This window comes from Caballeronia sp. LZ033 (genome assembly GCF_031451265.1).
GTDB lineage: Bacteria > Pseudomonadota > Gammaproteobacteria > Burkholderiales > Burkholderiaceae > Caballeronia.
In genome coordinates, this window is record NZ_JARUXQ010000001.1 from 3,014,731 (window position 1) to 3,067,207 (window position 52,477).

At 63.8% G+C, this 52,477-nt stretch carries 51 protein-coding genes and 2 pseudogenes; 27 read left to right on the forward strand and 26 right to left on the reverse strand.

Going from position 1 to position 52,477, the window contains the following annotated elements; all coding sequences use genetic code 11:
* Positions 1 to 464: 464 nt before the first annotated feature.
* Entirely contained in the window at positions 465 to 1,763 is a 1,299-nt protein-coding gene (locus QCE62_RS14075; RefSeq protein ID WP_309918869.1) for an SGNH/GDSL hydrolase family protein, read from the reverse strand.
* Positions 1,764 to 1,931: 168 nt separating this feature from the next.
* On the opposite strand from QCE62_RS14075, the gene QCE62_RS14080 reads away from it, so the two are divergent.
* On the forward strand, positions 1,932 to 3,083 hold the full coding sequence (locus QCE62_RS14080; protein WP_309918872.1) for a class I SAM-dependent methyltransferase: 1,152 nt from the start codon (positions 1,932 to 1,934) through the stop codon (positions 3,081 to 3,083).
* A gap of 25 nt (positions 3,084 to 3,108) precedes the next feature.
* Here QCE62_RS14080 and QCE62_RS14085 read toward each other — a convergent pair whose 3' ends face one another.
* Positions 3,109 to 4,377 (reverse strand): TIGR03862 family flavoprotein, encoded by a 1,269-nt coding sequence (locus QCE62_RS14085; RefSeq protein ID WP_309918875.1) that lies wholly within the window; start codon positions 4,375 to 4,377, stop codon positions 3,109 to 3,111.
* 193 nt (positions 4,378 to 4,570) lie between these two features.
* Between QCE62_RS14085 and QCE62_RS14090 the strand changes: the two are divergent.
* From QCE62_RS14090 to QCE62_RS14130, 9 genes and pseudogenes are all read left to right on the forward strand, one after another.
* A pseudogene (locus tag QCE62_RS14090) lies at positions 4,571 to 6,049 on the forward strand (MFS transporter).
* A gap of 227 nt (positions 6,050 to 6,276) precedes the next feature.
* Positions 6,277 to 7,293: a 1,2-phenylacetyl-CoA epoxidase subunit PaaA gene (gene paaA, locus QCE62_RS14095; protein WP_309918877.1), complete on the forward strand. Its 1,017-nt coding sequence runs from the start codon at positions 6,277 to 6,279 to the stop codon at positions 7,291 to 7,293.
* 30 nt (positions 7,294 to 7,323) lie between these two features.
* Positions 7,324 to 7,608, forward strand: a complete 285-nt coding sequence (paaB, locus tag QCE62_RS14100) for a 1,2-phenylacetyl-CoA epoxidase subunit PaaB (protein WP_309810429.1) — start codon at positions 7,324 to 7,326, stop codon at positions 7,606 to 7,608.
* A gap of 11 nt (positions 7,609 to 7,619) precedes the next feature.
* A complete protein-coding gene (gene paaC / locus QCE62_RS14105; protein ID WP_309918880.1) occupies positions 7,620 to 8,417 on the forward strand; it encodes a 1,2-phenylacetyl-CoA epoxidase subunit PaaC in 798 nt (265 codons plus the stop codon).
* A gap of 53 nt (positions 8,418 to 8,470) precedes the next feature.
* Positions 8,471 to 8,965 (forward strand): annotated as a pseudogene (paaD, locus tag QCE62_RS14110) (1,2-phenylacetyl-CoA epoxidase subunit PaaD); the annotation flags it as partial.
* A gap of 49 nt (positions 8,966 to 9,014) precedes the next feature.
* Positions 9,015 to 10,103: a 1,2-phenylacetyl-CoA epoxidase subunit PaaE gene (gene paaE / locus QCE62_RS14115; protein WP_309918886.1), complete on the forward strand. Its 1,089-nt coding sequence runs from the start codon at positions 9,015 to 9,017 to the stop codon at positions 10,101 to 10,103.
* A gap of 134 nt (positions 10,104 to 10,237) precedes the next feature.
* On the forward strand, positions 10,238 to 11,047 hold the full coding sequence (locus QCE62_RS14120; protein ID WP_309918889.1) for a DUF1835 domain-containing protein: 810 nt from the start codon (positions 10,238 to 10,240) through the stop codon (positions 11,045 to 11,047).
* Positions 11,048 to 11,119: 72 nt separating this feature from the next.
* Positions 11,120 to 11,731 (forward strand): TetR/AcrR family transcriptional regulator, encoded by a 612-nt coding sequence (locus QCE62_RS14125; RefSeq protein ID WP_309918892.1) that lies wholly within the window; start codon positions 11,120 to 11,122, stop codon positions 11,729 to 11,731.
* Positions 11,732 to 11,943: 212 nt separating this feature from the next.
* The gene (locus QCE62_RS14130) at positions 11,944 to 12,609 is read left to right on the forward strand and encodes a GNAT family N-acetyltransferase (protein ID WP_404987326.1); all 666 of its coding nucleotides are present in this window, start codon (positions 11,944 to 11,946) and stop codon (positions 12,607 to 12,609) included.
* Positions 12,610 to 12,675: 66 nt separating this feature from the next.
* Here the strand turns inward: QCE62_RS14130 and QCE62_RS14135 are convergent, their stop codons facing one another.
* Positions 12,676 to 13,191 (reverse strand): Lrp/AsnC family transcriptional regulator, encoded by a 516-nt coding sequence (locus QCE62_RS14135; protein WP_309918895.1) that lies wholly within the window; start codon positions 13,189 to 13,191, stop codon positions 12,676 to 12,678.
* Between the two features lie 146 nt (positions 13,192 to 13,337).
* On the opposite strand from QCE62_RS14135, the gene hppD reads away from it, so the two are divergent.
* The gene (hppD, locus tag QCE62_RS14140) at positions 13,338 to 14,441 is read left to right on the forward strand and encodes a 4-hydroxyphenylpyruvate dioxygenase (RefSeq protein WP_309918898.1); all 1,104 of its coding nucleotides are present in this window, start codon (positions 13,338 to 13,340) and stop codon (positions 14,439 to 14,441) included.
* Positions 14,442 to 14,557: 116 nt separating this feature from the next.
* Here the strand turns inward: hppD and QCE62_RS14145 are convergent, their stop codons facing one another.
* A complete protein-coding gene (locus QCE62_RS14145) occupies positions 14,558 to 14,764 on the reverse strand; it encodes a hypothetical protein (RefSeq protein ID WP_309918903.1) in 207 nt (68 codons plus the stop codon).
* A gap of 345 nt (positions 14,765 to 15,109) precedes the next feature.
* Here QCE62_RS14145 and QCE62_RS14150 point away from each other — a divergent pair, with 345 nt between their 5' ends.
* Entirely contained in the window at positions 15,110 to 18,685 is a 3,576-nt protein-coding gene (locus tag QCE62_RS14150; RefSeq protein ID WP_309918906.1) for an indolepyruvate ferredoxin oxidoreductase family protein, read from the forward strand.
* A gap of 379 nt (positions 18,686 to 19,064) precedes the next feature.
* Entirely contained in the window at positions 19,065 to 21,395 is a 2,331-nt protein-coding gene (locus QCE62_RS14155) for a hypothetical protein (RefSeq protein WP_309918908.1), read from the forward strand.
* Positions 21,396 to 21,564: 169 nt separating this feature from the next.
* Here the strand turns inward: QCE62_RS14155 and QCE62_RS14160 are convergent, their stop codons facing one another.
* Positions 21,565 to 23,844, reverse strand: coding sequence for an NADP-dependent malic enzyme (locus QCE62_RS14160; RefSeq protein ID WP_309918911.1), 2,280 nt, complete (start codon positions 23,842 to 23,844; stop codon positions 21,565 to 21,567).
* A 542-nt stretch (positions 23,845 to 24,386) separates the two neighbouring features.
* On the opposite strand from QCE62_RS14160, the gene QCE62_RS14165 reads away from it, so the two are divergent.
* Positions 24,387 to 25,073, forward strand: a complete 687-nt coding sequence (locus tag QCE62_RS14165) for an orotate phosphoribosyltransferase (protein ID WP_309810461.1) — start codon at positions 24,387 to 24,389, stop codon at positions 25,071 to 25,073.
* A 120-nt stretch (positions 25,074 to 25,193) separates the two neighbouring features.
* Here the strand turns inward: QCE62_RS14165 and QCE62_RS14170 are convergent, their stop codons facing one another.
* Positions 25,194 to 25,907, reverse strand: coding sequence for a response regulator (locus QCE62_RS14170; protein ID WP_309918913.1), 714 nt, complete (start codon positions 25,905 to 25,907; stop codon positions 25,194 to 25,196).
* Positions 25,908 to 26,194: 287 nt separating this feature from the next.
* Here QCE62_RS14170 and QCE62_RS14175 point away from each other — a divergent pair, with 287 nt between their 5' ends.
* The 3 genes from QCE62_RS14175 to argC all read left to right on the forward strand — a co-directional run bounded on the left by QCE62_RS14175 (position 26,195) and on the right by argC (position 28,600).
* Entirely contained in the window at positions 26,195 to 26,785 is a 591-nt protein-coding gene (locus QCE62_RS14175; RefSeq protein WP_309918915.1) for a YbhB/YbcL family Raf kinase inhibitor-like protein, read from the forward strand.
* 182 nt (positions 26,786 to 26,967) lie between these two features.
* Positions 26,968 to 27,600: a flavodoxin family protein gene (locus QCE62_RS14180; protein WP_309919855.1), complete on the forward strand. Its 633-nt coding sequence runs from the start codon at positions 26,968 to 26,970 to the stop codon at positions 27,598 to 27,600.
* 46 nt (positions 27,601 to 27,646) lie between these two features.
* Positions 27,647 to 28,600 (forward strand): N-acetyl-gamma-glutamyl-phosphate reductase, encoded by a 954-nt coding sequence (argC, locus tag QCE62_RS14185; protein WP_309918918.1) that lies wholly within the window; start codon positions 27,647 to 27,649, stop codon positions 28,598 to 28,600.
* Between the two features lie 221 nt (positions 28,601 to 28,821).
* Here argC and QCE62_RS14190 read toward each other — a convergent pair whose 3' ends face one another.
* The 4 genes from QCE62_RS14190 to QCE62_RS14205 all read right to left on the reverse strand — a co-directional run bounded on the left by QCE62_RS14190 (position 28,822) and on the right by QCE62_RS14205 (position 31,450).
* Complete coding sequence (locus QCE62_RS14190; protein WP_309918921.1) at positions 28,822 to 29,187, reverse strand: response regulator; 366 nt, start codon at positions 29,185 to 29,187, stop codon at positions 28,822 to 28,824.
* 7 nt (positions 29,188 to 29,194) lie between these two features.
* Positions 29,195 to 29,629, reverse strand: coding sequence for a hypothetical protein (locus tag QCE62_RS14195; protein WP_309918928.1), 435 nt, complete (start codon positions 29,627 to 29,629; stop codon positions 29,195 to 29,197).
* 162 nt (positions 29,630 to 29,791) lie between these two features.
* Positions 29,792 to 30,433: a LysE family translocator gene (locus QCE62_RS14200; protein WP_309918931.1), complete on the reverse strand. Its 642-nt coding sequence runs from the start codon at positions 30,431 to 30,433 to the stop codon at positions 29,792 to 29,794.
* A gap of 102 nt (positions 30,434 to 30,535) precedes the next feature.
* A complete protein-coding gene (locus QCE62_RS14205; protein ID WP_309919858.1) occupies positions 30,536 to 31,450 on the reverse strand; it encodes an NAD(P)-dependent oxidoreductase in 915 nt (304 codons plus the stop codon).
* Positions 31,451 to 31,502: 52 nt separating this feature from the next.
* On the opposite strand from QCE62_RS14205, the gene QCE62_RS14210 reads away from it, so the two are divergent.
* Together QCE62_RS14210 and QCE62_RS14215 are read left to right on the forward strand one after the other, a co-directional pair.
* Positions 31,503 to 32,258 (forward strand): Mut7-C RNAse domain-containing protein, encoded by a 756-nt coding sequence (locus tag QCE62_RS14210; RefSeq protein WP_309918934.1) that lies wholly within the window; start codon positions 31,503 to 31,505, stop codon positions 32,256 to 32,258.
* An 82-nt stretch (positions 32,259 to 32,340) separates the two neighbouring features.
* Positions 32,341 to 32,610, forward strand: coding sequence for a hypothetical protein (locus tag QCE62_RS14215; protein WP_309918937.1), 270 nt, complete (start codon positions 32,341 to 32,343; stop codon positions 32,608 to 32,610).
* A 21-nt stretch (positions 32,611 to 32,631) separates the two neighbouring features.
* Here QCE62_RS14215 and QCE62_RS14220 read toward each other — a convergent pair whose 3' ends face one another.
* The 7 genes from QCE62_RS14220 to QCE62_RS14250 form a co-directional block, all read right to left on the reverse strand.
* On the reverse strand, positions 32,632 to 32,901 hold the full coding sequence (locus QCE62_RS14220) for a Txe/YoeB family addiction module toxin (protein ID WP_309918939.1): 270 nt from the start codon (positions 32,899 to 32,901) through the stop codon (positions 32,632 to 32,634).
* A complete protein-coding gene (locus tag QCE62_RS14225) occupies positions 32,901 to 33,299 on the reverse strand; it encodes a hypothetical protein (RefSeq protein ID WP_309918942.1) in 399 nt (132 codons plus the stop codon). Before QCE62_RS14225 ends, QCE62_RS14220 begins: the two co-directional genes overlap by 1 nt.
* Before the next feature lie 92 nt (positions 33,300 to 33,391).
* Complete coding sequence (locus QCE62_RS14230) at positions 33,392 to 33,703, reverse strand: cupin domain-containing protein (protein ID WP_309810496.1); 312 nt, start codon at positions 33,701 to 33,703, stop codon at positions 33,392 to 33,394.
* Positions 33,704 to 33,713: 10 nt separating this feature from the next.
* Positions 33,714 to 35,003, reverse strand: coding sequence for an MFS transporter (locus QCE62_RS14235; protein WP_309810500.1), 1,290 nt, complete (start codon positions 35,001 to 35,003; stop codon positions 33,714 to 33,716).
* A 270-nt stretch (positions 35,004 to 35,273) separates the two neighbouring features.
* Positions 35,274 to 35,591 (reverse strand): high-potential iron-sulfur protein, encoded by a 318-nt coding sequence (locus tag QCE62_RS14240; protein WP_309810502.1) that lies wholly within the window; start codon positions 35,589 to 35,591, stop codon positions 35,274 to 35,276.
* 131 nt (positions 35,592 to 35,722) lie between these two features.
* Positions 35,723 to 36,823, reverse strand: a complete 1,101-nt coding sequence (locus QCE62_RS14245; protein WP_309918945.1) for an NAD(P)/FAD-dependent oxidoreductase — start codon at positions 36,821 to 36,823, stop codon at positions 35,723 to 35,725.
* A gap of 185 nt (positions 36,824 to 37,008) precedes the next feature.
* Positions 37,009 to 37,986: an AAA family ATPase gene (locus QCE62_RS14250; protein ID WP_309918946.1), complete on the reverse strand. Its 978-nt coding sequence runs from the start codon at positions 37,984 to 37,986 to the stop codon at positions 37,009 to 37,011.
* Between the two features lie 356 nt (positions 37,987 to 38,342).
* On the opposite strand from QCE62_RS14250, the gene QCE62_RS14255 reads away from it, so the two are divergent.
* Both QCE62_RS14255 and QCE62_RS14260 read left to right on the forward strand, forming a co-directional pair.
* Complete coding sequence (locus QCE62_RS14255; protein WP_309918948.1) at positions 38,343 to 38,864, forward strand: hypothetical protein; 522 nt, start codon at positions 38,343 to 38,345, stop codon at positions 38,862 to 38,864.
* A 48-nt stretch (positions 38,865 to 38,912) separates the two neighbouring features.
* Positions 38,913 to 39,719, forward strand: a complete 807-nt coding sequence (locus QCE62_RS14260) for an endonuclease/exonuclease/phosphatase family protein (RefSeq protein ID WP_309810512.1) — start codon at positions 38,913 to 38,915, stop codon at positions 39,717 to 39,719.
* A 21-nt stretch (positions 39,720 to 39,740) separates the two neighbouring features.
* On the opposite strand, the gene QCE62_RS14265 is transcribed toward QCE62_RS14260, so the two are convergent.
* Positions 39,741 to 40,142, reverse strand: coding sequence for a response regulator (locus QCE62_RS14265; protein ID WP_309918952.1), 402 nt, complete (start codon positions 40,140 to 40,142; stop codon positions 39,741 to 39,743).
* A 180-nt stretch (positions 40,143 to 40,322) separates the two neighbouring features.
* Between QCE62_RS14265 and QCE62_RS14270 the strand changes: the two genes are divergently transcribed.
* On the forward strand, positions 40,323 to 40,931 hold the full coding sequence (locus QCE62_RS14270; RefSeq protein WP_309918955.1) for an alpha-ketoglutarate-dependent dioxygenase AlkB: 609 nt from the start codon (positions 40,323 to 40,325) through the stop codon (positions 40,929 to 40,931).
* Here QCE62_RS14270 and QCE62_RS14275 read toward each other — a convergent pair.
* Complete coding sequence (locus QCE62_RS14275; protein WP_404984773.1) at positions 40,928 to 41,302, reverse strand: RidA family protein; 375 nt, start codon at positions 41,300 to 41,302, stop codon at positions 40,928 to 40,930. The two genes, QCE62_RS14270 and QCE62_RS14275, sit on opposite strands and share 4 nt — an antisense overlap.
* 172 nt (positions 41,303 to 41,474) lie before the next feature.
* Here QCE62_RS14275 and QCE62_RS14280 point away from each other — a divergent pair, with 172 nt between their 5' ends.
* Positions 41,475 to 41,969 (forward strand): MgtC/SapB family protein, encoded by a 495-nt coding sequence (locus QCE62_RS14280; protein WP_309918961.1) that lies wholly within the window; start codon positions 41,475 to 41,477, stop codon positions 41,967 to 41,969.
* Positions 41,970 to 42,014: 45 nt separating this feature from the next.
* Here QCE62_RS14280 and QCE62_RS14285 read toward each other — a convergent pair whose 3' ends face one another.
* Together QCE62_RS14285 and arsC are read right to left on the reverse strand one after the other, a co-directional pair.
* Positions 42,015 to 42,293 (reverse strand): hypothetical protein, encoded by a 279-nt coding sequence (locus tag QCE62_RS14285; RefSeq protein ID WP_309810525.1) that lies wholly within the window; start codon positions 42,291 to 42,293, stop codon positions 42,015 to 42,017.
* Between the two features lie 146 nt (positions 42,294 to 42,439).
* Positions 42,440 to 42,862: an arsenate reductase (glutaredoxin) gene (gene arsC, locus QCE62_RS14290; protein WP_309918963.1), complete on the reverse strand. Its 423-nt coding sequence runs from the start codon at positions 42,860 to 42,862 to the stop codon at positions 42,440 to 42,442.
* A gap of 478 nt (positions 42,863 to 43,340) precedes the next feature.
* On the opposite strand from arsC, the gene QCE62_RS14295 reads away from it, so the two are divergent.
* The 3 genes from QCE62_RS14295 (at position 43,341) to QCE62_RS14305 (ending at position 44,857) form a co-directional block, all read left to right on the forward strand.
* Complete coding sequence (locus tag QCE62_RS14295) at positions 43,341 to 43,643, forward strand: hypothetical protein (RefSeq protein ID WP_309918966.1); 303 nt, start codon at positions 43,341 to 43,343, stop codon at positions 43,641 to 43,643.
* A gap of 101 nt (positions 43,644 to 43,744) precedes the next feature.
* Complete coding sequence (locus QCE62_RS14300) at positions 43,745 to 44,011, forward strand: cupin domain-containing protein (RefSeq protein WP_309918968.1); 267 nt, start codon at positions 43,745 to 43,747, stop codon at positions 44,009 to 44,011.
* Positions 44,012 to 44,029: 18 nt separating this feature from the next.
* Positions 44,030 to 44,857 (forward strand): DUF72 domain-containing protein, encoded by an 828-nt coding sequence (locus QCE62_RS14305; protein WP_309918971.1) that lies wholly within the window; start codon positions 44,030 to 44,032, stop codon positions 44,855 to 44,857.
* A 2-nt stretch (positions 44,858 to 44,859) separates the two neighbouring features.
* Here QCE62_RS14305 and gudD read toward each other — a convergent pair whose 3' ends face one another.
* From gudD to garL, 4 genes are all read right to left on the reverse strand, one after another.
* Entirely contained in the window at positions 44,860 to 46,209 is a 1,350-nt protein-coding gene (gene gudD, locus QCE62_RS14310) for a glucarate dehydratase (RefSeq protein WP_309918975.1), read from the reverse strand.
* Positions 46,210 to 46,255: 46 nt separating this feature from the next.
* Positions 46,256 to 47,500 carry an MFS transporter gene (locus QCE62_RS14315; protein ID WP_309919861.1) on the reverse strand — a complete coding sequence of 415 codons (1,245 nt, stop codon included), beginning with the start codon at positions 47,498 to 47,500 and terminating at the stop codon, positions 46,256 to 46,258.
* A gap of 354 nt (positions 47,501 to 47,854) precedes the next feature.
* Entirely contained in the window at positions 47,855 to 48,769 is a 915-nt protein-coding gene (locus tag QCE62_RS14320) for a 2-hydroxy-3-oxopropionate reductase (protein WP_309919864.1), read from the reverse strand.
* A gap of 48 nt (positions 48,770 to 48,817) precedes the next feature.
* Positions 48,818 to 49,603 carry a 2-dehydro-3-deoxyglucarate aldolase gene (garL, locus tag QCE62_RS14325; RefSeq protein WP_309918978.1) on the reverse strand — a complete coding sequence of 262 codons (786 nt, stop codon included), beginning with the start codon at positions 49,601 to 49,603 and terminating at the stop codon, positions 48,818 to 48,820.
* A gap of 375 nt (positions 49,604 to 49,978) precedes the next feature.
* Here garL and QCE62_RS14330 point away from each other — a divergent pair, with 375 nt between their 5' ends.
* The gene (locus QCE62_RS14330; protein ID WP_309918980.1) at positions 49,979 to 50,677 is read left to right on the forward strand and encodes a FadR/GntR family transcriptional regulator; all 699 of its coding nucleotides are present in this window, start codon (positions 49,979 to 49,981) and stop codon (positions 50,675 to 50,677) included.
* A gap of 333 nt (positions 50,678 to 51,010) precedes the next feature.
* Here the strand turns inward: QCE62_RS14330 and QCE62_RS14335 are convergent, their stop codons facing one another.
* Complete coding sequence (locus tag QCE62_RS14335) at positions 51,011 to 52,249, reverse strand: MFS transporter (RefSeq protein ID WP_309918982.1); 1,239 nt, start codon at positions 52,247 to 52,249, stop codon at positions 51,011 to 51,013.
* Between the last annotated feature and the right edge of the window lie 228 nt (positions 52,250 to 52,477).

Genomic DNA, 52,477 nt, shown 5'->3' on the forward strand with positions numbered 1-52,477 from the left:
GAGCCAGGATCAAACTCTTCAGTTCAATACCTGTTACTGTTTTCGGTCTCTTTCGAAACCGGTCGCTCACTCAACGTACTGACGATGATTAATCCGTCCGAAGACAGATAAACCTTCCTCTGATACTTCGTGTGAGACTCTTGATACTTTTGCTATTACCGATTCAAAGAACCGGCCGCACCCGCATCAAGCGCCCACACTTATCGGCTGTTAGTTTTTAAAGAGCACATCGCAGAACAGAACCACTGCACTTCCGTCTTGCGTCGCTGCATCAGCAGCAGAGAAACGAGATTATGAGGAATCTTTTTCTCCTTGTCAACACTATTTTTTGGCTTTCGCTTCAAAATTTGCCGACTTGGACGCCGCCCGTTTCGCAGCGGCCCAACGTCTTGCGACGAGGGGCTGAATAGTAGGCCAAGCAAACGCGGATGACAAGGTGATGAAGCAACTTTTTTGCAAACGCTTCATTTCTGCGCCGGTTTGGCCGTGCTCATGACGAATTCAGGCGGGACCGCAGCGGCCATCGCGGCATATCCCGCGTCGCTCGGATGAATGTGATCGCCGCTGTCGTACCGCTTCTGCAACGCCGTCGGGTGCACCGGGTCGCGCAGCGCCTGATCGAAGTCGATCACGCCATCGAACGCGCGGCTCGCCCGGATCGACTGGTTGACTGCCGTGCGGATCGCCTCCCGCTCAGGCGGCAGCGAGGCCGGCGTCAGCGTCGCGCCATAAATCTTGACGCCGCGCTGGTGCGCCTGCGCAATCAGCCGCTGGTAGCCGCGGACCAGCGCATCGGCGTTGACTTCCGTATGGGGCGCGTCGCAATCCAGGCCGGCATGCGCTGGCATCGCCATGAAATTGATGTCATTGATGCCGATCAGCAGGATCACCGCGCGCACGCCCGGCTGACGCAAGGCATCACGCTCGAAACGGCTCACCACGGCTTCCCCGTAGCAGGGCGAGTTGCTCAGCAGCCGATTCCCGCTGATGCCCGCGTTCACGACCGCCGTCTGCGAGCCATCCTTCCGCGCGATCTGCCTCGCGAGCGCATCGGTCCAGCGGCGATTGGCATTGAGCGACGAGCGCATGCCGTCGGTGATCGAATCGCCGATCGCCACCACCGCGTGCGCCGACGCGTTCTCCACCGCCACATTCGTCAGCCACGCGTACTGCGTGAACCGCGTGCGGAACGCGCCGGCGGAACTGTCGTCGGCATGGTTGCCAGGCGTCGAAACGTAATTCACCTGGCTCGCGATCCGATGCCACGCGACCAGTTTCTGGTCCTTCCCCACAAACATGCTCACGGCTAGCGGCTGCTGCGCATCGACGGCGAACTCCACGGGATCGCTCGTGATCTGGGCGCCCGGCGCCACGGTCACGCTCTTTTGCCCGCCGAACAGCACCGGCCGCGCGCTGCCCGGACGAAGCGCCGCGCCGCTGCCGCCCGCCGATCGCGCGACACTCATCGCGTCGACCACCAGCGGCTCCGTCCCGAAGGTATTGCTGATACGCAGGCGTACCCGCTTGCCGTCGGCCTGGGGATAGACGACCTGCCGAACGGTCCGTCCGCCAACCTCCGGCGCGCGGTACAGCGGCGGCAAGTTCGCCAGTTGCGGAATGGCCTGCAGCGCCGTGCCCCACGCGCTGACCCAGTGCTCGCCGGCGGACGGCTCGGCGGTGTCGGCGGCGAAGGCGTGCGGAACGAAGAGGGATTGCGCGAGCAGCGCAGCCGCGCAGATCGCGGTGAGAACAGGGCGTTTCATTCGGCGAAGGCGTGCGGAAAAGGATCGATTGTGCCTGAAGCGCCGGATCCGCCACGGCGCGATTCGTGCGAAACCTTCGCCTGCGGGAACGGAACGTCCGGTTTGGCCTCACAATGCAGCCAGTTCATTTTTCGCCGTCCGCTCCGGACGGCTCGCAGGCTCATCGATATGCAATCAAAAACCACTGTTCCTCAGCGACTCGACTGGGAAGAGGACGGCGAAAGCCGCTCGGCCCACTGGCGATCGGAAAGCGGCAACTCGCCGCCGAAACGCGTGGTCATCGGACATGACCAGATGACCGCCGATAACGCCTACCGGCTCGCCTGCGAAGGCACGGCAATCATCTGGCGCGGCGACTTCCAGAACGCCCGGCAGCTTCTGCAGGCGATGGCGCGCCGCATCGACAACAAGCCGCGCAAGGCCAGGAAAGCCGCGCCGGAAACCTCGCCGGTCGATACCTTCAATCTGCACCGCCTCGCCCAGTCGCAACGCGCCCGCACCCTGGCGATGCTCGTGCTGCCGCTCGACGAGCACTACGCCATTCCGTTGCGCCGCGCGCCCGACGTGCGCGAGGCCTGCGAGGAAGCGTACGGTCCGGCATCCGGCGAGGGGTCGGTGGTGTCCTTGCGGGAAGTGCTCGGGCTGGTCGGGGCGCACGAGTGGCGCAAGAAGGGCGTCGAGATCGCGGCGCTCGGCGCGCGCATCCATCCGTGGTACGGCGTGTTCTCGCCGGTGCGTGGCGAGTACGTCGAGCTGGTCGCGAACCAGCCGTTGCCGTCGCGGGAACTGGCCTTCGATATCGGCACCGGCACGGGTGTGCTGGCCGCGCTGCTCGCCCGACGCGGCGTCGAGCGCGTGGTGGCGACAGAACTCGATCCCCGCGCCCTCGCCTGCGCCCGCGAGAACGTGTCGCGGCTCGGACTTGGCCGTCAGGTCGAAGTCACGGAAGCCAATTTATTTCCCGCCGGCCGCGCGCCGCTGATCGTCTGCAATCCGCCCTGGCTGCCCGCGCGCCCGAGCGCCGCGATCGAGCACGCGATCTACGATCCCGACAGCCGCATGCTGCGCGGTTTCCTCGACGGCCTCGCCGCGCATCTCACACCTGGCGGCGAAGGCTGGCTGATCCTGTCCGACTTCGCCGAGCATCTCGGACTGCGCACGCGCGCGCAGTTGCAGGGATGGATCGATGCCGCCGGCCTGAAGGTGGACGGACGCATCGACGTGAAGCCGCATCATCCGCGTGCCGCCGACAAGACGGATCCGCTGCACGCCGCGCGTGCCGCGGAAGTGACGTCGCTCTGGCGTCTTGTGGCCGCCTAGTCTCATCTCCTGGCGGCTTCGGCGCTCAGCCGCGCCCGGCCAGCCAAGCGAGCGCGCCCTCGCCGGCGACGAGACCGCTCGCGAAACACGCCGTCAGCAGATAGCCGCCCGTCGGCGCTTCCCAATCGAGCATCTCGCCCGCGCAGAACACGCCGGGCAACGCGGTGAGCATCGAGCGCGCGTCGAGCGACTCGAACGCCACGCCGCCCGCGCTGCTGATCACTTCGGCGATCGGCCGCGGGCGCAGCAGGTGCAGCGGCAGCGCCTTGATGCGCTCGGCGAGGATGTCGTGATCGGCGAATTCGTCTTTGGTCAGGCACTCGCGCAGCAGCCCCGCTTTGACTCCGGTCAGGTGCAGCCGGCTGTGCAAATGGCTCGACATCGACCGCGCGCCGCGCGGACGCAGCACTTCGTCCCGCACCCGTTCGGCGGAAAGCTGCGGCACGAGATCCAGCAGCACCGTCGCGCCCTCGCCTGCGCTGGCGGCAATCCGCTCGCGGATCGGCGCCGACAGCGCGTAGATCAGACTGCCCTCGATGCCCTGCGCCGTGACCAGGCACTCGCCGACGCGCCACGCGGTTTCACCATCCGTGCCCGGCAGACCAATCGCGACCGACTTGAGCGGCTCGCCCGCGAAACGGCTGCTGAAGTGCTCGCTCCAGCCGACATCGAACCCGCAGTTCGACGGCAGAAACGGCCGCACCTCCACCCCGCGCGCCGCGAGCAGCGGCAAAGCGCCGCCGTCCGAACCGAGTTGCGGCCAGCTCGCGCCGCCGAGCGCGAGGATCAGCGCATCGTGACGAACCTGTTTCTCGCCGGTGGGCGTGGCAAATCGCGACGCCGACACGCCGTCTTCCGCCCAGCCGAGCCAGCGATGACGCATATGGAACGTCACACCCGCGCCGCGCAGCCGATGCAGCCAGGCGCGCAGCATCGGCGCGGCTTTCATGTCGGTGGGGAAAACGCGCCCGGAACTGCCGACGAAAGTCTCGACACCCAGTCCGTGCACCCACGTCCTCAGCGCGGCGGCGTCGAAACGCGCGAGCAGCGGCGCGATATCCGGCCGACGGGCGCCGTAGCGCGAGAGAAACGCCTCGGCAGTTTCGGAATGCGTGAGGTTCATGCCGCCCTTGCCCGCCATCAGGAACTTGCGGCCGACGGAAGGCATGGCGTCGTACACATCGACACGCGCGCCGCCCGCCGCGAGCGCCTCGGCAGCCATGAGCCCGGCCGGGCCGCCGCCCACGACCGCGACCGCGACGCCGCTCGATTCGATGTTGTCGGCTGAAGACATGCTGGATGGTCAAGAACGAATAGGAGCGACATTGTCGCACCCGGGAATCGGGACGCTTCGCGCTGCCCCCCGGCCGCCCCGCTTGCCGCTCGTAAGTCATTAAATAACAAAAAAGAATTTGGGCGCTCCCGCCCGGCCCAGTACGATCCCGCGATTCGTTGCATCAACAATCTTTTTCAAAATCAGACCGACCATGTCCGTATCCCTCGCGCCCGAGCCCGCCTCGACCAGCGCCTCAGCCCGCGCCGCCGATCCGCGCCCCGTCATCGAAAGCGCCGCCGATGTCTCCCGCCTCGTCAACCACGGCGCCGCCGTCGGCAGCGATGCACGCGTGGTCGTCGCGATCGCGCTCGGCGGCATCTTTCTCGATGCGTACGATCTGGGCGCGCTCGCCTTCGGCATGAAGGACATCGCGCGGGAATTCTCGCTGACTCCAACCGGCGCCGGCTTCGTCGCGTCCGCGATCACGTTCGGCGCGATCATCGGCGCGTTCCTCGGCGGCTATCTCACTGACAAGATCGGCCGCTATCGGGTCTTCATGGCCGACATGTTCTTCTTCGTCGTCGCGGCCATCGCCTGCGCGCTCGCGCCCAATGCCTGGACGCTCGGCGGCGCGCGCTTCGTGATGGGGCTGGGCGTGGGCATCGATTTGCCGGTCGCCATGGCCTTCCTCGCCGAGTTCTCGCGGCTGCAGGGCCGCGGCAACAAGGCCGCCCGCGTCGCGATGTGGTGACCTGTCTGGTACGCGGCGATCAGCATCTCGTATCTGCTCGTGCTCGGCCTGTATGCCGTCCTGCCTGCACACAACGCCGGCTGGCTCTGGCGCCTGATCCTCGGCTTCGGCGCCGTGCCGGCGATCGCGATCATCGTGATCCGCAGCCGCTACATGAGCGAATCGCCGGTCTGGGCGGCGAACCAGGGCGATCTCAAGGGCGCGGCGGCCATCCTCAAGCGTTCGTACGGCATCGATGCCCGCGTCGCCGACACGCCCGTCGCCCCGCCCAAGGCGCGCCTCGCGACGTGGAGCAACTACGGCGCGCTGCTGCGCGGCGTCTATCTGCGCCGCACCGTGCTCGCGACCGTCATCGCGATCGCTTCCTCGTTCGCGTACAACGCCGTCGCGTTCGGCCTGCCGGTGATCATCTCGAGCTTCCTCGCCCAGTCGATGCTCACGACCATTCTTGCCTCGCTCGCGCTCAATCTCTGCTTCGCGTTCGCCGGCGGCCTGTTCTCGGTGCGCACCGTGCCGAAATACGGCGCCTGGAAGCTGTCGGTGGTCGGCTACGCGTTTCAGCTGGCCGCGCTCGTCGGGCTCGCGATCGTCGGCAAGCCTTCGAGCGGCGCCGAAGTCGTGCTCGCCATCGGCTTCCTGGCCGCGTTCCTGCTTGGACAAGGCGTCGGACCGGGCTCGCACAGCATGACTTTCGCGTCGCTGAGCTATCCGACTTCGCTGCGCGGCGTCGGCGTCGGGTTCAATCAGACCCTGATGCGCGCCAGTTCGACCGTCTCGCTGTTCCTGTTCCCCGTGCTGTCCGCGGCGCTCGGCACGAAGGTGTTCTGGATCATCGCGGTGGCGCCGCTCGCCGGACTCGTCGCGCTGTTCGCGGTGCGCTGGGAACCGTCGGGCTATGACGTCGACGCCGAAGACTTCGCCGCGCAACAGGCGCGCTGAGTCGGCAGCCTCTTCTTCTGCATTTCGAGCGGCGGCAATCGCCGCCGCTCATTCGTCTCCGCTTTTCTCTCCTTCCGCCGTCCCCCCTTTGCGTCCGCACCGGCGCATCCGCCTCATCCCTCCCCACGCATGCGGATTTACCCCAGCCCGTTCGGAAAAATCATTCACCGACCGTCCGGTCGGTTTATAATCTCCCCACTGCGATTTCCTTGAGCGCGAGTGCCGCCATGTACACCCAATCCCTCGATATCCCCAGTCCCGCGCCGGATGCCTCGTCCGGCAAGCCGCCCGCCTCGTCCGATCAAAGCGCGGACCAGACCCGCTTCGACGCCGTGATGCAGGCCGACGGCAAGATCGAGGCGCAGGACTGGATGCCCGAGGCGTATCGCAAGACGCTGGTGCGGCAGATTTCCCAGCATGCGCATTCGGAGATCATCGGGATGCAGCCCGAGGGCAACTGGATCAGCCGCGCGCCGAGCCTGAAACGCAAGGCGATCCTGCTGGCCAAGGTCCAGGACGAGGCCGGCCACGGCCTCTATCTCTACAGCGCCGCTGAAACGCTGGGCGTCTCGCGCGATCAGTTGGTCGACGCGCTGCACGCCGGACGCGCCAAGTATTCGAGCATCTTCAATTACCCGACGCCCACATGGGCCGATGTCGGCGTGATCGGCTGGCTGGTCGACGGCGCCGCGATCATGAATCAGATCCCGCTCTGCCGCTGCACGTACGGGCCCTACGCCCGCGCGATGATCCGCATCTGCAAGGAGGAGTCGTTCCATCAGCGCCAGGGCTTCGACGCGCTGCTCGCCATGATGAAAGGCACGCAGGCGCAGAAGGATCTGGTGCAGCAGGCGGTCAACCGCTGGTGGTGGCCGGTGCTGATGATGTTCGGCCCGAGCGACAAGGATTCGATCCACAGCGGGCAGTCGTTCGCGTGGGGCATCAAGCGCATCTCGAACGATGATCTGCGCCAGAAGTTCGTCGATGCCACCGTCGAGCAGGCGCGCATCCTGGGCGTCACGCTGCCCGACCCGGACTTGAGATGGGACGAGGCGCGCGGTGCGCACGACTACGGCGCGATCGACTGGGACGAGTTCTGGCGCGTCGTCAACGGCGACGGTCCGTGCAACAAGGAACGGCTCGCCACGCGCGTGAAGGCGCACAACGAGGGCGCGTGGGTGCGCGAAGCCGCGCTGGCCCACGCCGAGAAGCAGCGGGCGCGAACTCAAAAGCAAGCGGCCTGAGCCGGACGACGAGAAACAGGAGATGGAACGATGAACAAGGAATGGCCGATCTGGGAAGTGTTCGTGCGCAGCAAGCAGGGACTGGATCACAAACATTGCGGCAGCCTGCACGCGCCGGACGCGGGCGCGGCGCTGCGCATGGCGCGCGATGTGTACACGCGCCGCCAGGAAGGCGTGAGCATCTGGGTGGTGCCGTCGGCGGCGATCACGGCGTCGGATCCGGCGGACAAGGGCGAACTGTTCGAGCCGGCGGGCGACAAGATCTACCGTCATCCGACATTCTTCGTGCTGCCCGAAGAAATCAACCACATGTAAGGGCGCGGGACATGACTCAGGAACATCTCGCCTACGTGCTGCGCCTCGCCGACAACGCGCTGATCCTCGGCCAGCGCAACGCCGAATGGTGCAGTCACGGCCCGGCGCTGGAGGAAGACATCGCGCTGGCGAACATCAGCCTCGATCTGATCGGCCAGGCGCGTCTGCTCTATTCGCACGCGGCGACGCTCGACGCCGCGCTCAACGGCGCCCGCAAGACCGAAGACGACTACGCCTACTTCCGCACGGAACGCGAGTTCGCCAATTACACGCTGGCGGAGCTGCCGCACTTCGGCCCGCTCGCCGGCACCGCGCGCGCCGAACGCGACTACGCAGTGACGATCGTGCGCAACTTCCTGTACTCGGCGCTGATGGCCGAGGTCTGGACGGCGTTGCAAACCTCGGGCGATACCCAGCTCGCGGCGATCGCGGCGAAGTCGCTGAAGGAAACGCGCTATCACCTGCACCACGCGCGCGACTGGCTCGTGCGCCTGGGCGACGGCACCGACGAATCGCATCGGCGCACGCAGGCGGCGCTCGACTACCTGATGCCGTACACGCGCGAGTTCTTCGCCACCGATGCCATCGAACAGGCCGTGGCCGATGCGGGCATCGCGCCGCTGGCCAGCGCTTTCGAAGCGTCGTGGCGCGCGCAGCTTGCCTCGGCGCTGGAAGAAGCAACGCTCGTAGCGCCCGCGGAAGTGCGTCATGTCTCCACCGGCAAGCAAGGCACGCACTCGGAACACATGGGTTATCTGCTGGCGGAAATGCAGAGCCTGGCGCGGCAGCATCCCGGAGCAAGCTGGTAATGAACGCCGCCAGCGTCCCCGCCCGCGCCGACATGAACGCGACGATCCAGCATGCGTGGTCGGTGCTGGAAGCGGTGCCCGATCCGGAGATCCCGGTGGTGTCGATCCGCGAACTGGGCATCCTGCGCGACGTGCGTCAAGGCGGCGACGGCGTGCTCGAAGTGGTGATCACGCCGACCTACTCCGGCTGTCCCGCGATGGGGCAGATCGCGGAAGACATCGCGCTGGCGATCGGCAATGCCGGGCTGGGCGCGCATCGCATCGAGACGGTGCTGGCGCCGGCCTGGACGACCGACTGGATCACCGAGGAAGCGCGCGACAAGCTGCGGCGCTATGGCATCGCGCCGCCATCGGGGAGCTGCGCCGTCATGGAGAAGCCGATCCGTTTCGTGCCTCGCGCCATGCCGCGCACGAAGGAGACGGTCGCCTGTCCGCGCTGCGGCTCCACGCACACGGAGCAGCTGTCGCAATTCGGCTCCACGGCCTGCAAGGCGCTGTACCGCTGTGTGGATTGCCGCGAACCGTTCGACTATTTCAAGCCGTACTGAACCGCGGCCCCTGATTCAATCCGATCTCATTGAAAGCGAGCCGATAACGATGGCGACTCCGCAATTCCACCCGCTGCGCATCCGCGACGTGCGCCCCGAAACCGCCGATGCGTTCACCGTTTCGTTCGACGTCCCGCCGGCCTTGCGCGACGCGTTCCGCTTCACGCAAGGGCAGTTCGTGACGCTGAAGACGCATATCGACGGCGAGGAGACGCGCCGCTCCTACTCGATCTGTGTCGGCGTGACCGACTATGACCGCGACGGCGAACTGCGCATCGGCATCAAGCGGGTACGCGGCGGACGGTTCTCGAACTTCGCGTTCGAAACGCTCAAGCCCGGCCATGAGATCGACGTGATGACGCCCGACGGGCGCTTCTTCACGCACCTGAACGCCGATCACGCCAAACAGTACGTGGCGTTCTCGGGCGGCTCGGGCATCACGCCGGTGCTGGCGATCATCAAGACGACGCTCGATACGGAGCCGACCAGCCGCTTCACGCTCGTCTACGGCAACCGCAGCGTCGACGCCATCATGTTCGCCGAGGAACTCGAAGACCTGAAGAATCGCTACATGGAGCGGTTCGCGCTGTATCACGTGCTGTCGGACGACCTGCAGGACGTGGAGCTGTTCAACGGCGTGCTGGATCAGGCGAAGTGCCAAGCCTTCCTGGAGACCTTGCTCTCGCCTCAGGACATCGACGAGGCCTTCATCTGCGGCCCCAGCCCGATGATGGACGCGGCCGAAGCCGCGTTGAACGACGCCGGTGTGCCGCCGAAGCAGATTCACGTCGAACGGTTCGGCACGCCGCTGCCGCAGGCGGGCGTGCCGCCGGTCGAGATCACGGAGAACACGCCGGCGGCGGACCTGGAACTGATCATCGACGGCAAGAAACGCAAGCTGCGCCTGCCGTACGAAGGCGTGAGCGTGCTCGACGTCGGCCTGAAGGCGGGACTGGCGCTGCCGTACGCGTGCAAGGGCGGCGTGTGCTGCACGTGCCGCGCGAAGGTGCTGGAAGGCGAAGTGAAAATGGACAAGAACTACACGCTCGAACAGCACGAGATCGATGACGGTTTCGTGTTGACCTGCCAGTGTCATCCGCTGAGCGAGCGCGTGGTCGTGAGTTTCGACGAACGCTGATCCGGGTTGAGTGCAGGCATGAGCGGTCTGTCGCGCACCGGGACGGACATGCGGCCGCCGGACGGGAGTCGATTCGCGTAAACTAGGATCGCTCTCTTCGAGCGTTCCCTCAGTTTTCCGGCATTCCGACACCCATGAACACGATTCACGTCGTCAATGGCGACAGCGCGGCGCAGTCCCTCACCGAAGCCTTGCTCCGCGCGGAACGCGCAGACCGCGTCGTGACGCTGCGCGACGATCTGGCGGTCGGCCCCATCCGCGACGTGGACGATTCCGCGCTCACGCGCGCCGCGTTCTGGCGCCAGGTCCTGAACAGCGCGATGGATTTCGAGGAGCAGCTCGAGGAACAGCTCGGCGTGCTCGATCGCCTCACTCGCGGCGATGCGCAGGTCGTCGTATGGCATGGCCAGAGCGCCGCCGATCAACTGACGCTGCGGCGCACCGCTTTCTATTTGCGCAACGTGCCCCAGCGCCTCAACGAGGCGAAGCTGTCGCACGACGATCTGCAGACCGGCGCGGAAGACGGCTCTTCCGGCTCTTCCGGATTTGTTGGACGCCCGGACCGCGCGACCGCTGTCGGCATGTTTTCGCCGAAGCAGTTGCTCGCGAAGCTGCCGACCGCCGCGCCGATTTCCGTGCTGCGCATCAGCCGCCTTGCGCTCGAATGGCAGGAAGCGAAATATGCCAGCGCCGAAACGCGCCGGCTGCGCGACAACATGCTGGTATCGGGCACCTGGCTGGACGTCGACGAAGCGCTGCTCGATCTCGCCAGCCCCGAATGGCAACCGTCACGGCGGATCGCGGGTGCAGCGATGGGCCAGCGTTTCGACTTCCTGCTCTCCGATTCCGTCGCGTTCTGGCGCCTGCGCGAACTCGTCGTCGCAGGGCGGCTGAAGATTCGGGGCACGCCGTCCGACATCGCCCAGGCCGAATTGCGCCGCTAAAGCGCATCTGCAATCTGCATCGAAGCGGCATAAAAGCGGCATCGAATCCATAAGAACGCACCATCACGACACATGGCCCGTACCAAAGCAGCCGATCACGAATCCCAACGCGAACAGATTCTCGAACTCGCCGCCGCGAAATTCGCCCAGACGAGTTACCCCAGCACGTCGATGGCCGATCTGGCCGCGGCAAGCGGCACGTCCAAGGCCCGTCTCTACCACTATTACGAGAGCAAGGAAGCGATCCTGTTCGATCTGCTCGACCGCTACACCAAGCGGCTGATGCTGATCATCGCGGAAGTGGAAGGCGCGAGCCAGCGGCGCGGTCTCGGCGAGCGCGAAGCCTTCGCCGATCTGGTGCGGGCGTTCCTCGCCGAATACGAGACCTCGCATAGCCGCCACGTCGCGCTCCTCAACGACGTGAAATATCTGGAAGAAGCACAGCGCCAGATCGTCCTGGATCGTCAGCGCGATATCGTTGCCGCGTTCGCGCGCCAGCTGGCGCGGGCGTATCCGAAGCGCGCATCGCGAGACAACCAGACCGCGCTCACGATGATGGTCTTCGGCATGATCAACTGGACCTTCACCTGGCTTAAACCAGGCGGCAAGCTCGGCTACCGCGAGTTCGCCGATCAGGTCGTGGACATGATCGAGCATGGCCTGGGCGGTCAGCCAAACGTTTGATTGCTGCGAAGCAGCATTTCGACAGAAAGCATCGCGGTCTTCCGCCAACGTCATTTAACTCATTGATTTTTATCGACTACATCGAATTTTAGCATCCGTTTAGAACGGCTCACCTAGTCCGATTTAGGGTTTTCCCGTACTCGCTTCCGCGGATTCCGTTAAAATTTGTCTTGCTTTGCAGCATGCTGCATGACGAATGAAGGAGAAACGCCGTGGAACTGACCCTCAACCGCACCGCCGAGCAGATCGTGCCGAACGATCCGCCGCTGACTGACGCGCGTCCGCCGGTTCTCGTCCGCGAGCTTTCTTCCGCCGATCGCGAGCGCCTGCTCAGCCACTTCCTCGCCCTCGAAGAAGATGACCGTCTCCTGCGCTTCGGTCAGGTGGTTCCCGATCACGTGATCGAGAACTACGTGCGCAATATCAATTTTTCGAACGACAAGGTATTCGGCGTGTTCGGCGATGCGCTGGAACTGATCGGCGTCGGCCATCTGGCCTATCTGCCTGCCGAAGGCGACAAGCGCACCGCGGAATTCGGGGTGTCGGTGCTGGAAAGCGCGCGTGGGCGCGGTGTCGGTTCGAAGCTGTTCGAGCGTGCCGCCATGCGCAGCCGCAACACGCACGTTTCGGTGCTTTACATGCACTGCCTGTCGCGCAATTCGACGATGATGCACATCGCCCGCAAGTCGGGCATGAAGATCGAATATGCGTATGGTGAAGCGGACGCCTATCTGTCGCTCGCGCCGGCCGACCAGAACAGCATCATGACCGAGATGCTGCAGGAGCAAGCCGCCGTATTCGACTACGCCATCAAGCGCCAGGCGCATCGTGCGTCGCAGATGTTCCAGGCGTTCATGCCGACGGCGGACGCGGCCTGATTCCAGACCGCATCGCTTATCGCACGCAAGGGCGGCTCCGGCCGCCCTTGTGCTTTTCGGCACGGGTCAACGCAGTGGCAATGCGGTCGTTTCCTTGATTCGCTCGAGCGAAAAGCTCGACCTGACATCGATGACCGACGGATGGTGCAGCAACTGCTCCTGCACGAAGCGGGAAAAGTCCTCCATGTCGCGCACCTGCACCCGCAGCAGAAAGTCCATCTCGCCCGTCATCGCGTCGCAGGCAACGACTTCCGGCCAGGAGCGCACTGCTTCGCGGAACAGGTCGCCGTGCGTCGGCGTCTTCGGGATACCCGCCGCGGCCTGCGTGCCGCCGCGCTTCTCGAGCCGCACGTTGATGTAGGCCAGCAGGCCGAGGCCAAGCTTCTTCGCATCGAGCAGCGCCACATAGCCGCGAATCACGCCGCTTTCCTCCAGCCGCCGGATGCGCCGCAAGCACGGGCTCGGCGAAAGATTGACGCGCTCCGCAATCTCCTGATTGGACAGCCGGCCGTTTTCCTGGAGGATCGCCAGAATGCGCCGGTCTATCGTGTCGAGTTCGGAGTCCGATTCTGCTTCGGCCATTTTCTGGCTCCTGTCTGTGTTTTCCCGGCATGAACTAGCGCAAGTCTATGAATTGGCGATTTGTTTCGCAAGTTTTTGCCGCATCGCCATGACTAAACTGTCTCCACGTCGCGCATTCGCGCAGAACGAATTTCCGGAGACACCGCATGACCGCAACGACCTGGGAGAATCCCGTCGGCACCGACGGCTTCGAATTCATCGAGTACACCGCGCCGGACCCCGTCGCGCTCGGCAAGCTGTTCGAGCAAATGGGCTTCACGGCCATCGCGAAGCATCGCCACAAGGACGTCACGCTGTATCGCCAGGGCGACATCAACTTCATCGTGAACGCCGAGCCCGACTCGTTCGCGCAACGCTTCGCCCGCCTGCACGGCCCGTCCATCTGCGCGATCGCCTTCCGCGTCGCCGATGCCGCCAAGGCCTACCAGCGCGCGCTCGAACTCGGCGCCTGGGGTTTCGACAACAAGACCGGTCCGATGGAGTTGAACATCCCGGCCATCAAGGGCATCGGCGATTCGCTGATCTATTTCGTGGACCGCTGGCGCGGCAAGAACGGCGCGCAGCCGGGCAGCATCGGCGACATCAGCATCTATGACGTCGATTTCGAGCCGATTCCCGGAGCCGAGCAGAATCCGGCCGGCCATGGCCTGACCTATATCGATCACCTGACGCACAACGTCCATCGCGGCCGCATGGTCGAATGGGCCGAGTTCTACGAGCGGCTGTTCAACTTCCGCGAGGTGCGTTACTTCGACATCGAGGGCAAGGTGACGGCGGTGAAGTCCAAGGCGATGACCTCGCCGTGCGGCAAGATCCGCATTCCGATCAACGAGGAAGGCTCGGAGAACGCCGGACAGATTCAGGAATATCTCGACGCCTATCGCGGCGAAGGCATTCAGCACATCGCGCTCGGCACCGATGACATCTACACGACCGTCGACGGCCTGCGCAGCGCGCGCATTGCGCTGCTCGACACCATCGACACGTATTACGAACTGGTCGACCGGCGCGTGCCGGGGCATGTGGAGTCGGTTTCCGAGTTGAAGACTCGCAAGATCCTGATCGACGGAACCAAGGACGAAATCCTGCTGCAGATCTTCACCGAGAACCAGATCGGACCGATCTTCTTCGAGATCATCCAGCGCAAGGGCAACCAAGGCTTCGGCGAGGGCAACTTCAAGGCGCTGTTCGAATCCATCGAACTGGATCAGATGCGCCGCGGCGTGCTGAAGGACACGACAGGCGGCTAAGCTGCCGCGCAATCGAGCCACTGGCAACGTCAAGTAAAAGGGGCATGAACCTGAGTGGTTCATGCCCCTTCGTCATTTTCAGCGATCCGTCCCGGCGGACGAATCCCGCGAGCGGATCAGCCCGCCGTCTCGTCGTCGCTGCCTTCCGATGCGCGGCGCTTCTCAGCGCCTGCCTGAACGGACTGAACGCGCGCCTGCGCGACCTGTGCAACCGACGACGCCCCGAATGGCGACGCACCCTGCGCCCGCGCGCCGACCGGCGCGCTGATCGCGAAAAAGGCGGTCGAGACCATCAAGAAATTCTGAATGTGGCGTTGTTTCATCGTTATCTCCTTCTAACCGCATATGTACTGCTTGCTTCCGGATGAAAATGCGCGCACAAGGAACGGCGCGAAAATACCGGAAGCGCCATTTTAGACATGATTGAACAGCAGGGTTCCAAAGCAAGGTCGGTTTTACATGCTGTAACAAAACCTTCCCGTTTGCCGCCAAATCGTCAAGGATTTGACGCAAAGCGCTGCTAGTTGAGTAATTTCAAACGGGTTTGCCCCAGTGCCGGAAAAACCGTCGCATCGGCACACTGGAAGTCGCGGCCGAGCGTTCACAAGACGCGGACGGCCCGAAACATGCTTTGGTGATCCCAAACCTCGGGTGGAGGAAGACACATAATGAACGCCCCGCTAGACGCAGAACAAAGAGCTTCGCTAGAAGCCGCGCTGAAATCCGTCACGCTAGACGACAAATACACGCTCGAACGCGGCCGCGCGTACATGAGCGGCATCCAGGCGCTGGTGCGCCTGCCCATGCTCCAACAGGAACGCGACAAGGCCGCCGGCCTCAACACGGCCGGATTCATTTCCGGCTATCGCGGTTCTCCCCTTGGCGGTCTCGACCAGTCCCTCTGGAAGGCGAAAAAGCATCTCGCCGGCCATCAGGTCGTATTCCAGCCGGGCGTGAACGAAGACCTCGCCGCCACCGCCGTATGGGGCTCGCAGCAGGTCAATCTTTACCCGAGCGCCAAGTACGACGGCGTGTTCTCGATGTGGTACGGCAAGGGCCCCGGCGTCGATCGTTCAGGCGATGTCTTCAAGCACGGCAATTCCGCGGGATCGGCGCGGCACGGCGGCGTCCTGGTGCTCGCCGGCGATGACCACGCCGCGAAGTCGTCGACCCTGGCGCATCAGTCCGAGCACATCTTCAAGGCGTGCGGCCTGCCGGTGCTGTTTCCGTCGAACGTGCAGGAATATCTCGACTTCGGCCTGCACGGCTGGGCCATGAGCCGCTACTCCGGCCTCTGGGTCGCAATGAAATGCGTGACCGACGTGGTGGAATCGTCTGCTTCCGTCGATATCGATCCGCATCGCACGCAAATCGTGCTTCCCACCGATTTCGCGATGCCCGAAGGCGGTCTCAATATCCGCTGGCCGGACCCGCCGCTCGTGCAGGAAGCGCGTCTGCTCGACTACAAGTGGTACGCCGCGCTGGCCTATGTGCGGGCAAACAAGCTGGACCGGGTGGAGATCGATTCGCCGCATGCGCGCTTCGGCATCATGACCGGCGGCAAGGCCTATCTCGACGTGCGCCAGGCCCTCACCGATCTCGGTCTCGATGACGCCACCTGCGCGCAGATCGGCATCCGGCTGTACAAGGTCGGCTGCGTCTGGCCGCTCGAAGCGCAAGGCGCGCATGAATTCGCGCGCGGTCTCGAGGAAATTCTGGTCGTCGAGGAAAAGCGCCAGATTCTCGAATACGCGATCAAGGAAGAGCTCTACAACTGGCCGGACGCCCAGCGCCCGCGTGTCTACGGCAAGTTCGACGAAAAAGACGGCGCGGGCGGCGAATGGTCCGTGCCGATGGGCAACTGGCTGCTGCCCGCGCACTACGAACTGTCGCCGGCGATCATTGCGAAGGCCATCTCCACGCGTCTCGAGAAATTCGATCTGCCCGCCGACGTGCGCGCCCGCATCGCGACGCGGCTCGCGGTGATCGACGCGAAGGAAAAGGCGCTGGCACGGCCGCGCGTAGAAGCTGAGCGCAAGCCGTGGTTCTGCTCCGGCTGTCCGCACAACACTTCGACGAACGTGCCGGAAGGCTCGCGCGCGATGGCCGGCATCGGCTGCCACTACATGACGGTCTGGATGGACCGCAACACGAGCACCTTCAGCCAGATGGGCGGCGAAGGCGTCGCGTGGGTCGGACAGGCGCCGTTCTCGAACGACAAGCACGTGTTCACCAATCTCGGCGACGGCACCTACTTCCATTCGGGCCTGCTCGCGATTCGCGCGGCGATCGCGGCGAAGGTGAACATCACCTACAAGATCCTCTACAACGATGCGGTCGCAATGACGGGCGGCCAGCCCGTCGACGGCGTCCTGACCGTGCCGCAGATCACGCATCAATTGGCGGCGGAAGGCGCGGCGAAGATCGTCATCGTCACGGATCAGCCGGAGAAATACACCGCGACGACCGGTCTCGCACCGGGCATCGACGTGCATCACCGCGACGTGCTCGACGACATCCAGCGCCAGTTGCGCGAAGTGCAAGGCACATCGATCCTGATCTACGACCAGACCTGTGCGACCGAGAAGCGCCGCCGCAGGAAGCGCGGCGCGTTCCCCGATCCGGCGAAGCGCGTCGTCATCAACGAGGCGGTGTGCGAAGGCTGCGGCGATTGTTCCGTGAAGTCGAACTGCCTCTCGGTCGAACCGCTGGAAACCGAATTCGGCACGAAGCGGCAGATCAACCAGTCGACCTGCAACAAGGACTATTCGTGTGTGAACGGCTTCTGTCCGAGCTTCGTCACCATCGAGGGCGGGCAGTTGAAGAAGCCGAAGGCGACGAGCGTCGGCGCCGATGCGATGCCCCCGGTGCCGACACCCGAACTGCCCGAGATCGCGCGGCCGTACGGCGTGCTGGTGACGGGCGTGGGCGGCACGGGCGTCGTGACGATCGGCGCGCTGCTCGGCATGGCGGCGCATCTGGAGCAAAAGGGCGTCACGGTGCTCGACGTCACCGGTCTCGCGCAGAAGGGTGGCGCGGTGATGAGCCATGTGCAGATCGCCAACCGTCCGGCCGACATTCATGCGACCCGCATCGCGATGGGCGAGGCGGATCTGGTGATCGGCTGCGACGCGATCGTGACGGCGAGCAACGAATGCGGCTCGCGGATGCAGCCTGACCATACGCGCGTCGTCGTGAACAGCGCGCAGACGCCGACCGCCGACTTCATCAAGAACCCGAACTGGAGTTTTCCGGGCGCGAGCGCGGAAGCGGATATTCGCGCGGCGGCGGGCCAGCATGTGGCGCTCGTCGATGCGAACCGTTTTGCCGTCGCGCTGATGGGCGACGCGATCTACACCAATCCGTTCGTGCTCGGCTACGCGTGGCAAAAGGGCTGGGTGCCGTTGCGGCATGAATCGCTGATGCGCGCAATCGAGCTGAACGCCGTGCAGGTCGAGAAGAATCTCGCCGCGTTCGAATGGGGACGCCGCGCGGCGCACGATATCGACGCTGTGCAGCGGCTCACGCAGGGACAGCGCGGTATGGACAGCGCAGCGGGCAAGGTGGTCGCGCTGCACACGCCGAAGGCGCTGGACAGCCTGATCGAAAAGCGTCTCGACTATCTCGTGAAGTACCAGAACAGCGCGTATGCATCGCGTTATGGGCGGATCGTCGCGGAAGTGCGCACGGCCGAAGCGAGCCTGGGCATGGGCGACGGCCAGTATGCGCTGACGGAAGCCGTCGCGAAGAACCTGCACAAGCTGATGGCCTACAAGGACGAATACGAAGTCGCGCGGCTGTACGCGGACCCGGCGTTCATCGAGAAAGTGAAGAGCAGCTTCGAAGGCGACTGGAAGATCAAGATGCATCTCGCGCCGCCGAGCACGTCGAAGAAGGACGCGCACGGGCATCTGGTCAAGAAACAATACGGCCCGTGGATGATGTCCGCGATGCGCGTGCTCGCCCGGCTCAAGTTCCTGCGCGGCACGGGGCTTGATCCGTTTGGTCGTACCGAAGAGCGGAAGATGGAGCGAGCGTTGATCGGGGAGTACGAGGCGCTGGTGCGGGAAATCATCGACGGGCTCACGGTCGAGAAGGTGCCGCTGGCGATCGAACTGGCGAGCCTGCCCGACGCGATGCGCGGTTACGGCCACATCAAGGAAAACAACGTGAAGGCCGCGAAGGTGAAGTGGGAGAAGTTGCTGGCGGACTGGAGGATTGACGAGAGGCAGCAAGTTGCCTGATGGTGTGCATCGGTGACGATTGTTGTGGAGGCGGATCCATGTCTGGGATCCGCTTCTTCCTTCTTCGGCGCCTATTTTGAGTGCAAACGTTATTACTCGATCTCAATAACGCCCGACTCACCTCCCGCCCCAAATTGCCGATCTCACTGCAATTTACACCTCAAGCTCGTTAATCGCGTAGCAGGGGAATCTTCAGTGGGCATTCGAACAAACAGCAGGATCAGCCAAGCCGCTGGCATAGCTTAGCGACTATCTAGCGTATTCCGACAGCGACGGCGAGCCTGCTCAAATTTTCGACTCTATCCAAGCGTCACACATAATTTTACACAACCCGTTTGGCATGTAAAATCAACGCTCCGATCTCAAAAACAAGAAAGCGATGAGTGAAGCCGAATACAAGCACAATATGCAGTTCGAGGCTAACGTGCGTCAAGCTGCTGAAGCAGTTTGGGGTCTTGCGCCCGGGGAGTGTCAGCCTTCACATTACGAGAACGACCCGGTCATAAAGGAACTTGACGGAATTGCGCGCCTCCGAGACGTTACGCATTTGTTAATGGCTACGACCAGCACTCGATTAGAGAAGGTCAGAGCGGACGCCAAGAAGCTGAATGCTGCGGAGACGGTCGAAAATAAGAGTGCTATCACTGTATCAAAATGGTTGATAACCGAAAAACAACTTGACGCTCAACACATCGAAGTAGCCAAGAAGAACAAAATCACGACGATCACTTTGGAGCAATTCCGCCGTCGCGCTTTTGACGGATTGAAGTATCTAACATTGCGCCGCAAAGCAGCGTTTGGTTCGGCTCGCGACCCTTACACGGATTCTATAACGATTGATGACGCAAAGTATGTTGAACTGCCTATAACACTCATCGCAGATAAACCATCAAACCGGAGTCTCAGCTTTTCTCTGAGCCGACAATCGAATCTTCAAGAATTGCTTGATTGCATTAATTCCGGTGGCATTGCTTTCCTCCTCGCCCCATTCGGTGCGGGAAAAAGCATCACCACGAGACAGATATTTCTCAGATTGGCCGAGGAATTCAAGACAGGCAAAGATTTACCCGTCCCACTCGCGCTCAATCTGCGTGAGCATTGGGCTCAACCATACGCTGACGAAATGCTAGAGCGCCACGCAAGATCAATCGGCTATTCTCCGCGTGAAGATCTGACCGTCGCTTGGCGTTCAGGCATGGCTAACTTACTCCTAGATGGGTTTGACGAGGTAGCGGCACAGTCAATTATCCGCAAAGATGATAAAACTTTCATGCGCGAAGCGCGTCGCGAGGCTCTTACAGGCGTTCGCGACTTTCTGTCGAAAGTGCCCGCTGGTATCGGTGTGCTAATCTGCGGGCGTGATCATTATTTCGACGATGAAGCCGAAATTTCTTCTGCGTTATCAATCAGCGGGAAGAAATGCAAGGTTTTCAGGCTGGGCGAACTCACAGAAAGCGGCGTTCGTGAGTTCCTCGACAAAAATGGTGTTTCGAAAGAATTGCCAGATTGGCTCCCGCGTAAGCCGCTGCTTTTAGGATATTTGATACAGAAGGATCTCATTGGTGAGGTGACCAAGATTGACGGTTCGGTTGGTTTTGGGCACGCTTGGGATACTTTCTTAACAAGAATTACTGAGCGCGAAGCCGGGTTAGAATCGGCAACCATGGAGGCTCAAACTCTCTTGTCCGTCATGGAGCGACTGGCATTCTCGGTTCGCGGTCGATCGTCAGGCTCCGGACCAATCACTGGTACAGACTTGTCTGATGCATTCTTCGCAGAGACGGGTCAATCCGCTGGGGAGGGAGTGCTGGCGCAGTTACAGCGGTTGCCGGGCCTCACGCAAAGGGAGCAGGACCCTGGCTCGCGGTCGTTCGTGGATGAAGACATGCTGGCAGCGTTGCAAGGCAAAGCATTTCACAAACTGGTAGTCGATAATTTTAAAGACAACTATTCGCTTCCAATTGCCGAATTGTCCGCTAAAGCCGTGTCAATGTCTGTGCATCTGCTGAAGCGCGACGGATATCAAACTTCGACGCTCATTTCCGTTGCTCAGTCGCTCTCTCGACAGTCATCAAGCAAGCCTCAGGATTATCAGGCACTCGCAGATTTGACTTCCGTGATTATCGGTGTTGCGCTTCAGGAAGGTCTGCAAGAAGTTGATTTCAGAGGCTTGGAGATTTCCTCGGCAACCTTTGGAAGAATGAATCTCGACGATGTCGTCGTCCAAGGTCTTACCCTCCGAGACTGCCTCATATCAGAGCTAACAGTAAACGCAGACAGCATCACTGGAGGAATTAGTTTCCACAATTGCCTTGTAGTGCGGGCGATCGGCATTGCCGACGAGAGAGGCTTACCGAGAGACATTTTTTTAGATTGTACGGTCGAAAATTTTGATGACATGGCAACGAATAACGCAGTCTTGCAATCTAATCTACCGGCACAACTAAAAGCACTAATGACCGTTCTTCGGAAGCTTTACAAACAGGCGGGTGGAGGAAGAAAAATGGCGTCTTTCTTCCGCGGCATTACCCATCATGGCGTCGCCGATTACGTTGAGAGTGTGGTCAGGACGTTAGAGGTAGAGGGATTCGTCACCATCGCGAACGATATTGTTCATCCCGTACGTAGACAGGCGGCTCGCGTCGAGCAGATCTTGGCTGCACCGTCTCTCAGCACCGATTCACTCGTTCGGAAGATTCGTGAACTTTGATTTGTGAAACGTTTTTTTGTTCGTGTTCAATGCGTGCGGCAAGCCGTATCGCTAACTATGGTGGGCGCGAAATTTTGATTTACGACTCGCATTTCGGTCCCTAGTCGCTACGGCGATCCGGTCAACCGGATCGCCGTTTTTCACCTCACCTCACCAAAACCCAACCGCCTTACTTCGCCTTCGCGACGCTCGCATTCGCGCTCGCCACCGCGGTCATGTTGATGATCCGCCGCACGGTCGCGGCCGGTGTCAGGATATGCACCGGCTTGGCGGCGCCCAGCAGGAACGGTCCCACCGTCACACCCTCACCGCTCACCATCTTGAGCAGGTTGTAGGTGATGTTCGCCGCTTCGACGTTCGGCATGATCAGCAGGTTGGCTTCGCCCGTCAACGTCGTGCCCGGGAACGACGCCTTGCGCACCGCCTCGGACAACGCGGCATCGCCGTGCATTTCACCGTCTACTTCCAGCGTCGGCGCGCGCTCGGCAATCAGCTTGCGCGCCTCGGCCATGCGCTTGCTCGACGCGCTCGGCACGCTGCCGAAGTTCGAGTTCGACAGCAACGCCACCTTCGGCTGCACACCAAAGCGCTCGATTTCTCGCGCGGCGAGAATCGTCATGTCGGCGAGCTGCTCGGCGGTCGGCGATTCGTTGACGTAGGTGTCGCTGATGAAGAGATTGCGTCCTTGCAGCATCAGCAGGTTCATCGCCGCGAAGTTGTTCGCGCCTTCCGCCTTGCCCAGCACCTGATCCACGAACTTCAGATGGTCCTGATACGTATCGATCAGGCCGCAGATCATGCCGTCCGCGTCGCCCGTATGGATCAGGATCGCGCCGATCAGCGTGTTGAACTTGCGCAGCGCGGCCTTCGCGCCTTCAGGCGTCACGCCATCGCGCGCGGCGATCTCGTGATACGCCTGCCAGCTCTTCTGATAGCGCGGATCGTCCTCCGGATTCACGATCTCGAAATCGATGCCCGGCTTCAGCTTCGAGCCCATCTTCTGCAGACGCATTTCCACCACCGCCGGCCGGCCGACGATGATCGGCTTCGCAATCTTCTCCAGCAAGACGAACTGCGCGGCGCGCAGCACGCGCTCGTCCTCGCCTTCCGCGAACACGATGCGCGCCGGCGCGGCCTTCGCCGCCACGAACACCGGACGCATCACCATGCCCGTGCGATACACGGTCGCGCCGAGCGTCTCGCGATAGGCGTCCATGTCCTTGATCGGACGCGTCGCGACGCCCGAGTCCATCGCGGCCTGCGCGACAGCCGGCGCGATCTTGATGATCAGGCGCGGATCGAACGGCTTCGGAATCAGATATTCCGGACCGAATTCGAGCGAGTGACCTTCATAGGCCTTCGCGACTTCATCGCCCTGATCGGTTTCTTCCGCGAGTTCGGCGATCGCATGCACGCACGCGAGCTTCATCTCTTCCGTGATGGTGGTCGCGCCGACATCCAGCGCGCCGCGGAAGATGAACGGGAAGCACAGCACGTTGTTGACCTGGTTCGGATAGTCCGAACGGCCCGTCGCGACGATACAGTCCGGACGCACCTTCTTCGCCTCTTCCGGACGGATTTCCGGTTCCGGATTGGCCAGCGCGAGGATCAGCGGCTTGTCCGCCATCGTCACGACCATCTCCGGCTTCAGCACGCCGGCGCTCGAGCAGCCGAGGAAGACGTCGCAGCCGTGCATGGCATCGCCGAGCGTGCGCGCGTCGGTGCTCGCCTGATACCGCTCCTTCGATGCGTCCAGATTGCCGCGGCCTTCATAGATCACGCCCTTCGAGTCGATCACCAGCGTGTTCGACTTCTTCAGGCCGAGGTGCACCAGCAAGTCCAGGCACGCAATGGCCGCCGCACCCGCGCCCGAGCACACGAGCTTCACTTCGTCCAGCTTCTTGCCGACCACTTTCAGGCCGTTGAGAATCGCCGCCGACGCAATGATCGCCGTGCCGTGCTGATCGTCATGGAAGACGGGAATCTTCATGCGCTCGCGCAGCTTCTTCTCGATATAGAAGCATTCCGGCGCCTTGATGTCCTCGAGGTTGATGCCGCCGAGCGTCGGCTCGAGCATCGCGATGGCGTCGACGAGCTTGTCCGGATCGGTCTCCGCCAGCTCGATGTCGAATACGTCGATGCCCGCGAACTTCTTGAACAGACAACCTTTGCCTTCCATCACCGGCTTGGCCGCGAGCGGGCCGATATTGCCGAGGCCGAGCACCGCCGTGCCATTCGTCACGACGCCGACGAGATTGGCGCGCGAGGTGTACTTCTGCGCGTCGAGCGGTTCGTCGTAGATGGCCATGCACGCGGCCGCGACGCCCGGCGAATACGCGAGCGAGAGATCGAGCTGGTTGGACAGGGGTTTGGTCGGCGTGACCGAGATCTTGCCCGGACGCGGATTCTGGTGATACGCGAGGGCGCTTTGCTTCAGTTGTTCGTCCATGATTGACCTGAGACGTTGGAAATTATTTGAACAGGGTTCACACTGCCGTCGACCGCTACCGTGAATGCGGGAATGTGAATCGATGGACCAGGTTCACAGGCCCGACGCGCCGGATAGGCGCAACATGCTGCTGGCCGGATGGGACGAGCAGACGGAGCCTTCGGAATTTTTTGGACGTTCAGTGTACACCCCGCTTTTGAAATGACGCGATGCAACCTTTCAGCGGGTGTTCCGGCGCCTGCCGTGTCCGTTTCGTCGGATTTGAGCGGCCAGGCGCGCCTTCTGGCGGAGTCATCCGGGAGGCCGTCCGTTCGGCCAGGGTCCTCGCCCCGGCACGCCGCCTCGGGTAAAATCTCGGGCTGGCTCCGCAAGGTTCGGGACTCGGGCGTCACAGCGCTTCGTCCCGCCGGTACGCGCGGCACACGTCAACAGCCCGTCGTCGAGCGGTCCTGTTGCACCGAACCCGCGCCGAACCCGCGCCGAAGGCCCTCACGGCCGCCTCCACGCTCAGCAAGCGTCATATCAAGTCCAAGGATTCGCCCATGACAGGCTTCGATCGCCAGACGATCTCCGACACCACCGCCAAGATGCTCCTCGAAGTCCAGGCGGTGCACTTCAACGCGGAAAAACCGTACATCTTCACGTCCGGCTGGGCGAGCCCGGTGTATATCGATTGCCGCAAGCTGATCTCCTACCCGCGCGTGCGCCGCGGCCTGATGGAAATGGCCGAGTCGACCATCCTGCGCGACGTCGGCTACGAGCAGATCGACGCGGTCGCGGGCGGCGAAACGGCCGGCATTCCGTTCGCCGCGTGGATCGCCGACCGCCTGATGGTGCCGATGCAATACGTCCGCAAGAAGCCGAAGGGCTTCGGACGCAATGCGCAGATCGAAGGTTTGCTGACGGAAGGCCAGCGTGTGCTGCTGGTCGAAGACCTGACGACCGACAGCCGCAGCAAGATCAACTTCATCAACGCGCTGCGCACCGCCGGCGCGACCGTGAATCACTGCTTCGTGCTGTTCCACTACAACATCTTCAAGGAAAGCGTGTCGGTCTTGAAGGACATCGACGTCGACCTGCACGCGCTCGCCACGTGGTGGGACGTCCTGCGTGTCGCCAAGGAGCAGGGTTACTTCGAAACCAAGACGCTGGACGAAGTCGAGAAATTCCTGCATTCGCCCGCCGAATGGTCGGCTGCTCACGGCGGCGCGACCGCTGCTCCGCAATAAGCGTTTCTGTTTGAAGGCTGCATAAAAGCAAAAGCCAGGCAAAAGCTGCTGGCAGAAAAACGCCGAAAAAAAGCCGCTGACTGACTCAGCGGCTTTTTTATTTATTTCGCGATACCGCGCTTACAGCGTGTGCGAGCTTGAAATCGGAGTATCGTCGATACTGCCGTCGCCGGAATAGGCCGAGAGATTCATTAATCCGTTGCTCTGTGCATATTGAAACAATTCGGAATCGCGTTCGATGCCGAGTTTTCGCATGGCCGTATTCTTTTGCGTGCTGATGGTCTTGATACTGCGCCGTAACTGCGCGGCGATTTCCGTAATGGTCATGCCCGAGACAAACAGGCGCACGACCTCCAGTTCGCGTTTCGACAGAATCACACCGCGCTGCTGTCCGTTCGTGGCGAGGCCCATGCTGTCGAGCGCTGACTTGACGGACGGACCGAGATACTCCTGGGCTCGCATCACGTGCTGGATGGCCCAGCCGATGTGGTTCATGTCGTCGGCCTTGTTGATGATGGACATGACGCCCACCTCGCGCAGACGCTTGAGCAGCGCCGGATTCTCGAGCATGGTCAGCACCACGAGCTTCACGCGCGGAAACTGCCGCCCGATATAGCCGAGCAACGGCATGCCGTCGCCGTACGAGCCACCGGGCATGGCGAGATCGGTCACGAGGACGTCGCAGGGCGTCTTCTGCAGGAGCTGAATGAGTTCGGTCGACTGGCGCGCCTGGCCCACAACATCGATTTCGGGAAACTTGCTGAGCGCCTGCGTGGCGCCAAACAAAATCACTGGATGATCGTCTGCAATGATGACGGTTATTCGCTGGCTCATTCAAATCTCCCGTAAATGGATGGTTTGCGTGCCGCGCGAATTTGCATCGAATTATTCATTTTTTCATTCAAAATGTTCGGAAAAGACCGGCCTCGCCATCCCGCTCGCTTTCCGCCCAAAAGCAAACAAACCCAGGCCACTGGCTAAGTCTCAAGCGATAAAGGCTTTAAACCTTTGTTGCAATGTTAAACTGCAACCTGTCAAGAAGCGCATCCATGAGACAAAAAACGTCGTTTCGGTCAGCGAATCGCAGATTAACCGCAACGATTTTGAAAGGAGTCCGGCCCATGCGCCTTACTGGTCGAAGCGGGGAATCGAGTGGCCTGGTCGCATCTGTCCTTTTCATCCTCGGCGCTGCTGCGGCGCTGCCTTTTTCACGCGCAGCGGCGGCCGACGCCGGCTTTACCGTGACCAGCACGGATCTCGCGCCGGGCAAGCCGATCGGGCGCGATCTCCTGTTCGACCAGGCCGGCTGCACGGGCGGCAACCGCTCGCCGCAGATTTCCTGGCGCGGCGCGCCGGCGAACACGCGCAGCTTCGCGGTGACCATCTTCGATCCGGACGCGCCCGGGCGCGGCTGGTGGCACTGGGCGGTCGCGGGCATTCCCGGCGGCACCGAGCGCCTGCCGAACAACGCGAGCGCATCGGGCGTGCTGCGCAAGATGGGCGCGATCGAAGCCCGCAACGACTGGGACACCGACGGCTACGGCGGCCCCTGCCCGCCGCCCGGCAAGGCGCACCGCTACGTGGTGACGGTGTACGCGCTCGACAGCGACGACCTGCGGCTGCGCCAGGGCACCCCGGCGCTGATGTTCGAGCATGAGATCCGCACGATGGCCATTGCCACTGCGCAGCTGACTTTCAGTTACGGCCGCTGACCACAGCGTTCGCGAACCGTGCGGTTGCGCCGGTAAGCCTTCGGCCGACTTTGCTAGACTGGCCGGAACCCTTCCCCACCGATCTCCACCGTCCGGCGGCGTCACATTCCGGCAAGGCGCGCTGGCGCCCTCCCATGCATGCTGACCGCCGGCTGGCCGACGTGGACAGACACAAGGCCATCATGCCGACTATTGCCATCGTCTATCACAGCGGCTACGGCCACACGAAAAAGGTTGCCGAAGCCGTGCTCGCCGGCGCGACCGAAGCGGGCGCGAGCGTCAAGCTGATCGCCGTCGCGGATCTCGACGACGCCGCGTGGAACGACCTCGACGCCGCCGACGCCATCGTCTTCGGCGCGCCCACGTACATGGGCGGACCGTCCGCCGACTTCAAGAAATTCGCCGACGCCAGCTCCAAACCCTGGTTCGCGCAGAAGTGGAAGGACAAGATCGCGGCGGGCTTCACCAATTCCGCGCACATGAACGGCGACAAGTTCCTGACCATCTCCTACTTCGTCACCCTGGCGATGCAGCACGGCATGATCTGGGCCGGCACCGGCATGATGCCGTCGAACACGAAGGCGGCCACCCGCAACGACCTGAACTTCATCGGCGGCTTCACGGGCTTGTTGACGCAATCGCCCGCGGACGCGTCGCCTGATGAAGCGCCGCCGCGCGGCGACCTCGAAACCGCGAAGGCATTCGGCGCGCGCATCGCGGCCGTGACCGCTCGCTGGACCGGCAATGCGTCCGCCTCGGAAAGCGGCGGAAGCGGCGGAAGCGGCGGACATGAGGCCGCCTCGGAATCGCCTTAAAATAGCGGTTTTGCGGCGAGCGGCCGCACGAACCAGCGAGATCGAGATGACCACGAAAGTATTTGTCGACGGACAGGAAGGCACCACCGGCCTGAAGATTTTCGAATATCTGTCGCAACGCCGTGACATCGAGGTGTTGCGCATCGAGGATGCGAAGCGCAAGGACGTCGAGGAGCGCCGCCGCCTCATCAATGCCTCCGATGTGACGTTCCTGTGTCTGCCGGATGTCGCGTCGCGCGAATCGGTTTCACTCGTCGATTCCGGCAACACGCGCACCGTGATGATCGACGCGAGCACCGCGTTCCGTACCCAGGACGACTGGGCCTACGGCCTGCCGGAACTGGCGCGCGCGCAGCGCGAACGCCTGCGCACGGCGAAACGGATCGCCGTGCCGGGCTGCCATGCTTCAGCATTCGTGCTGTCGGTGCAGCCGCTGGTCGCGAGCGGACTCGTCTCCGCCGATTTCGATGCCCACGCCTACTCCATCACCGGCTACAGCGGCGGCGGCAAGAAAATGATCGCGGAGTATGAAGCGGGCGGCAATGAACTGCTGATGAGTCCGCGCGCCTACGCGCTCGGCCTGACGCACAAGCATTTGCCGGAGATGTCGGTGCGCACGGGACTGAAGCGCGCGCCGGTCTTCACGCCGATCGTCGGTCCGTTCCTCAAGGGCTTGGCCGTCACGACGTACTTTTCGCCCGACCGGCTCACGCGTCCCGCCAGGCCGCAGGACGCGCGCGACGTGCTCGCCGAGTATTACAACAACGAGCCGTTCGTCCGCGTGATGCCGTTCGACGCCGACAGCAACCTCGACGCCGGTTTCTTCGACGTGCAGGCCTGCAACGACACGAATCGCGTCGATATCTTCGTGTTCGGCAACGATGAGCGCTTCGTCACCGTGGCGCGGCTCGATAATCTGGGCAAGGGCGCGTCGGGCGCGGCGATCCAGTGCATGAACCTGGCTATCGGCGCTGACGAAGAAGCGGGTCTCGCGCGCTGATTGCCCCTGCGGGATGAGACAAGGCCGGTCCACTTCAATGTGGACCGGCCTTTTAGTTGTCTGGTGCGTTGCAGCATCAAAGGCCGCAGACGAAAAAAAAGCCCGCCGAGTTGGCGGGCTGAATCCATATCAGTGGAGACATGGAGGAGACAGGAGCGACTATACCGGCGCTTATGATGCAACGCAACATACGCTGTTGCGCCGGTTCCACAGTCCTGCCTTCACGGCTGTGTCATCGACAGGATGAATTGCAGCTGATCCGCAGCAATCGGCTTGACGAGATGCACGTCGAAACCGGCGTCGAGCGTCATCTCGCGATGCTGCGGTTGCCCCCAGCCGGTCAGCGCCACCAGCATGATCGCGTGGCCGTGCGGCAGAAGCCGCAGCTCGCGCGCCGCCGCCAGACCGTCGACCATCGGCATGCCCAGATCCAGGATCACCACATCCGGCGCGAACTGCGCGGCCACTTCCACCGCCTGCGCCCCGTTTCCCGCCAGCGCCACTTCGTGACCCATCGCGGTCAGCAGGTTCGCGAGGCCTGCGAGCGCATCGTCGTCGTCATCGGCTATGAGGATGCGCTTGCTCACGATGGCCTCAACGTGTTCCGGAAATTTCGAGTTTCAGCCGGTTCGACCCGGCTTGCGCCGCCGTAATGCTGGTGCGCGCACCGCGTGCGCCGAGGTAGAAATGCTGGCGGGCGGGCGAATTCTGATCGTGCGTCGCGTCCGGAAGACAGGCCGCGATGTCCGCCGCAACGCCCTGCAATGCATCGGCGCTCGCGCCGCCATGCGGCGTCCAGGTGCAGCGATAGTTCGACTGCGACGCGGCGCACTGCGCGTCGTCGCCGTAGGGCAATGCGATGGGACGGCCATCGAGCGCCGACAGCGACGCGAAATTGGGCGCGGCGGCCACGATGCGCTTCAACGCGCTACAGGGACTGGGCGAGTCGTCCGCCCGGGCGGTCGAAGCCAGCGCAAGCGCGGCGCCGGCAAGCGCGAGCAGCGTTACGCGTCGGACAGTGGAATGCATCAGGCGTCTCCTTTTTATCTGTTCTTGTTGGGTTCGCCGCCTACCGGTGGACGAGCGCCACTATCCGCCCGGCGAAAGCGAATGTCTGTTCGAAGCCGAATGAAGCATGCCTGTTGGAGCAAATCGTGCACCCGTTCGAGCAGACGATTGGTCCAGCAGCACTCAGTGGCGAACCAGCGCCATCATCGCGCCGAAGCCGACGAACACCCCGCCCGTCAGACGGTTGAAGGCCTGCGCGACGCTCGCGCTCCTGAGCCGGTCGCCAATGCGCGCACCCAAGCCCGCATAGACCGCGTACCAGCTCACCTCGATGACCGCGAAAGTCGAAACAAGCACCGCGAATTGCGGCAGAACGGGATGGCTTGCATCGATGAACTGCGGCAGCAGCGCCGCCGCGAAAAGGATCGCCTTCGGATTGCTGCCGGCTACGAAGAAGCCATTGCGAAAGAGCCCGAACCGACGCGGCGAATGGACGGTCTGCCCGGCGCTGTCAGTTTCGTCGCGGATCTCGACCACGCCGGTTTTCGCGCGCCAGCTTTTCACCCCGAGCCAGACGAGATAAGCCGCGCCGAGCATGCGCAAGGTATCGAAGAGACGTGGCCAGGCTTCGAGGAACACCCCCAGCCCCGCCGCCGATACCGACAGCATGGCGATCAGCGCGGCGAGACAGCCGGCCATCGTCGCGGTCGAGCGTCTGAGGCCGTGACGCGCGCCATGCGTCATCACGAGCAGCATGTTGGGGCCGGGAATCGCGGAGACGACGAATACAGTGGCGACGAACAGCCACCAGACATGCAGGTTCATTGCGGCGCAGCGGAAGAGGGAAAGGGATCCGCATTATGCCGTCCGCGAGAAGCGGCGCAAGCAAATCCCGAAGACGCGCTGTCCGAGTGAAAAAGCCAGCCTTCAGCGTCCCGCCCGACGCGCCGCCACCTGACCGAGCACGGCGAAATCCTTCTCGCCGTCGCCGTGCGCAAGGGCATCGACGAGATTGTCGCGCACGACGCTTGCCACGGGCAGCGGCACATTGACGGCCTCGCCGGCGGCGATGGCCAGGCGTACATCCTTCAAGCCGAGCCGTGCCTTGAAGAGCGCCGGCTCATAGCGCTGCTCGGCGATCATCTTGCCGTAGCCCGCGTACACCGGTCCCGGAAACAGCGAGTTCGTGATGACATCGAGCAGGGTCCGGGACGCCACGCCGTGGCCGGTCACCAGCGCGGCCGCTTCGCCGAACGACTCGATCGCCGAGGCCAGCATGAAATTCGCCGCGAGCTTGAGCACGTTGGCTTGCTGCGGTTCATCGCCGACGCGCCAGGTCTTCTGGCCGAGCACGTCGAGCACCGGCTGCACGCGATCGATCGCGTCAGCCGCGCCCGCCGCAAGGATGTTGAGCTTGCCTGCCGCCGCGACGTCGGGCCGCCCGAGCACGGGCGCGGCAACGTACGCAATGCCGTGCTGCGCGTGCAGCTCCGTCAGTTCGACGGCGAGCGCCGCTGAAATCGTGGCCATGTTCACGTGCACGAGCCCCTTCGGCGCGCGCCGCAACAAGGCGCCGTCGACGAGCACGGAACGCAGCGCGTGATCGTCGGCCAGCATGGAGAACGCGGCGTCGCCGGCGAAGGCCTGTTCAGGCGTATCCACCACCGATGCACCCTGGTCCGCGAGCGCACGGGTCTTGTCGCGCGAACGGTTCCACACGCGCACCGTGTGCCCGGCCTTCAGCGCGTTGCTCGCCATCGCGCCGCCCATCTCGCCCAGTCCGATAAATCCGATATCCATGTCCCATGACTCCTTCGTGGCCCGTTTCGGTTCGAGCCTCAGTTAAGCACATCGACCGGCAGCGCGCCGGAGCGCCCGATGCGATACTGCCCGCATGGTCGAGGCGCGCTTTCACTTTCACGGCGAATTGAACGACTTCCTCGCGCGGCCGCAGCGCGGGCGCACGTTCGCGTGCCAGTTCGCGCCGACGTCCTCGGCCAAGCATGTGATCGAGGCGCTTGGCGTGCCACACACGGAAGTGGGAGCGATCCTGAGGAACGGCGGGCCGGTGGGCTTCGACGCGCAGATCGAACCGGACGATCTCTTCGAGATCCATCCGGCGAGGCGCGCGGCAACGGACATGGCCAGTGGCGGACTGCTGTTGCGCCCGCCGCTGCGTGCCGCCGATCTGCGCTTCATCGCCGATGCGCATCTCGGTGGTCTCGCGCAATTGCTGCGGCTCGCCGGTTTCGATACGCGCTACGACAACAACTTCCCCGACGAGGAAATCGAGCGGCTTGCACAGGCGGAGAGCCGCATCGTGCTGACGCGCGACCGCGAATTGCTCAAGCGTCGCACGGTGCTGTACGGCTGTTATGTGCGCGCGTTACAGGCCGACGATCAATGGCACGAGCTGGCGGACAGGCTGGCCCTGACGCCGCACGCGCGGCCGTTCCGGCTGTGCCTGATGTGCAATGCGCCGTTGCGTCCGGCCGGCCCCGGCGAGATCGACGGCCGTGTGCCCGATGGCGTGCGGGAGCGGCATACGCGCTTTGTCACCTGCGACGTATGCCGCCGCGTGTTCTGGGAAGGCTCACACTGGCGCCGCATGCGGGCGCGCATCGACGCACTGGCCGACGCGGACCGTTAACGGTCACGACGCTTTTCGCGGGTGGCCACTGCGTGTTCCGTACAATACGAGACTTTGGCAACAAACCGCCCCGGAGCATCGCGTGAACAAATTCCAGCTGGAACAAACCAAGGCATTCAAGCTTGCCAACGACCTCAAACAGGGCGGAAAGAACCGCATCGGCGCCGCTGACGAAGCAAAGCTGGATCGCCGCGAACAGCGCAAGCTCGATCAGGCCAAGGGTCTCGTGCCGTTCGCCTGCAAGCTGGACGAGAAGCTCGTCAAGCAGTTGAAGGAGCGCGCGGAGGCCCACGAAGGCGACATGACCGACGTGCTGGCGGAATTGCTGGTGAAGGCGGGGCTCGAACGATAAGGTCCGGCGCGGTTGCGGACGCTAGCTGTCTTCGTCTTCACAGCGCCCGCGACAGCTGTAAATCAGAAGCTGCGCGTCCGTGACGTGATAGACGAAGCGATGCTTCCCGTCGATGCGACGCACCCACGCCTTCCTGTAGCGCAACGGTTCCGGCTTGCCCTGTCCTGCGGACGGGCTGCGGCAGCACTCGTTGATCAGCCCGGTCACTTTTTCGAAGATCTTCGCGTCCGACACGCGCCAGGCATGGTAGTGATGCCAGCTTGGCTTCGAGAACTGAATGCTGCGCGCCATCATCCGGCCTGCCCGAAGCGTCTGGCGAACAGCGTTCCGAGAAAGCCGGCGAACGCGGTCTTCAGTCCTTTCGCCTGGCCTGCGCTTCGCGGCGCGTCAGATTCCACCGTAGCGCGTGACCTCGTGGTCGAACCATCGCCCTGCAAATCTTCCGGAGAGAGCAATATCTCCTCCGTATAGCCAAGCGACTCGAACCACGCAAACGACTCCTCGATCAAGCGCTTGTCCAGCTCCCGCTCCGCTTCTTCCACGCGCCATGCGATGCGCGCCAGCGCCTGCACCGACATCACGACGAGTTCTTCCGATTCGAGCAGCGGCAGGGTTCCCCATTCGCCCAGCCGATCAGCCGCACGCGCCGCTTCGTACTCGCGCTCGATCAACTCAACCGTCCTGACCATGTCCTGCCCTCGCACGTGAATCGCACATCGACGGGCACAGTATCACCGGCGGCCGCCTCAGCGCGCCACCTGTCCGAACGGCCAGCGCTTTTTCAGACGCTTCCCTCTTTTTCGATCACCAGAATGCGCGCCTCGCCGACCGGTTCGGCGCAGTGTTCGTCGCCGGCCTGCGCGTGGAAGATATCGCCGGCGCGCAACGTGAGCACGCGTTCGCCCTCGGGACCGCGCACATGCATGCGCACTTCGCCCTGCATCACGGCGAACACTTCCTCGCCGTCGTTGACGTGCCACTTGTAGGGCGTGTCGGTCCAGTGCAGCCGGCACGAGGTGCCGTTCATCACGCAGATGTCGAGCGCGCCCCACGCGCGCTCCGCCTTGAACTTGCCGCTTTCGATCACTTTCATTCGATACCGCCTAGCGATTGAGATCGCGCGCTTCGTCGACATCCGCGTGGCGCGTCGCGGGAATGCACGCCACCGCGATCAACGAGAGCGCGAGTCCGCCCATCACATAGAAGGTGGGCGCGAGTTGAGAGTCCGTGACGCGGATCAGCCAGGTCACGATGAACTGTCCGAAGCCGCCGAAGATCATCACCGCGATGTTGTACGCGAGCGAGAGTCCGGTCGAGCGGATGTGCGCGGGAAACAGCTCGGCGATGAGCGCGCCGAACGGTCCATAGTAGCCCGAGAGCGCGATCGACAGCAGCGCCTGAACGATCACGAGCCGCAGCACGCTGGGCTCGGCCGCGAGCCACGCGAACAGCGGATAGATCACGACGAACGTGATGCCGAGCGACCACAGCGACAAACCCTTGCGCCCGATGCGGTCCGACCACGCGCCCGCGATCGGCGACAACACCGTCAGCAGCAGATTGCCGACGATCAGCGCCGTGAACGACTGGCCGAGCGGCAGCTTCAGTTGCTTGACGGCGAAGGTCGGCAGATAGGCGATCAGCACATACACCGTCACCGTCAGCGCGACCACGGCGCCGAGCCCGCACAGCACTTCGCGGCCATGGCTGCCGAAGACCTCGCCGAGCGTCGCGCGCCGCGCGGTCTTGCGCGCGTGCAGGAAGGCTTCGGTGTCGGACATGCTGCGGCGAATGTACAGGCCGATCGGACCGATGATCAGCCCGAAGATGAACGGCACCCGCCAGCCCCAGGCATCGAGCGCCTGCGGAGACAGCCCGCGCGTGATCGCCGCGCCGACGAGCGCACCGAGCAGCAGCGACGCTGCCTGGCTCGCCATCTGGAAACTGCCATAGAGACCGCGCTTCGAGAAAGGCGCTGCCTCGATCAGCAACGCGGTCGAGCTGCCGAACTCGCCGCCCGCCGAGAACCCTTGCAGCAGCCGCGCGAACACGATGACGAGCGGCGCGCCGATGCCGATTGCCGAGTACGGCGGCGCGATGGCCAGCAGGAAGATGCCCAGCGTCATCAGGCCGATGACCAGCGTCAGCGCCGCCTTGCGGCCGGCGCGATCCGCATAGAGGCCCAGCACGATGCCGCCCACCGGCCGCATGACGAACGCGACGCCGAACGTCGCGGTGGTCAGGAGAATCGAGGAATAGTCGCTCGCGCTCGGGAAGAACAGCCGCGCGATGACGACCGTCATGAAGCCGAAGACCGTGAAGTCGTACCACTCCAGTGCGTTGCCGATGACAGCCGCCGTCACGGCGCGCGCGTTCAGTGGTCTGGCGGGCATGCGTTCCCCTGAGGTCGATGGTTGCGATGATTGCCATGGATGCGGGCGTCATGCGTCGGGCTGCGGCTGCGGTTGCGGCTTCGAAACATGGCCCCGCTGGTCTCGTGCCGTCCGCGTTTTGTTGCACCGATTCGCACGCGCGGCTGATTTTTCCTCGCGAGTGTAAAGACGCCTTAATCCGCGATCAAGCGAATCGCGCACACGAAAAAGCGCGCCCGGACTTGCGGCCGGGCGCGCTTCGGTTCGCAGCACGGGGTGTCGCGAGGCGTGTTACGCCTTCTTCACATAGGCGCTGCACCAGCCCTTCGACGCAACCTGCTTGTTGCTGAACATCGGGCACGGCGCGTAGGCGTCGGTCGGCTTGCCCTGATAGAACTGGCAGTTGCCGCAGTCCTGCCCGGCGGCATATTTCGCGTACTTGGCCTTGTCCACCTTGCTGGCGTCTTCCTTGTAGCCGAGCGCCTGTGCGGTGGGATCGCTCTCCGTAACCTTCGCCGCATCCGCGGCGAACGCGGTGCGGGCGCCGAGCGCGAGCGTCGAGGCGACGCCCACGCTGGTCAGAATGAACGTGCGACGTGATGTCTTCATGGTGACTCACTCCATGGTGTATTGGGGGTTGCGCCGTTCTTGGCGACGGCGACAACCGAGCATAACAACCTGGAAGCGGGTCGAGGACCTCAAATGCCGGAGATAAGAATCGACGGAAAGGCGTCCGTAATCTAGCGCGTCATGTCGGCCACGCGCTCGCCGATCGCAAGCGATGCCGTCAGTCCCGGCGACTCGATGCCGTACAGGTTCACGAGCCCCGGCACGCCATGCGCGGACTTGCCCTGGATCATGAAATCAGCGGCGGCCTGGCCCGGTCCCGAGAGCTTCGGCCGGATGCCGGCGTAGGCGGGTTGCAGCGCATCGTCGGGCAAGCCCGGCCAGTACGCGCGGATGGCGGCATAGAACGAGTCGGCGCGGCGCGGATCGACATCGTAGTTGAGCGTCGGCACCCATTCGACGTCCGGGCCGAATTTCGCCTGGCCGCCGAGATCGATCGTCAGATGAACGCCCAGGCCGGCTTCGTTGGGCATCGGGTAGATGAGCCGCTCGAAGGGCGTGCGGGCGCTGACGCTGAAGTAGTTGCCCTTCGCGAAGTAGAGCGGCGGCACGTGACGGTCATCCAGGCCGCGGATCGAACTTGCGATTTCGTTCGCGTGCAGGCCGGCGCTGTTGATCAGATACGACGCCCGGAAACGCGCCGGCGACGCGCCGCCTGTCTCGACGATGAAGCAGCCCTCGCGCGCATCGATGCTGGTGACCGGCGTATGGAACACGACGTTCGCGCCGTGCTGCTCGGCCTCGCCTTGCAGCGCGAGCATGTATTGATGACTGTCCACGATGCCGGTGAGCGGCGAGAAGACCGCCTCGACGCACTCCAGCTGCGGCTCCATTTCCTTCGCCTGGGCGGCGCTGATGCGCACCAGACCCTTCACGCGGTTTTCGGTGCCCTTGTGCTCCAGCGCCGCGAGTTGCGGCACCTGGTTACGCGCCGTGGCGACCAGCAGCTTGCCGCATTGCCGGTGCGGCACGCCATGCGCGCGGCAGAAGTCATACAGCATGTCGCGGCCGCGCACGCAGAGTTCGGCCTTCAGCGAGCCGCGCGGGTAATAGATGCCTGCATGGATGACTTCGCTGTTGCGCGAACTCGTGCCGATGCCGATCCCCTCCCCCGCCTCCAGCACGATGACCTCACGCCCGCGCAAGGCCAGCGCGCGGGCGATGGCCAGTCCCACTGCGCCCGCGCCGATGACCACACACTCGATCCGATCCATGTCTTGTCCGTCGCACATTCCGTCCTGGCTATTCTACGTTCGGGACTATTGCGCAATACACAACAAACCCACACGACTAGGATCGTTTTCCGGTGCAATTCGGAAAAAGGCAAGAATCTGGCCGCCAAATGTCGAAATTGCCAGGTTTTTGGAGCGTTTTTGGCAATTTCGCCATTTTCGACTTTTCAGAAACCCATGGCTTTCTTGTGCGAATGACGGTCGAGCTGAATGTCGCGCGCCTCGACGTGATGCCGGCCATCGATACGTGCATTGCCGAATGCATTCAGCATCGCCCGCCGCATGCCGCGCGGCGACGCCCGCGTGAGCGCGTCGAGCGGCGCATCCCCGAGGGTTTCCGGGAAGCGCGCGCCCCATGCGTGTGCCTCGCGGATCTCGGCGTAGATCGCCTGAGCGATGCGACGCGCACCGTCCCGGTCGGGCGGCGGAATCTCGTACACGTTCATGCGGTTCAGCAGCGGCTCGGGAATCGCGCGCGCGTCGTTCGCGGTGGCGATCCACACCACGTTGCCCGCGTTCACCGGCACTTCGGCGAATTCGTCGATGAAGCTCTGCGCCGTGTCGTGCTCCAGCAGCGCGTACAGCGCGCCGAGCGGATCGTATTGCGCGTCGCCGGTGGCCTTGTCGATTTCATCGACGGTCATCACGGGGTTTGCATAGCTGCCGTTCACAAGGGCATCGAAGACCTTGCCCGGCTTCGCATTGCGCCATTGCGACGACGCCCCCGACAGGATCCAGCCGGCCGTCAGCGAACTCATCGCCACATAGTGAGACGTCGTGCCGAGCAGCCGCGCCAGTTGTTTCGCGAAATGCGTCTTGCCGATGCCCGGTTCGCCGAGCAGCAGCATGGGCATGAGTTCGAGCCGGTCATCGGTTTCGAGACACAGCGCGATCTGCTTGCGGATGTCGTCGAGCGGCTCCTCGAAATTCGGCAGGCTGGCAGCGAGGTCGTCGATGGACGGCATGCGGTTCGGCTTCACGCAGAAGCGCAGATTGCCTACCTTGAGCATTTTTTCGTAGGTGGCGCGCAAGGCTTCGCTTGCGCCCTCGGACAACTCGTTGAGCGCGGTCTCCACGTCGTCGAGACTGTAGACCTTGCTGAACGATGCCACCGCGAGTTCCTGTTTCACCACGGCCGTCGTCATGTCGCACCCCGTCTTTGTTCTGGTCGGTGAGTCCAGTGTAGCGACGCCAAAAGGCCGCGCAAGCGAGCAGTCTCGCGCGTGTGCTGCCAATCCAAAGCACAGGGCCTCACCGACAGAGCCGCGTTTTGCGTGGGCTAGTATCATCGTCGGGATCGCGCGGCGGGCGGGTTCGAAACATGCTCTTTCAAGTGCCGGGGTTGAGCGATGTACAGGTCAGCCCCACGTGCGTGTTTCAGCGGCGCGCTGAACCGGCGCCGTGCCGCCGTGTCAGAGAAAGTTGCCGAGGAACGCCGATCCAGCGGCCGCCCGCCGGGCGCGCCGCCATCCGAACAGTCCGCGCGCAGGAGCCGCTTTCAATGCCTACAACGATACGAACCGCCTTTGTACAACTCGCGCTTGCGACAGGAGCCGGCCTCGCCGCCTTCAGCGCCTGCGCGCAGAGCACGGCGCCGCAGCCGGTGCAGTGGGAACTGCAGGTCGTGCGCGACGGGCAGCAGATCGACAGCTTCTCCGGCACGACGAACGTCGGACAGGCCCGCACGGAAACGCATCACAACAAGGTGCAGAACCGCGTGGGCTGCGCGGATCAACCCGCGGGCGAGATCGATCTGCAACGCACGCTCACCGTCTCCCCGACCCACGCCAGCGCCGATGACATCACGCTCGCCATCGACGCCCAGGAAACCCTGCAGGACGACAGCACGCGCGCGTCACCATCCGGCTGCAAGCTGCCGCCGGTGCCGCGCCAGGTAAGCGGCGCGCATCCGGGGCTCGTGCTCAAGCCGGGCGAATGGGGACAATGGCAGATCATCGACAGCAATCCGTCGCTCGCCTACCGGGTGCGCGCGACGCTCCCCGCTTCCACGGCGGCGCAATGACAACCGCGGCGACATGGCTTCCGGCGCGCCGCACAAGATACAGAACGCATGCGAAACCCAGAACATCTTCCGCCCGGCCCGTCCGCTGATCCGGCCACTCCGGATTTCACGGCGGTCAGCTGGAACCTCCACAAGGGCCGCTCGCCGCTCGGCTTGCGCGCGTGGAACGCGATGCAGCGGTGGGTGCAGACCACCAACGCAGACGTCTATTTTCTCCAGGAAGCGATGGCGCGGCGCATGCCGCAGCCGATGCTCGCCACCGGCTTCGGCAATCCGCTGAACGCGCCGCTCGACGATGTCTGGCATTGCCAGGCCACCGAAATCGCCACCGCGCTCGAGTTGCAGATCGCTCTGGGGCCGAACGTGTTCAAGCCGTCGTGGCGGCACGGCAATGCGATCCTGTCGCCGCATCCGCTCGATCTGTCGGGGCGCTGGGATATCTCCGCGCATCGCTTCGAACGGCGCGGTTTGCTGGTCGCGCGCGCGACCTTCGCCGGCCGCGCCATCACGCTGCTGTGCGCGCATCTCGCGCTGACAAGACAGGCGCGCTTGCGGCAGATGAACTGGATCGCGCACTGGATCGCGAAGGAAGCGCCCGAAGGACCGCTCGTGCTGGCGGGCGACTTCAATGACTGGCGCAACGACTCCACGCCGCTGTTCGCCGAACTGGGCATGCAGGAAGTGGCGAACATGCTGGGGGAATCGGGCCGTACGTTTCCGGCGTTCTCGCCGGCGCTCGCGCTCGACAAGATGTTCGTGCGCGGACTGAAACCAGTCGAATGGCTCGTGCCGACGCAGGATACCGCGTGGCTCTCCGATCACCTGCCCTACATGGCGCGGCTGCGCGTGGACTGAGCGCGGCGCCTCGATCCGAGGTTACTTCCGCTTGCCGGCGAGCGCGGCTTCGATCTCCGCAATGCCGACAGGCTTGGTCAGATGATGATCGAAGCCGGCGGCCAGCGCTTCCTGACGGTCGGCCTCGCCACCCCAGCCCGTCAAGGCGAGCATCAGCACGTGCTTGGTCACATCGCGCTTCCTCATCTCCCGCGCCACCTCGAGTCCGCTCATGCCAGGCAAGCCGATATCGAGCACGACCACATCCGGCGTGAAGTCGTCGATGGCGGCAAGCGCGCGCGGGCCGTCGTGCTCGGTGCGCACTTCGTGTCCGAGTGCTTCGAGCAGCATCGAGAGCGCGAGCGCCGCGTCGAGGCTGTCGTCGACGAGCAGGATGCGGCGGCCTTGCATCGCGCCGCCGTCCGCTTCGGCGATGGTGTTCATGCGAATTCCCGTGATTCGTCGTCGCGCGAGGCCCATGCTTCAGCGCTCGCGCAACTATATTGAGATAGTGCGGGGACTGTAGCACAGCGCTTTCACGCCACAGAATGGCGGAGCAATCCGGCGTGCGCGGGCTCTGCTATCGTGACTGCTTCACGAGCCGCCGTTCTTGCGCATCCTGTAATGTTCGATCTCTTCGACGACATCCCCAAGCCCGATATCGCGTGGCATCCGGACTGGATCGAGGCCAACGCCGCCTCCGACCTGATGGGCGCCCTGCTCGACGAAGTCCGCTGGCAACAGGACACGATGACCACGCCCGGCGGGCGCGTGCCGCTGCCGCGCCTGACCGCGTGGCAAGGCGAGCCCGATGCGGTGTATGTGTACTCGGGCATCCGCAACGTGCCGCAGCCATGGACGCCGGCAGTCACGCAATTGCGCGAGCGCGCCGAAGAGGCCTGCGGCGCGCGCTTCAACAGCGTGCTGCTGAACCGTTATCGCGACGGGCTGGACAGCATGGGCTGGCACGCCGACAAGGAACGCGAACTCGGTCCTGAACCGGTGATCGCGTCGGTGAGCCTGGGCGCGACACGCACCTTCGAATTCCGTCACGCGCGCACCCATGCCACGCATGCGCTCGTGCTGTCGCACGGCAGCCTGCTGGTGATGCGCGGACGCACCCAGCTCGAATGGGTGCATCGCGTGCCGAAGGAACCGGGCGTGCGCGGCGAGCGCATCAATCTCACCTTCCGCTGGGTCGATGCGTCGAAGCGCAAACCCAGCCGCGCTTAGGGCCGCTTCGCGACGAAATCGATCTCCACGAGCGCGTCCCGCGCAAGCCCCGTCACGCCGATGCAAGTACGCGCCGGCAGCGGCTTCGGCAGGAAGTAGGCGCGGTACACGGCGTTCATCGCGTCGTAGTCGCGCTTGAACTCGGTCAGGAAGATGCGCACGCTCACGACGTTGTCGAGCGTCAGGCCAAGGCCGCCGAGCACGAGAATCAGGTTGTCCATCACGCGCCGCGTCTGGGCCGCGACGCCTTCGGGCAGCGGCGCGGCGTCGTCGTCGGGGTCGGTCGGCATCTGGCCGGTCAGGAACACCCAGCCATCCGCCTCCGCGGCATGCGAGAAAGGACCGACCGGCGTCGGCGCGGCATCGACCATCGTGAACCTGGGCAGTTGCGTCACTTCTTCTCCTGAACGTCTGTTGGGTTGCGTCGGGTGGCGGAGCCTCGAACCTTAGCGCGCCAAAATTGGGCATGAACGCTCCTGCCTTACCGCCGCGTCAGCTTTGATGCGAAGATGACCGGAACCCCGTGCCTCCATCGAACGCTCCATGCTTCCTTATCCCATCCTCGCCGACGCGCTGATGCGCATGCTGACCGCGATGTTGATCGGCTGCATCATCGGCATCGACCGCGATCTGCACGGCAAGCCGACCGGCATGAAGACGCTCGGGCTCGTGTCGCTCGGCGCGTGCCTCGCGACCATGTGCGCACAGGGCTTTTCCATGACGCTCTCCGACGACGCCGACGTCTCCCGCGCGGTGCAGGGCATCGTGACGGGCGTCGGCTTTCTCGGCGCCGGCGTGATCCTGCAGAATCCGCGCGAGAACCGCGTGCGCGGCCTCACGACGGCGGCATCGATCTGGGTGACCGCGGCGGTCGGCATCGTTTGCGGACTGGGCGTGTGGAGCGTCGCGTTTCTCGCGATGCTGCTGATGATCCTGCTGATGGTGTCGGGACGCGTCGTCGAGAAGCGTCTGTTGCGGCGCTGGATGAACAAGCCGGAACACGAACGCAAAAACTACGACGACGTCGGGGAAATCTGAGCCGCGCGCGGCAGGTCTTTCCTGACCCGTCGCAGGCCTTGCCGCTTACCAGCCGTGACGTTCGTGCCAGCGATCTTCACGGCGCATCTCATGACGCCAGTGACGTTCGCGCCATTCGTGACGACGCCATTCGCGTTCGCGCCAGCGCTCGTGCTCCCGATAGCCGGGACCATAACCGTAGTAGCCCACCGGTTCGGCGGGCTGCGCGTACACGGGCACGCCGACGCCAACCGCTACATCCACATGCGCATTCGCCGCCGCCGACATCGCGAGCGCCGCCAGCCCCGCCAGTCCGATTGCCGTACCCAGAAGTTTCTTTTTCATATCGCGTTCTCCTTGCACCTCGTGCCGGGTGAGTCAGGAGCAGTCTAAGAAGCGCTTCGCGATACAAGTGCTACGGGTCTGCCAGAAAGGTAACGTCAGGTAACGGTCAACCGCTGGTCAGGTGACGCGATGGGTTTCAGCGTGACCTAGCGCACGCGCTTGCCGGACGCATCGATGACGACTTCGCCGTCCTCTTTCGTGAACGGCCCCTTCTGCGGCTCGGGCAGGATATCGAGCACGAGCTCGGACGGACGGCAGAGCCGCGCGCCTTTGGGGGCATCGACGAAAGGACGGTTGATGAGGATCGGATGAGCGAGCATCGCGTCGATGAGCTGGTCGTCGGTGAGACTGGCATCGTCGAGACCGAGCTCCGCGTACGGCGTGCCTTTTTCGCGCAGCGCCTCGCGCACCGACAAGCCCGCACGCGCGATCAACGCGACCAGCGTCTCGCGCGCGGGCGGATGGGTCAGATACTCGATCACGGTCGGTTCGATGCCCGCGTTGCGGATCAACGCCAGCGTGTTGCGCGACGTCCCGCACTTCGGGTTGTGATAGATGGTGACGGTCATGATCGAGAAATCCTTGCGTTCGTGAGAAGGGGTGACGCCTCGCATTCTAGAACCCTCGCGCGCGGATGACATGCGCGCCACGTCAGCGACAGGCCCCCGACTCCCTTCCTGCGGCATGATCAATTGTCCTGTTCATTCGCCGCTGCGCGGCCTATAACAAATTGTGCAACGACGAAGCACGCCGCCTTGACCGGCGAGCATCGGCGCTCCGTCTGCATCGCACCCGCGACATGCCGCGCGCGAGGTGGATCGCATTCGAACCGCGCCAGACATCATCGCGGCGCCACGCGCAGCCCGACCAGAACCGGCGCCGGGGCCTTCAGCAGCACGGGCGAAGCATGGCAGATCAGGACACGTGGCACGTTCTGTGCGGAGCATCGAACCGCAACAGTGAACAGCGCCGAGCAGCCAGCCTGCATCCCGCCGACAGGCGACAGGCTGGCGACAAGCGAGCGCGCCTTTTCCTCAAGGAGTCGACATGAGATCACGTATTGCCATGGCGGCGCTGGCCGTCTCGTTATTCGCCACTGCGGGCCTGGCGTCTGCCCAGCAGTCCTATTACCGTACGGCTCAAGTGCCGGGTCAGGCCACCGCCGATACCTGGAGCGATCCGAATGCGCCTCAGCAGAGCGCCATGCAAGATCAGTCCGACGACATGTCGTATGGCGGCGCGCCGATGACACGTGGCGCAGCCGGCGCGACGACGATGGGCACGATGGACAGCTCTGCATCGAAGCCCTGCACACGCGGACCGCAGTGCAATATCTTCTTTGGAAACTGAGCCGGCACGAACGTCCGGCAACTGCGTTAGCATCAGGTGCATGAACACGCGCCCGGCCTGAGCGGCCGGGCGTGTCCCTTACTCTTCCAAGGGTCGCCCACATGCACCGCGAAGAATTTCTCGCGCAACTCTCGAGCGCCGGCTATGACGAAGTCGTCACGGTCACGCGCGATCCGGACGGCGCACTGGCTCTGCACACGCATCCATTCGAGGCACGCGCCCTGATTCTGTCGGGCGAGGTCACGATCCGCATCGGCGACGACGCCCACACCTATCGCGCGGGCGACATCTTCCATCTCGCGGCACACACTGAGCATTCGGAGACATACGGGCCCGAGGGCGTCAGCTATCTGGTCGGACGCAGGTAAGCGGAGCGGAACATATCGATGGCGACACGCAAGCAGACCTCGAAATCTAAAGGCGGGCGCATACGCGTCGGCATCGGCGGATGGACATTCGAGCCATGGCGCGGCACGTTTTATCCCGCCGATCTCGTGCAGAAACGCGAACTCGAATATGCAAGCCGTGCGCTGACCAGCATCGAGGTGAACGGCACGTTCTATGGCTCGCAAAAGCCCGCGAGTTTCATCAAGTGGCGTGACGAGACACCCGACGATTTCGTCTTTTCGCTGAAAGCGCCCCGCTACGCGACCAATCGACGCGTTCTGGCCGAAGCCGGCGACACCATCGAGCGATTCTTCGGCAGCGGCGTGCTCGAACTGGGCGACAAGCTGGGCCCGATCAACTGGCAATTCGCGGCGACCAAGCAATTCGACCCTGAAGATTTCGAGCGCTTTCTCGAACTGCTGCCCGCGAAGCTGGACGGACGCACGATCCGACATGCGGTCGAAGTCCGGCACGAGAGCTTCTGCGATCCGGCCTTCGTCGCGCTGGCGCGCAAGTATCGCGTTGCTGTAGTGGTGGCCGGCGATTCGAAGTATCCGCAGATCGCGGACGTCACGGCGCCTTTCGTCTATGCACGCATCATGGGCACCACGGAGAAGCAGGCGAAAGGCTACGCGAAAGCAGCGCTCGACCGCTGGACCGCGCGTGCGCAGTCGTGGGCGGCGGGTGCGGCCCCGGACGACTTGCAGACCTTCGGCAAGCCGCCGCCCAAGGCCGCCGCGCGCGACGTGTTTCTCTACGTCATCAGCGGCCACAAGGTGCACAACCCGGCGGCCGCCATGGCGCTGATCGAACGCCTGAACAAATAGGCTCAGCGCACGAGCGACGGCTTCTTGTTGTCGAAGGTCCAGTTCGGGATCAGATACTGCATCGCGACGCCGTCGTCGCGTGCGCCGAGGCCGTGCTCCCGGTACAGCGCGTGGGCCTTCTCGACTTCGTCCATGTCCAGTTCGACGCCCAGCCCCGGCGCCTGCGGCACCTTCACCTTGCCGCCGACGATCTGCAGCGGATCGCGCGTCAGGCGCTGGCCGTCCTGCCAGATCCAGTGCGTGTCGATGGCCGTGATCTTGCCCGGCGCCGCTGCGGCGACGTGCGTGAACATCGCGAGCGACACGTCGAAGTGATTGTTCGAATGCGAACCCCACGTCAGGCCCCAGTCGTTGCACATCTGCGCGACGCGCACCGAACCCTGCATCGTCCAGAAGTGCGGATCGGCCAGCGGAATGTCCACGGATTGAAGCTGGATCGCGTGGCCCATCTGGCGCCAGTCGGTGGCGATCATGTTGGTGGCCGTCGGCAGGCCGGTCGCGCGGCGGAACTCTGCCATGACCTCGCGGCCTGAGTAGCCATTTTCCGCACCGCACGGGTCTTCGGCATAGGCGAGCACGTCATGCTGGTCGCGGCACAACCGAATGGCTTCCGCCAGTGACCACGCGCCGTTGGGATCGAGCGTCACGCGTGCTTCCGGGAAGCGTTCGGCCAGCGCCGTCACCGCTTCGATTTCCGCATCGCCGGCCAGCACGCCGCCCTTCAGCTTGAAATCGTTGAAGCCGTAGCGTGCCTGGGCCGCTTCGGCAAGACGCACGACCGCCTCCGGCGTCAACGCCACTTCGGTACGCAAGCGCTCCCAGTCGTCCTGACCATCCGCGCCCGATGCATACGGCAGATCCGTCTTGTTGCGATCGCCGATATAGAACAGATAGCCGAGCATTTCCACTTCGTCGCGTTGCTGGCCCTCGCCGAGCAGCGCGGCCACCGGCACGCCGAGATGCTTGCCGAGCAGGTCGAGCAGCGCGGCCTCGAGCGCGGTGACCGCGTGGATCGTCGTGCGCAGGTCGAAGGTTTGCAGGCCGCGTCCGCCCGCGTCGCGATCCGCGAACGCCGTGCGCACCGCGTTCAGCACCGCCTGCATGTTGCCGATCGACTGCCCGACCACGTGCGCGCGCGCATCGTCGATGGTCTTGCGGATGTTCTCGCCGCCCGGCACTTCGCCGACGCCCGTATTGCCCGCGCTGTCCTTCAGGATCACAAGATTGCGCGTGAAGAACGGGCCGTGCGCGCCCGAGAGATTCATGAGCATGCTGTCGCGGCCCGCGACCGGGATGACGCGCAATTCGGTGACGGTCGGTGTGGCGTTGGGCTTGACTGCTTGAGTGGACATGATCGTGATCCTGAGAAAAGAAGGGTTGCGCGTTCGGCGGGTAGATTCAGTGCGCGGCGCGCTGCGTTGCATGTGCGCCGGGCGGATGATCCGCGCGGCGGTTGCGGGTGAAGAAGGCCGCCGCGGCCGCGATCAGCGACGCGACGCCGAGCGCATACAGACCGCCCGATACCGAGCCCGTGTGTTGCTGGAGATAACCGAAAGTCGCCGGCGCGAAGAAACCGCCGAGATTGCCGACCGAATTGATCAGCGCGATCACGCCCGCCGCAACGCGCGCATCGAGGTAGCCCTGCGGGATCGGCCAGAACAGCGACGAAGCGGCCTTGAAGCCGATCGCCGAGAAACAGATGGCGACGAACGACAGCACCGCGTTGCCGGTCGTCGACGCGAACAGGCCGCAGGCCGCGATCACGAGCGCCGTCGCGAGCCACGCCTGCTGGAAGCGCCAGCGCGCGGACAGCAGCGCGAAGCAGTACATCGCGATCATCGCGATGAGCCACGGAATCGCGTTGAACAGTCCCACCTGGAAGTCGCTCAGGCCGCCCATCTTGCGGATGATCGTCGGCAGCCAGAAGGTCGCGGCGTAGATCGTCAGCTGGATCGCGAAGTAGAGGATGCAGAACAGCAGGATCTGCGGATCCTTCAGCAGCTTGATGGCGGGCACGTGCGCGCCGGTCACGGCCTCACGCGCGGCCTGCTCGGCGGTGAGGGTCCGTTGCAGCGCGCGCTGCTCGTCGGCGCTGAGCCAGTGCGCGTCGCTGATGCGCGATTTCAGCAGCATCCAGCTCACGCCGCACAGGAAGATGGAGAACGCGCCTTCGATCAGGAACATCCACTGCCAGCCGTGCAGGCCGAGACCGCGAATCGACAGCAGTCCGCCCGTCACCGGTCCCGACAGGATCGAAGCGAATGCCGAGCCGCCCAGGAAGATGGCGATGGCCTTGCCGCGTTCCTTCTGCGGCAGCCACTGCGTGAAGTAGTACACGACGCCCGGGAAGAAGCCGGCTTCCGCGATGCCCAGCAGGAAGCGCAGCACGTAGAACGAGGTGTCGTTCCAGACGAAGGCCATCGCGCCCGCGACGATTCCCCACGTGCCCATGATGCGAGTGAGCCACGCGCGCGCGCCGTACTTCTGCATCAGGACGTTGGACGGCACCTCGAACAGCGCATAGCCGACGAAGAACAGGCCGCTGCCGAGGCCGTAGGCGGCCGCGCCGATGCCCAGGTCGGTCTGCAGGTGCGAACTGACGAAGCCGACGTTCACGCGGTCGATGTAGTTCGCAATGAACATGATGAGGAACAGGGGCAGGATGTGGCGCTTGACCTTGGAACTGGCCGATTCGAGGGCGGCGTCGGGACTGGCGAAGTCGGTGTTCAACGGAATGTCTCCTGATCGCACCGCGTGGTACGTTGTCTGATGACATTTTAGGATCGATGCCCTCGCGACGCTAGCGCGCGTTTACCCGCTACCCCGCAAACTAATGTTTATAAGGGTTTTAAGCCTTCTTGCGCGCTCATTATCGGTGGATTTGATTGCACAAGCTAAGACGTCCGATGACTTAATCACCGCGTCAAGGGAGCCGTCAGAAACGACACTGCCGGCCCAAGGCCGGCAGTGTCGATGATGCGAAGGAAGAGACGACGCTTACTTCTCGCCCTGCCCGATCTCATGATTTGCCATGATTTCCAGCGCGCGCACCATGCCCGAGTGATCCCATGCCTTGCCGCCATGCGCCGCGCACGCGTTGAACAGCTGCAGGCACGTCGACGTGTTCGGCAGCGCGACGCCGAGCGACTGCGCAGTGGAAAGCGCCAGGTTCAAATCCTTCTGATGCAGTTCGATCCGGAAGCCCGGATTGAACGTGCGCTTGGTCATGCGTTCGCCGTGGACTTCGAGAATGCGCGACGACGCGAAGCCGCCCATCAGCGCGGTGCGGACCTTCTCGGCATCGACGCCGGCCTTCGACGCCAGCAGCAGCGCCTCGCCCACCGCCTCGATGGTCGCCGCGACGATCACCTGGTTCGCGACCTTGCAGACCTGCCCGGCACCGACCTCGCCGATCAGCGAGACGTTCTTGCCCATCATGTCGAACAGCGGCTTGACCTTGTCGAACGTGCCCTGCGCGCCGCCGACCATGATCGTCAGCGACGCCGCCTTGGCGCCGACTTCGCCGCCGGAGACGGGCGCATCGAGATAATCGGCGCCCTTCTCGCGCACCTTCGCCGCGAATTCGCGCGTGGCGATGGGCGAGATCGAGCTCATGTCGACGACGATCTGCCCGGCCTTCAGTTTCCCTGCGACGCCGTTCTCGCCGAACAGCACTTTTTCGACGTCAGGCGTATCCGGCACCATGATGAAGATGACATCGGCCTGCGCGGCCACTGCGGCGGGCGAATCGCACGCGCTGGCGCCCGCCTGGGTCAGGTCGGCGGGCACGCCGCTGCGCGTGTAGGCCGCGAGCGCCACGCCGTTCTTGAGAAGGTTGGCCGCCATGGGATTGCCCATGATGCCCAGTCCGATAAAGCCTGCCTTTTGCATGTATCGCTCCTTGATGTCGATGCTTCGATGCCGGTTCGCCGAACCTGCTGCTCACTCGGCTAACTCAGCTCATTCGGGAATGAAGTGTTTGCGCACGCCCTGCGCGGCGTTCCTGAGCAGACCCAGATCGGCGCACACGGCGACGAGCGTGCTGCCCATCGCGAGGTAGCGCTCGGCCTCTTCGCGGACGGGCGTCAGGATGCCGCTCGGCTTGCCCGCGGCGCGCGCGCGTTCGAATACGTGTGCGATGGCCGCCTGCACGTCGGGATGATTCGGGTTGCCGAGATGACCGTAGGACGCCGCGAGATCCGACGGGCCGACGAACAGCGCATCCACGCCCTCGACCGCGGCGATCTCGTCGATTGCCGCCACCGCCGTGCGGCTCTCGATCTGCACCGCGACGCACATGTTGTCGTTCGCCTGCTCGAAGTAGTCCGGCACCGTGCCGTAGCGGTTGCCCCGATGCCCGACCGATACGCCGCGCACCCCTTGCGGAGGATAACGCGTTGCGGCCACGGCGCGCTGCGCGTCGGCGGCGCTGTCGACGAAGGGGATCAGGAAATTGACCACGCCGATGTCCAGCAGCTTCTTGATGGCGATGGCATCGTTGGCCTGCGGCCGCACCACGGGCGCACTGATGCTGTCCTTCAGCGCCATGAGCTGCGGGATCAGCGTGAGCGGGTCGTTGGGGGTGTGTTCGGCGTCGAGCAGCATCCAGTCGAAGCCCACCACGCCGATGAGTTCCGTGGCAATGGGACTGGCCAGCGACATCCAGCAGCCGATCAGCCGCTTGCGCTCGCGCACGGAAGTCCGGAAGGCGTTGGGCAGGGCCTGGTAGGGCGAGGATGACGACATTGATGCCTCCTGTGACGGCAGCGACACGATAGGAAACCGGTACGTCTGAATGGCAAGGTCATCAGACGTCTTAACACAGAGTACCGTTTAATCTTGCCCTTGTGACAGGCATGTAAACCCTAACCACCTACAACCATAAGCCTTGATGGCGTAACCGTGTGATCTTCTAATTGTACGATGTCTAATAACATGCAAGCTCAAGGCTGTCTGCCGCCGCTGGTTTGACCAACCTGCTGTCACGCGGGATGATGCGTTGTCGGACATCTCTGGATGCCTGCTCCTGTGCGGCTCGTCGTCGATGAGCATCGTCTTGCCGCCAGCCGCTTGCGGATGTCCGACCACGCATCCACTCCCTGTTTCCAACCGCGAATCGCCATGCCCAGTCTCACCGATAAAGTCGTCTCCACCCTGTTCGAGCATATCGAGCGCGGCATCCTGCGTCCCGGCGACAAGATTCCCACCGAAGTCGCGCTGATGAAACAGCTGTCGGTGAGCCGCTCGGTCGTTCGGGAAGCGGTGTCGCGCTTGCAGGCGGCGAATGTCGTCGAGACGCGCCATGGCATCGGCACCTTCATCCGAGCACCTGAGGAACGCGAGGCGATGCGCCTGAAGGACGCGGACCTGTCGAGCCTGCTCGACATCATGGCGATCATCGAATTCCGCATCGATCTGGAAGGCGCGGCGGCAGCGCTCGCCGCAGGCCGGCGCACCGAAACTCATCTGAAGCAGATTTCAGCCGCGCTCGGGCAATTCGAGGCGCAACTGGCGAGCGGCAGCACCGATGTCCTTCAGCACGACGTCGAGTTTCACTTGCAGATTGCACGGGCGAGCGGCAACCGCTACTTCCACGACGTGCTGAGCCAGATGGGACGCGGCGTGAGTCCGCGCACGCGTCTGGGAAAGGCGGAGATTGCGGAACTGGATCAGATCGAACATTTGCGTCATGTGCTTGCCGAGCACAAGGCGATCTACCAGGCGATCGTGCGACAAGACGCCGAGGATGCGCGCGCCGCGATGCGCATGCATCTGAGCAACAGCCGTGAACGCCTGAGACAGGTGCATGGTGCGGCGTGAAGGCCGCGCCTGTTTTGAGCAGCGCCCTCTGCTTCTCTAAGTAAACAGAAGAACGTGTATGTATACGTGGTAGTAGTTAACAAGCCCCGCGCATTTCCGTGGACAACTCTCGCCGGCCGTTTCGCGTCAGTGACTTAGCAAGTAAACAAGTTCGGTATATCGCGGCCGGTTGCGGCGTGAACCCGGAACAACTTTCGGCTCGCCCGCGTTTACGCCGAGTTGTTCAGAATCCGCAAACAGTCAGTGCCATGACGTTTCAACAAGTTTGTCCACAGGTGCGGCATCCGGCGCCCGGCGGCGCCAGATGCCCGATAAAGCCATCTATGCCGTCGATCAGTCGACGGATGCGTCGCAGGTCTGTTTGAACGACGCCGCTTTTGCGGGCCGCTCGAGCGAGGCGAGCCGTTGCAGGATGACGAGGCCCAGCACGGCAAGCCCGAGTCCCAGCGTGAAGTCGGCCTGCACGCCGGCGCGATCGACGAGCGCGCCGCCCACCGCCGAGCCCGCGGCGATAGCCACCTGAATGATGCTCACGAACATCGCCGAGCCGGCTTCGGGCAGGTCCGCGGTGCCGCGCTGGATCCAGACGCTGAAACACAACGGCAGCGCGCCGAAGGCGACGCCCCACAAAAGCATCCCCGCCGTCTCGCCGATGAGCGAGTGTTCGAGCAGCAGCATCGACGACATGGCGCCGAGCAGCAGCAGGACCATCACGGCGACCGACTTCTTGAGGTGATTCGAGACCGCCATCGACATTAGCGCATTGGAGAAGAAGCCGATCAGCCCGAAGCCGAACAGCAGCAGCGTGATTGCGCTGAGCGAGAAGTCCTGTTCGAGCAGCGGTGCGATGTAGGTATAGGTCGAGAAGTGCGCGCCGAATACGAGCGCGACCATCAGCATGCTCAGACGCGTATGCGGGCGTGAGAGCAGCGTCCTGAAGTCGGCGACGCGCAGCGCCGATGCCGACGGCAGCGCAGGCACCAGCAGCGCCTGCGCGAGCAGCGCCACCGCGACCAGGCCGGCGGTGGCTGCGAACGACATGCGCCACGAGGCAAACGACGCGATGAAGGTTCCGAGCGGCACGCCGATGACCGTCGCGCAGGTCACGCCGGTCAGGATGATTGCCGTGGCCCTGGCTGCGTCCCGGCCTTGCACGAGTCGCGGCGCGGCCGCCGTCGCGAGTGTCCAGAAGCCGCCCAGCGCGGCGCCAAGCAGCGCGCGCCCGGCGAGCATCAGCGCGAAGTTCGTGGCCATCGCGCACACGATGTTGGACAGCAGCAGCACCGCGGTGAGCAGCAGGAACACGTAGCGGCGGTCCATGCGGCCGGCGCTGACGATGAGCGTCGGCGCGAAGATCGCGGCCATTACGCCGGGTGTCGTGATCATCAGGCCCGCGACGCCGGGCGACACGCCGAGATCCTGTGCGATCTGCGGCAGCAGGCCCACCGGCAGGAATTCGCCGGTGACGAAGGCGAACGCGCTGACCGCCACGGCCAGCACGGCGAGCCATTGACGCAGCGTCGTCGAGCCTCCTTCGGAAGAGGTTGAAACAGCGGGTGGTTCGATTTGCATGAGGACACCAATGCCAGATTGAAGTCGGACACTTTAGGCGCGGTACGGCGCGGGAAAAAGCATCGAAGCTTGAACAGAGATACCGGCGCGGCTGAACAATGCCGGCGCGAAGGGAAGAAAACAGAATGCGGGCGTGGGGGGGGGGGGGGGGGGGGGGGGCGCGGGGGGGGCGGGGGGGGGGGGGGGGGGGGGGGGGGGGGCGGGGGCCGGCGGGGGGCGCCGCGCGGC

Bases quoted from the DNA above. Each gene is read 5' to 3' on its own strand.
- QCE62_RS14245 (WP_309918945.1), bottom strand. From the start codon at position 36,823: ATGGATCGGATCGAGTGTGTGGTCATCGGCGCGGGCGCAGTGGGACTG.
- QCE62_RS14085 (WP_309918875.1), bottom strand. From the start codon at position 4,377: ATGTCTTCAGCCGACAACATCGAATCGAGCGGCGTCGCGGTCGCGGTC.
- QCE62_RS14075 (WP_309918869.1), bottom strand. From the start codon at position 1,763: ATGAAACGCCCTGTTCTCACCGCGATCTGCGCGGCTGCGCTGCTCGCG.
- QCE62_RS14270 (WP_309918955.1), top strand. From the start codon at position 40,323: ATGTTCGATCTCTTCGACGACATCCCCAAGCCCGATATCGCGTGGCAT.
- arsC (WP_309918963.1), bottom strand. From the start codon at position 42,862: ATGACCGTCACCATCTATCACAACCCGAAGTGCGGGACGTCGCGCAAC.
- QCE62_RS14230 (WP_309810496.1), bottom strand. From the start codon at position 33,703: ATGAAAGTGATCGAAAGCGGCAAGTTCAAGGCGGAGCGCGCGTGGGGC.
- paaE (WP_309918886.1), top strand. From the start codon at position 9,015: ATGGCGACTCCGCAATTCCACCCGCTGCGCATCCGCGACGTGCGCCCC.
- QCE62_RS14220 (WP_309918939.1), bottom strand. From the start codon at position 32,901: ATGGCGCGCAGCATTCAGTTCTCGAAGCCAAGCTGGCATCACTACCAT.
- QCE62_RS14255 (WP_309918948.1), top strand. From the start codon at position 38,343: ATGCCTACAACGATACGAACCGCCTTTGTACAACTCGCGCTTGCGACA.
- QCE62_RS14300 (WP_309918968.1), top strand. From the start codon at position 43,745: ATGCACCGCGAAGAATTTCTCGCGCAACTCTCGAGCGCCGGCTATGAC.
- QCE62_RS14200 (WP_309918931.1), bottom strand. From the start codon at position 30,433: ATGAACCTGCATGTCTGGTGGCTGTTCGTCGCCACTGTATTCGTCGTC.
- QCE62_RS14275 (WP_404984773.1), bottom strand. From the start codon at position 41,302: ATGGTCGATGCCGCGCCGACGCCGGTCGGTCCTTTCTCGCATGCCGCG.
- QCE62_RS14315 (WP_309919861.1), bottom strand. From the start codon at position 47,500: ATGTTCATTGCGAACTACATCGACCGCGTGAACGTCGGCTTCGTCAGT.
- QCE62_RS14165 (WP_309810461.1), top strand. From the start codon at position 24,387: ATGACAGGCTTCGATCGCCAGACGATCTCCGACACCACCGCCAAGATG.
- QCE62_RS14180 (WP_309919855.1), top strand. From the start codon at position 26,968: ATGCCGACTATTGCCATCGTCTATCACAGCGGCTACGGCCACACGAAA.
- QCE62_RS14305 (WP_309918971.1), top strand. From the start codon at position 44,030: ATGGCGACACGCAAGCAGACCTCGAAATCTAAAGGCGGGCGCATACGC.
- QCE62_RS14250 (WP_309918946.1), bottom strand. From the start codon at position 37,986: ATGACGACGGCCGTGGTGAAACAGGAACTCGCGGTGGCATCGTTCAGC.
- QCE62_RS14240 (WP_309810502.1), bottom strand. From the start codon at position 35,591: ATGAAGACATCACGTCGCACGTTCATTCTGACCAGCGTGGGCGTCGCC.
- QCE62_RS14225 (WP_309918942.1), bottom strand. From the start codon at position 33,299: ATGGTCAGGACGGTTGAGTTGATCGAGCGCGAGTACGAAGCGGCGCGT.
- QCE62_RS14155 (WP_309918908.1), top strand. From the start codon at position 19,065: ATGAGTGAAGCCGAATACAAGCACAATATGCAGTTCGAGGCTAACGTG.
- QCE62_RS14285 (WP_309810525.1), bottom strand. From the start codon at position 42,293: ATGAAAAAGAAACTTCTGGGTACGGCAATCGGACTGGCGGGGCTGGCG.
- QCE62_RS14160 (WP_309918911.1), bottom strand. From the start codon at position 23,844: ATGGACGAACAACTGAAGCAAAGCGCCCTCGCGTATCACCAGAATCCG.
- QCE62_RS14235 (WP_309810500.1), bottom strand. From the start codon at position 35,003: ATGCCCGCCAGACCACTGAACGCGCGCGCCGTGACGGCGGCTGTCATC.
- QCE62_RS14080 (WP_309918872.1), top strand. From the start codon at position 1,932: ATGCAATCAAAAACCACTGTTCCTCAGCGACTCGACTGGGAAGAGGAC.
- QCE62_RS14295 (WP_309918966.1), top strand. From the start codon at position 43,341: ATGAGATCACGTATTGCCATGGCGGCGCTGGCCGTCTCGTTATTCGCC.
- QCE62_RS14330 (WP_309918980.1), top strand. From the start codon at position 49,979: ATGCCCAGTCTCACCGATAAAGTCGTCTCCACCCTGTTCGAGCATATC.
- garL (WP_309918978.1), bottom strand. From the start codon at position 49,603: ATGTCGTCATCCTCGCCCTACCAGGCCCTGCCCAACGCCTTCCGGACT.
- QCE62_RS14145 (WP_309918903.1), bottom strand. From the start codon at position 14,764: ATGAAACAACGCCACATTCAGAATTTCTTGATGGTCTCGACCGCCTTT.
- hppD (WP_309918898.1), top strand. From the start codon at position 13,338: ATGACCGCAACGACCTGGGAGAATCCCGTCGGCACCGACGGCTTCGAA.
- paaA (WP_309918877.1), top strand. From the start codon at position 6,277: ATGTACACCCAATCCCTCGATATCCCCAGTCCCGCGCCGGATGCCTCG.
- argC (WP_309918918.1), top strand. From the start codon at position 27,647: ATGACCACGAAAGTATTTGTCGACGGACAGGAAGGCACCACCGGCCTG.
- QCE62_RS14175 (WP_309918915.1), top strand. From the start codon at position 26,195: ATGCGCCTTACTGGTCGAAGCGGGGAATCGAGTGGCCTGGTCGCATCT.
- paaB (WP_309810429.1), top strand. From the start codon at position 7,324: ATGAACAAGGAATGGCCGATCTGGGAAGTGTTCGTGCGCAGCAAGCAG.
- QCE62_RS14120 (WP_309918889.1), top strand. From the start codon at position 10,238: ATGAACACGATTCACGTCGTCAATGGCGACAGCGCGGCGCAGTCCCTC.
- QCE62_RS14195 (WP_309918928.1), bottom strand. From the start codon at position 29,629: ATGCATTCCACTGTCCGACGCGTAACGCTGCTCGCGCTTGCCGGCGCC.
- QCE62_RS14335 (WP_309918982.1), bottom strand. From the start codon at position 52,249: ATGCAAATCGAACCACCCGCTGTTTCAACCTCTTCCGAAGGAGGCTCG.
- paaC (WP_309918880.1), top strand. From the start codon at position 7,620: ATGACTCAGGAACATCTCGCCTACGTGCTGCGCCTCGCCGACAACGCG.
- QCE62_RS14125 (WP_309918892.1), top strand. From the start codon at position 11,120: ATGGCCCGTACCAAAGCAGCCGATCACGAATCCCAACGCGAACAGATT.
- QCE62_RS14150 (WP_309918906.1), top strand. From the start codon at position 15,110: ATGAACGCCCCGCTAGACGCAGAACAAAGAGCTTCGCTAGAAGCCGCG.
- QCE62_RS14210 (WP_309918934.1), top strand. From the start codon at position 31,503: ATGGTCGAGGCGCGCTTTCACTTTCACGGCGAATTGAACGACTTCCTC.
- QCE62_RS14280 (WP_309918961.1), top strand. From the start codon at position 41,475: ATGCTTCCTTATCCCATCCTCGCCGACGCGCTGATGCGCATGCTGACC.
- QCE62_RS14170 (WP_309918913.1), bottom strand. From the start codon at position 25,907: ATGAGCCAGCGAATAACCGTCATCATTGCAGACGATCATCCAGTGATT.
- QCE62_RS14135 (WP_309918895.1), bottom strand. From the start codon at position 13,191: ATGGCCGAAGCAGAATCGGACTCCGAACTCGACACGATAGACCGGCGC.
- QCE62_RS14260 (WP_309810512.1), top strand. From the start codon at position 38,913: ATGCGAAACCCAGAACATCTTCCGCCCGGCCCGTCCGCTGATCCGGCC.
- QCE62_RS14265 (WP_309918952.1), bottom strand. From the start codon at position 40,142: ATGAACACCATCGCCGAAGCGGACGGCGGCGCGATGCAAGGCCGCCGC.
- gudD (WP_309918975.1), bottom strand. From the start codon at position 46,209: ATGTCCACTCAAGCAGTCAAGCCCAACGCCACACCGACCGTCACCGAA.